We start from the raw sequence: 45939 nt of genomic DNA on the forward strand, positions 1-45939 counted from the left end.
AATCGATGACTTTTCCGAAGGTGTAGACGAACTCAAGGGGTAGGAGTCCGATGACCAAGGTGGAGACAGTCAAGAAGCAGCTTGCCCCGGAAACGGCGGCTTTCCGCAGGGTGCTGGGGCGATTCGCCAGCGGGGTTGCCCTTATCGATGCCTCATCCGGGATAGAGAGACATTCCATGCCAGTGACTTCCTTTGCACCTGTCTCCCTCGAGCCTCCGCTTGTCCTCTTCTCTGCGTGGACTACAAGCCAGTCATGGGCGGGCATCAAGGAGATCGGTGCCTTCAGCGCCTCTTTCCTCGCCACCTCCCAGATCGATCTCAGCAGCGGCTTCGCCCGGAAGTCACCCCACCGTTACGAGCTCACTGAATGGGAAGATCTGCCAAGTGGGCAGCGGCGGCCCAAGGACAGCGTTGGCTGGATGGACTGTGAAATCCAGCGGGTCGTCGAAGCTGGCGACCATGAAATCTGCATTGGCCGTGTGATCGATCATGGCCTCGGGGCGGAGGGGTTAAAACCCGTCATCTTTTACACGGGAAGCTACTGGACAGGGATGAATTTGGCCGAGCGGCCAAGGGAGGCTACTGATGCCTGAGGCCGTAGTGATTGGCGGATTGTCCGGGCAGCTGGGCGCACGCCTGTTGCCCCACCTGACTGTCGAGAATGGTTGGCACGTACTGGCCTGGGACGTCAGGACGCAACGCGGCAGGTGGCACTCTCCGGATGGCAGCCTCGACAGAGACGGTGTCTCCCACGAAGTAGCGCTCAAGACCGTGGAGGGCCTCACACTGAGAGGCGTGGTCGCCCTCAGCGGTCGGTATGAAAATACGCCTTTCCTCGGTCAAGCAGGAGAGCGGGAAAAGGATCTGTTCGCAGCGAACTACTTCGCGGTAACAGACCTACTGCGCTCTTGGTTGCCCACGCTGATTGACCGTAGAACTGGAACCTTCATTACGATCTCCACCCGGGGCGCCGTCGAGCCTTATCCGGGGGCGGCAACCTACCTGGCCGCAAAAGCGGCGACGCTGACGCTAACCGAGGCTCTCACCTTGGAATTGGGCGAGCAGGGCATCCGCGGGCACTGTTTGGTGTGCGGCCCCATGTGCGACGAGCCGGTACCGGAAGGAAGTGTGGCATACAGGCAGGTGGCAGAGAGGATTTGCCACCTGCTGGCCGAACCTGGACCCACGGTGGACTACTTGCCCGCACTCAACGCCTAACCCTGGCGGGCGTCATGAACGGCCGCCATTGCAAGGCGCACTAGCCCGTCGAGCTCGGTCCTACTGAACTCGCCAGCGCGCAGGAAGGACACCGAGCCCACAGACCCCTGTAGGTCAAAGGGGACCCCAATGCCTGAAACACCCGAACGGATCGTGCCACTAGTAACCGCGAATCCCTCCGCTCGGCAGCGAGCGACCAGGGGATCCTCCCCATCCTTAGCCGGCAGGCACGACAGTGCTGCCACCACCGGGGCCGATAGGACTTCCATGCCGTAGGAATAGCCAACGTCTGCAATGAGATGGAACCCGAAGCCTGGAGGTACCTCGATATGCCGAACGACCAGCCGTCCGGCGTCCATGACGTTCAGCATCCCCGTCACCGCTACCTCCCGGCACACTCGGCGCATCTGGGGTTCAAAGACCTCTTTCAAACGATCTGGCACCCTCTGCGCAAGTCGCTTGAGCCCGAAGCCAAGTTCATATCGACGATCGGAGGGGCGCCGGCTGATGTATCCGACGCCCTCCAAAGATCTCAGAATGCGATACAGCGGCGCCCGGTGGGTGCCGAGCATGTTGACGAGTTCGCCTAGGGCAAGCCCACCTGGCGCATCTGCGAGTGCCTCAAGTATCCGCATCGCCTTGTCGACAGTCGTTGATGTGTCTTTGACGGGAAAACCCTCCGTCTGCTCTTGTTCCACACACCTACTCTAGATACACTCTGGGCACACTATCAATACTGCACGGACAATATTTATACTCTAAGGGGCATTCATGAGCATTACCTCCGTGGCTGACGCCACAGCCAGCAGCCAGCGCCGTGAGACCGACCTCCTCGAACTCGTCAAGTCCATGGAGTCGGTCATCCGAGAGGCCGAGCCGAGGATTGAGACCGAAGGCCGGGTCCCGATCGAGATAATTCACCAGCTCTATGACGGCGGATTGTTTCGCTCCTTTCTCCCCCGTGAACTCAGCGGGCTGGAGGTGCACCCAGTTCAGTGGCTGGAAGCGATCACCGAACTGTCCCGCATCAATGGATCCGTGGGTTGGCTTGGGATGCTCCATGCAGGAGGCACGTGGTGCGAACCGGAGGTTATGGCACCCATCATCGAGAAGGACCGGTGGATCACGGCGGGCAACCTGGGACGTGCCGCAGGAAAGGCCTACCGCGTGGACGGCGGATACCGGATCAGCGGGAAGTGGCCATTCTGCAGCGGTTCGCCGGAGGCGACATATCTTTATGGCCGCGCGATGCTCTACGACGAGAATGATGAACTCGTTATCCACCCGGTAGATGGAAATCCCTGGTACATCACGGGGTACTTCCCCCGGCAAGATGTGATCATCCACGACGATTGGGACGCATTAGGCCTGCGCGGAACCGGCAGCGGGCACATCGAAGTCCAAGACGTTTTCGTCCCTACCGAAATGGTCAACGAACTGGGCGTTCACTACCGGGCCTATGACCGGCCTCTCTACCGGGCACCCTTTAACTTGCTGGCGCACTCTGCCCACGCAATCGGATTGCTTGAAGCCGCCCTCGACGAGTTCACCAAACAGGTCCACAAGGCAGCTGCCCACGGTTCCTTACGTCAGGCACGGCTTGGGAACGAGCAAATTCATCAGCACGCAGCCGGAAAGACCGATGCAGTCATCCGGTCGCTGAAGGCCTTCCTGATGGACGCGACCAACGCCGCCTACGAGAACGCACAGGATCACGGACCGGTGGAGTACGAACACCGAGTGCGGATTCATCAGACCAATGTCTTCTGTGTTCAGACCGCCAACGAGGCTATGCACTACATCTACCAGCAGACCGGATCACCCGGAATCTTCCGCGGCACCCGCATTGAGCGAATCTTCCGGGACATGACGGTGGCTGCCCAACACACAATTGTAGGCGACGCCTCCATGGACCGCGTTGGACAGTACCTGCTCACCAAGGACCTGCCCAGCGGACCTCAGATTGATGTATCCAGCACGGGATTCATCATGGGTCCTCACCCTCAGTTTGACACGAAGGCGTCCGATGCTGAGTAAGGCAACTCTGATCTAATCTGCTAGCGACGCTAGTTCGATAGGTAGACAAGCGACAGACAGGGCGAGGTCGAACTGCGTTTGGGCGAAGGCTTCTACAGAGAGGCCACCACGGTGGCGGAACTGCCCGTTTAACTCGGCCATTGGGTCAGCAGCTGCGCTTCGGGCAGTACCTGTGGACCATCTGGAGGAATCATCCGCGAGGCGGTGGCTCAAGCCACCGTCTCGCGTCCTTCTTAGACGACTCCCCGTAGCAAGAACCTCCCGAAGGTGCGGTTGATCTCTGCGGGGGTGTAGGCGAAGAAGTACTGTGAAGTCTCGGGACATCGTGCACAGGTGCACGATGTCCCGAGACATCACAATCAGACCACTACACCACTACACCACTACAAGGGACTTGACCGAAGGTGCTACGGAACACAACCATGATCCTATCGGCTTTGTCGAGGTGGCCCACCGGCCACTTCGCCGACTCGGAACCAAGCCCGTCTCACCGAGTGGTGGGAGCCGCTATCCGCAGGAGTACGGGAGCAAGTACCTCGAGTCGGTCGGCCGCCTGTCGACTCGACCTGGGTCGGCTACGCGGCCAAAATGTCGCCCAAGGTTTGCTCGGCTTGCCGTACTAGCGGAAACTGGCTGATCGCCTCCGGGGTCGGATTCTCTGGGGCCGGCCGTGAGAGGGCTAGGACCCGGTTTCTGCGTCCGCTTGATCAACTTCGGTGGCATCGACGGTGTCGGACTTGCCGGGTCCCAAGCCCTTGCGGCGGAAGCGGTCGCCTCCTTTGAACGGCAGGTTCGGACGCTTGAGGTTCCGCACCGACTCCAGTGACCGAGCTGCTGCTCCTCTGACGGTTTCCGTGGGCAGCTGGACGCCGCGCACGGCCCCAGCTGACTTCACTGCGGCGCCCTTGATGGCATCGCTGCCGGAGACGGCCAAGTCACGAAGCGATGCCGTCCACCCCTTGTTCTCCCAGGATTCCAACTGGTCCTCGAACCAATTGACCTGGGAGCCGAACTCTCGGATCTGAGTCTGGACTGTGGACGCAGCGTCGTGAAGCGTGGCAATTTGCATAGGGTGAGCCACACGGATCCGGTCGGGCACGTCGACGGCCGTTAAAATATGTGAGAGAACCTCTTCGAGGGCTTTCTGGAGTTCCTCCGACATCTGGTGGCTGCGTTCGACGACCAGCTGGCGGTGTTCTTCGGCCTGGTCTGGATCCACGCTCTCCACTCGGGCCTGTTCGAGTACGCGGAATCGAGACAGATTAACCATGCATTGGGCGAGGACTGGCAGCCAGAGAGGCATGAGCTCCTTGGCCATGCTCTGGACGATCTCGTCCCGGTCCGTGATTCTGGCCTCTGCCGCGCGACTTGCCTCTTGACGAATCCTGTCGATGCCATGGTGCCAAGTTGAGAGCACCTCCGGCTGAAGTGACTGGACCTTGTCCCACGATGAGGAGCCGATTTCCCCGACGCGTTGGTACAGCGTGAAGGATTCGAAAATGACTGAGGTGACTCCTCGGGTTGCCCCGACCATTTCGGAACGTCGGTCGGCTGCCAACGCATCGATCTTGTTCTCGATGCCCTGCAGGGTCTCCTTCATCTCTTCAGCAGCCGCTTGGGCAGCAAAGGACGCGGCGAGTGTGGCGACATTGGCGAGTACGAGTGGATTGGTCATCCGGCCCTTGGGCATGGAGAACTTGAGGTGCTTGTCGATGCGACCTTTCTCGCCTCGAATGACGCCGCTCATCAGCCCGTTTCTTGGCTGATTCGTGGCCTGCAATGCCTTGAGTCGTGCGGCGCTCTCCTCAGTCATCCGCACCCAGCGCCCGGACTGCTCCTGCACTTGGGCCGTCACGCCGCAGGCTTCGCTGACGCGACGAGCTGCATTAGCAGATAGGGCACCGCCCAGAATCTCGGTGGAACCAGCTACGTGGTCCACCACAGATTCGACGGCGGCCAGTTCGCCGCTGATCAGCCAGACGTCACCATGTTCGACAACGGCAAGTTCGTTCATGCTTTCCATGGGGTGCAACCTTACTTAGGTATCGACGTGGCAAGCAGGAATCACCACAGCGCTTCTGGCTAGTGTTGCGTGAAGTGCTATCTCGGATGACTCAATACTGGCTGAACTCGAACTCCACCGCCGTCCGGCTCAGCCTATCCGCGGCCGAATCCCGTTCCTGTCCCACCTCGCTCATGGTCGTAAGCTTCAGTCAGCGCCGCGAAGGAGCCCTCGGGATGCGCCGCGGCCGCGGCCTCCCACGTGCGTCGGACTCCCGGCATCAAGGCACTGGAGATTCCCGAGCCGTCCAGCGCCCCGTCCACCAGGTCCAGCACCTCGAGGAACTTCTCCAGGCCGGCCCCGTCCGGGGCGTTCTGCCCCCGCACCGCGTCAGTGAACTGCAGCTCCAGCCGGCGGGAAGCGGCCCAGCCACCCATCAGGGCATCCAGCGCAACGTCGGGATCGATCCCCAGAACCCGCACCAGGGCCGCCGCCTCGGCCGCGGCCACCGAGTGGGCGGCGACGAGCAGCTGGTTGACCAGCTTGACCGCGGTCCCGGCGCCCGGCCCGCCCACGGGCACGATCCGGCCGCAGGCGGCCTCCAGGATCGGCCGTGCCGCGGCGAGGGCCTCTTCGGTGCCGCCGCACATCGTCACCAGGGTGCCGTCCGCGGCCCCTGCCGGTCCGCCGGACACCGGCGCATCCACGTAGTGGATGCCGCGGGCGCTCAAGGCCGCGGCCACATCCCGGGACGTGGCGGGGTCCACCGTCGCGTGCTCGATCACCAGCTGCGCCTGCAGCGCCGAGGCCCCCGGGCCGTCGTCGAGAAAGACCTCCCGCACCGCCGCCGTGTCCCGCAGGCAACTGACCAGCACCGGCCGAGCGGCCACCTCCTGAAGCGTGCCGGTGGCCAGACCGGCTTCCTGCAATTGCCGGGCCCGTTCGGGCCGCCGCGTCCAGGCCAGGACGTCGTGCCCGGACTGCTGCAGGCGCAGTGCCATGGGCTCGCCCATGGCGCCGACGCCGATGAACCCCAACTCGGTCACGATTCCTCCCTCTCGGCCTGACCGGCCGTCTCGGCGACCAGGAAGTCCAGGTCGCACCCCTCGTGCGGCTGCAGCGCGTGCCGGGCCTGCAGCCGGGCAAAGCCCCGCGCCGGCGTGGGCGGGGGCGCCACCGGTTCTCGCGCCGCGAACTCCTCCTCAGGCACGCAGTGGTTGAGCTCGCCAGTACCGGCGTCGATCACCACCTCGTCCCCGGTGCGCAATCGTGCCAGCGGGCCGCCGGCAGCGGACTCTGGGCTGACGTGCAGCACCACGGATCCTGTGGAGGTCCCGCTCATCCGGGCGTCGGAGATCCGCACCATGTCCCGCACCCCCTGGTGGTGCAGCTTCGCGGGGATCGGCAGGTGCCCGACCTCCGGCATCCCCGGGGCCCCGACCATGCCGAGCCCGCGCAACACCAGGATGGTGGAAGCCTCCACCTCCAGCTCCGGGTCGTCGATCCGGGCGTGCAGGTCCTCCAGCCCGTCGAACACCACCACGCGGGCCCGGTGCCGGGGCGGGGCGTCCGCGGCGAGTTTCATCACGCAACCGTCCGGCGCGAGGGAGCCGCGCATCAACCGCAAGGCACCGCGCGGCGCCACCGGGTTCTGCACGGTGCGCAGCGCAGGATGGCCCTCCGCCGGGGGCGTGGCGTCCAGGACCTCGCCCCAGGTCCGACCGCCGGCCGCCGGAGCCTGTCCGTGGATCCGGTCCCCGAGACGCCGCAGCACCTCCGGCACGCCGCCGGCCTGGTCCAGGTGTTCCAGCAGGTAGCGGCCGCCGGGCCGGACATCGGCGAGCACCGGGGTGGTCCGGGACCACTCGTCCAGCCGCTCCAGCCCGATCCGCAGCCCGGCCCGCCCGGCGATCGCCTCCAGGTGGATGACGGCATTGGTGGAGCCGCCCATCGCCGTGATGGCCCGGAACGCGTTCTCCAGGGACTGCAGCGTCACCAGGTCGGTGGGCACCTGCCCACGCCCGACGGCGGCCACGATCGCCTCCCCGGTGGAGCGCGCCAGCGCGCGGCGAGACTCACTGGCCGCCGCCGGCAGCGTGGAGCCCGGCAGGGCGAAGCCCAGCACCTCGGCCACCGCCGCCATGGTGGTGGCCGTGCCCATCACGTTGCAGGTGCCGACCCCCACGTTGACGCTGCCCTCCAGCGCCGCCCAGGCACCGTCGTCGAGCTCTCCCACCCGCCGCTGTTCACACAGGGGCCACACGTCATCCACGGTGAACTCACGGTTTGCCCCGAAGCAGGACACGGGGCGCGGGCCGGCGGCCCCCACCATGGCGGGCACCCCGGCGCTGAGCGCCCCCATGATCTGGGCCGGGATGGTCTTGTCGCAGCCGCCCAGCAGCACCACGCCGTCGATGGGGGAGGCGCGGACCATCTCCTCCACATCCATGGACATCAGGTTGCGCAGGTACATGGACGAGGGCCGGGAGAAGGGCTCGGAGATCGAGATGGTGGGGAACTCCAGGGGAAGGCCCCCGGCGGCCCGGACCCCGGCCTTGACCTCCGCCGCGAGCTCGCCCAGCCCGGCGTTGCAGGGGTTGAGCTCGCTGGCGGTGTTGGCGATGCCGATCACCGGCGAGCGGCGGACGTCCTCGGCCGAGAATCCCGCACCGCGCAAGAACGCGCGATGCATCAACCCGTCCTGGTTGTCCCCGCGGAACAGGGCGCCGCCCTCGCGGCTGATTCCCTCTTGCGACATGAGTGCTCCTCGTTGAAAGGTGTTGAAGGGTGGAGTTGGGCAGGACGATACAGGGGGTCCTCACACCTCACACCTCACACCTCACCGCCGAGCAGCCGCTCCCGCTCCACCGCGATGACCTCCCGGGCCAGCTCCGCCTCGGAGACGTCCATGGCCTCCGGGGCGGCCTCGGCCACGTCACTCTCGCGGGCGAACTGCTCGAACAGCTCCACCTTGACCGCCAGCATCTCCGTCAGCCGCCGGTCCACGCCGTCCTCGGAGAGCAGCCGGTGCACCTGGACGGTCTCCAGCTGGCCCATCCGCCGGGCGCGGGCGATGGCCTGCCACTCGATGGCCGGGTTGAGCTGGGGTTCGCAGAGCACCACCACGGAGGCGGCCTGGATGTTCAGCCCGACCCCGCCGGCGGTCACCTGCGCCACCAGGGCCGCACCACCCGGGGCGGCGGAGAACTCGTCCACCATCACCTGCCGCCGGGCCGCCGGCACGGAGCCGGTCAGCGGCCCGAACACCGGCCCGGTCAGGGCCCCCGCCACGGCGTCCAGCACGTCCCGGAAGAAGGAGAACACGATGACCCGCCGCCCGTTCTCCTCCGCCTCCTGGACGATCTCCACCAGCCGCTGCAGCTTCTCCGAGGTGGCCCCGGCGGCAAAGGCCGCGGTGCGCATCGCCATGAAGTTCCCCTCCGCGACGGCCTCCCCGTACCAGCGCTCGTCCGCCGGTGACATCGGCAGCAGCTCCTCGACCTCCACGAGCTCGGGCAGCTCGGTGAGTACGTCCTCCTGGTTGCGCCGCAGGTACGCCGGGGCCATCTGCTGGCGGAACCGCGCGGGTGCCAGGGTGTGGGAGTCGACCACCAGGTCCGGCTGCAGATACCCGATCAACACCCGGAACTCCTCGAGCCGGTTCATCAGCGGGGTGCCCGTCAGCAGCACCGCCCGCTCCGTGCGCGCGATCACCTCCGCCACCGCCTGCGACCGCTGCGCCTCCGGGTTCTTGATGTACTGCGCCTCATCCACCACCACACACCCCAGTGGCATCCGGCCGTTGCCTCCGCCCTCACCCGCAGCACTGCGCAGGGTGGCGAAGGTGGTCACCGCGACCCCACCGGCCCGCCGCCAGGCCGCCGCGGCCGCCTCCCGCTCCGGGCCGTGCAACCGGTGCGCGGCCAGGGTGGTCTTGGCCTGGATCTCCCGGACCCAGTTCGCCACCACGGCCGCCGGGCACACCACCAGGAAGTGCTGGTTCCCGGCCCCGCTGGCCCCGCTGGCCCCGCTGGCCCCGCTGGCTCCGCTGGCCCCACCGGTCGCCGCCAGATGAGCCAGCACGGCCAGGGCCTCCACGGTCTTGCCCAGGCCCATCTCGTCCCCGATGAGCACCTTGCCCTGCACCAGCGCGAACTTCGCCCCGAAGCTCTGGTACCCACGCAGTGACGCCGTCAGCGCGGAGGTGTCCAGCCGGTACGCGCGCACCGCCTCCACGATCTCCGCCGGCAGATCGCCCTGCGTCTTCTCCGGATCCTCCGTGGTGAAGCCGAGCTCGGCGAACAGCGCGTAGTAATCGGCCGGCTGCGCGAGGAAGTCCGCCCAGACATCCGCCGCATCAACCTCGTCAGCCCCCTGGGCGGGAACCCTCCCGGCCAGCTGGGTGACGGCGTCCACCGCCTCCGTGAACTGCGCCGCGGTGGCCTCCCGCGGAGCCAGCAGGACGGGGTGGCCCGGGTGCATCGCCCGGGCCAGGGGAGCGAGGGCCCCAGCCCGGGCGAGGCCGACCGTCGCCCGTCGCAACGGCAACAGCCCGTCCCACGCGCGGGTCCGGCGCAGCAGCTCGGTGGCCTGCACCGTGCGGCCCGTGGTCTCGTCCGGGTCCAGGCGCACCGGGGTGCCGTCCACCGTCAGGTCCCACAGAGTGCGGGCGGCCCCGCGCAGGCGGGTGGCGGTGATCCTGCCGACCCCGGGCAGCGCCTCGAGCTCCGCCCCGCGGTCCCACACCTGCAGCACCGTGGTGATCCCGGCCTCCACCAGCGGGCCCGTGGCCAGCCGCTCGGCCGTGACGTCCTTCAGCCGCTCCACGTCCATGGTCTCCAGCAGGGCTCTGGCCTCGGTCTCCCGGATCACGACGCCGGCCCGGTGGGCCTGCGCTCGCAGCTCGCCTTCCCGGCGGAGCGCGTTCCCCAGGGTGGTCAGGGCCTGGGGGAGGGCGGCCGTGGCCGCGGCGGGGACCAGCTCCGGGGCACTGCCGAGCTCGGGGACGTGACGCAGCAACCGGATGGCCGGGTGGAGGGCATCCGCCGTGGGGATGGACTGCGCGATGGTGGGCAGGGCCTCGAGGCGGTCCAGGAGCTGGGGGAGTCCCTGCGTGTGGGCCCAAGCGCGGTAGCCGCTCAGGTGGGTGGCGGCCTGTTCGGCCTCATGGCGGGCGGCACCGAAAGTGATCAGGCGGCGCAGGCCGAGGAGCTTCCTGGCGTGGCCGATCGCCGCCTCGTGCCCGTGGGAGAGCGTGGTGAGGGCGTCCTCTTCATGCGGGGCGATGGCCGGCAGACTGTGCAGGCGAGCCAGGGCGGCGAGGTGAGCGCCGTCGTCGGGCCCCAGGGGTAGGGCCCGCCAGAGAATCCCGGACTGTTGCTCCTGCTGCTCTTGCTGCTCTTGCTGCTCTTGCTGCTCGTGATGCTCCCGAGCGCCGAGGTCGAGGACCGTGCTGCTGAGCCGGCGGGCGGCCTCCTGCGCGTCCAACAGGATCTGGGTGCGGTGGCCGAGCAGTGCCGCGGCGCGCTGCAACCAGGACTCGACCTCGTCACAGGTGGACTGAAGGGTGGCGCGGGGGATGCCGGTCACTGACGAAGCCTGTAGACGGTGTTCCTGTTTCCCTGGCCACCGTCACGAGTGATGAATCCGGCGTTCGTCAGTGGGTTCAAGGCGTAACGCACCTGCTGGAGGGTCAGCCCGGTCCGTCGGCTCAGAGCGGGCGCGCTGAGCTCGCCCCCTGCGAGGGCAGCCATGACGGCCGGCCCATGGCGTGTCACGGTGGATACGTCGGTGCCGTCGCTGGGGCTATGCGTGGGGTGAAGATCCTCTGCTGAGGTCGCATTCGGAGGATCTTCGACGTCGGCCACTGAATACTCGGAGTCGCTGAACAGATCTATCTGTGAGGGGCCCTTCAGAGCAGCGGACTCATGCGGTGAGATGCCGTAGTGGGTTCCACCTCGTTCACCGTGGGCCTCAGCCAACCCGAAACCCACCAATCCCTGCAAGGCGCTCCGCACCTGTGTTGAGTCCAGAGGGCCGAATTCCTGACGCACCTGCTGATTGGTCCATTGCTGCCCGTGGCGCATAGCTACGAGGAGCTGGCGCTGCAGATCGTCCAATCTCTCGTGGTGGGTCACGCCAGCGAGCCACTCGAGGTCATGCTCATCGAAAAGGGAATGGCGGGGGACCAGTGCCGTGAATCGCACGCCGTTGTCATAGAAGCGGGGTTCGGCCATGCCTGCGTGTCTCAGGGCCTTGCGGACCTCCTGCAGCCCACCCCCTTCTCCCTCGATCACCCGTACTCCTTGGGGAGTTCTGACGTGCTGAGCGATCTCGTACAGAAATTCATTGACGGCCGATTTCTCGTTGCCCTGCCCCAGTTGCCCGGCGGTCAATCCCCAGAGCCCGCCGGGGTTGGAGATGACGAGCCGGTCAGTGTCGAGGGTGAGTTGTACGTCTTTTCCGCTGGTGTGCAGGCTCAAGTCACGGTGCACGAGTGCGTTGCTCACCAGCTCCCGGACGGCTACAGCTGGAAGCTCGCTCACGTCTCGCCCGTGGCCATCTGGACCAAACCGGACGCTGGTCCGCACATTGCGAAGGACCCAGTCGACCGCATCCTCCAAAATGACAGGTAAGGGGCCATCGAAGGACCTGCGGTCGGCGTTGCGGATTCCAGCGGACTCGTCGCCTGGTTTAAGGACGGCAGTCAGAGAGAGACTCGGCAGGAATTGCTGTGGGTACCGACCCAAGGCGTACAGGCCGGCAACCGTCAATCGTGCTCCGTCTGGTTCGACGATTCTCTTGAATCGAAGGATGTCCTCGACCGAGGCATCAGCCAATCGTCGAGAAGAAGACCGGACGGCGTCGGTGAAACGGGCTTTAAGGTCTGGGTCCAGATCCCGCTCACTCGTCTCGTCCACCGGGTTCCCGTCGTGGCGAGGGCGCTCCCTGCGGGTCAGGATCTGTTGTATCTCGGCATCCGACAGCTGATAGTCGCCATCGGCGAATCGCAGATACGCACGACCAGTTGACCGAATGACACATGGACGTCGATGCGAGGGCAGAGGGTGCACGTTGGTGATGATGATGGTCTTGCCGTCGACGATGGCACGGCGAAACTCCACGCTCACTTCAGGCTGGACTGCTTGCCGCGCCTGAGAGGCAATCTTCTGCTGCAGTGTCGCCGGATCGCTCAGTCCTACTGCGGAGAAATTCGGTTCTTCCAGGCCGAAGAGAATGGTCCCTCCTTCTGGCATGTTGGCAAACGCACACAGCGTCTCTTTGACGTCAGGGACGCCTCCGGCCGCGCGCTTGACTTCGATATCCCACAGGTCCGATCCTTCCTGGCGCAGAAGAGTGAGTACCTCGGCCAGTTGGGACTCATCCTGAATCATGAGTCCAGTTTAGAAGTGAGGACGCAGACATTCAATGTCTGATAGTCAAGAGACATAGTGATGGCGCTGTGGGAGCGTGGGTGGACGTTCGAGAACGCTGCTTTCTCATAGTGAGGAAGGGTCATTCGTAGTGAAGGACTGCCTTGGTCCTGCAGCCTGGGCCCACTGGTCGGTCTCCGGGTAGCTGCGGCGGTCCGAAGACGTGACGGCCTGATGGGTGGTGCCCAGTGCGCGCAGGCCGGTCCTCATGAGCTTTGCCAGCCGCAGGTCACGGCGCCCAGGTCGGGGCGGCGAAGTTAGCTGGTTTGCAAGAGTTAGCTAACTTCTGCTAACTTAGTTAACGCAGGCATCGGAACCGCTGCCAGTGCAACCAACACGAGGAGTCACCATGGCTGCTGCAAACACCAACGCCAACAACGCCACCAAGACCGCTAACGAGCAGGCGAAGACCGCCGCTGATCAGGCCAAGGCCAACGCCGAGCAGGTCAAGTCCACTGCAGAGCGGGCCAAGGCCAACGTGGCTGCCGCCACCAAGGCTGCCGCCGATAAGACCAACGAGAACGCCAAGAAGTTCTCCCAGAACGCCGCCAAGGTCGCCGATCAGGCGACGGCCCAGATGAAGACCGCCTCGGAGAAGGCCCGCCAGGGCTCCACCGAGATGACGGACAAGGTCCTCAAGAACTTCGAGCAGGGCGGCAAGCAGTTCGAGCAGAACGCCGCACACATCCAGGAGTTCAACTCCGCCATCGTCGCATCCTCCAAGGCCGGATCCCGCGCCGTGGTGGACCAGTACGAGACCGCCGCCAAGGGTCTCTTCGACCTGCAGCGCAAGGTGGCCGGCGCCACCAAGGTCGAGTGGATGAAGGGCACCGCCACCGCTCAGATCCAGTTCGCCGAGGACGTCACCAAGGCCTGGGCCAAGGCTGCCCGCGCGCTGATCAAGTGATCTGATCTGTACCCCGTCCTGATGCCAGGACGCACAGGCGGCCCCACCGGATTCGGTGGGGCCTCCTGACGTTAAGGAGCAGGTGGCCAACTGTTAAAAAACGAGTGGCCCACAGCCCCTCGTGGAAACGGCGATCATCTCGTACATTGGAGGCTGAAGTCGTTGTTGTTGTATCAGTAAGTCCGTCCTCACTGCGGACCGGACGGCCCTCGGGCCGGCTGGGCGTTGCGAAGCGGTATGAACACACCGCTTCGCCACCGTCGGAAAACCGGCGGGTAGAACACCCAGAGAAAAGAGGCCACCATGGCCACCGGAACAGTCAAGTGGTTCAACGCTGAAAAGGGCTTTGGATTCATCGCCCCGGACGACAACTCCGCAGACATCTTCGTGCACTTCTCCGCCATTGAAGGCGGGGGCTTCAAGGAGCTCCAGGAAGACCAGAAGGTCGAGTTCGAGGCCACTCAGGGCCAGAAGGGCATGCAGGCCTCTTCGGTCCGCCCGCTCTGATCTGATCAGACTCCGCTGAGTCAGACGCCAGAACGGCCGCTCACCCGCGAAGGGTGAGCGGCCGTTCTGTGGTGTGGGCAGCTGTTTCACTGCGGGTCGGCTGGCCTACTGCGGGCAGCTGGTCCGCCGCTCAGGCGGCCAGCGCCTCCGGTGCGCCCGTGGATCCGCCGGCCTGTGCCCCCGGCGAGCCCGGCACGACCACCACGGACAGCCCGCCGCTGTCAGCGCTGACCCGAAGGGCGTCCCCTTCAGCCACGGCCTCGGTGACCAGCAGGTCCGCCACCCGGTCATCCAACTCGCGCTGGATCACCCGGCGTAGCGGGCGGGCACCGTAGGCCGGCTCATACCCGGCCTCGGCAATCCAGTCGCGGGCGGCGTCGTCCACCTCGAGGGTGATGCCCTGTGCGGCCAGCCGCTGCTCGGAGGCGTGCAGCTGCAGCCCGACGATCTCCCGCAGTTCCGCGGCGGCCAACGGTGAGAACAGCACGGTGTCATCGATCCGGTTCAGGAACTCCGGCCGCATGAACTCCTTCAGCCGACCCATCACCTTCTGCTTCACGTCCCGTTGGGCGGCCTCCGCATCCCCGGAGACGAAGCCCAGCGGCGTTCCGCCCGAGGAAAGGAACTCACTGCCCAGGTTGGAGGTCATGATCAACACCGTGTTGCGGAAGTCCACGGTGCGACCCTGGCCGTCGGTGAGCCGGCCGTCGTCCAGGACCTGCAGCAACAGGTTGAACACGTCCGGGTGCGCCTTCTCGATCTCATCCAGCAGCACCACCGAGTACGGGCGGCGGCGCACGCGCTCGGTCAGCTGACCCGCCTCGTCATAGCCCACGTACCCCGGAGGGGCACCGACCAGGCGGGAGACCGTGTGGCGCTCGCCGAACTCGGACATGTCGAACCGGACCATCGCGTTCTCGTCATCGAACAGGGCATGCGCCAGGGTCTTGGCCAGCTCGGTCTTGCCCACGCCGGTGGGACCCAGGAACAGGAAGCTGCCCACGGGCCGCGAGGGATCGGCCATCCCGGTGCGGGAGCGGCGGATGGACTTCGCGATCGCCGTGACCGCGTCATCCTGACCCACCACCCGGGCATGCAGTTCCTCTTCGAGACGGGACAGTCGCGACTTCTCAGCCTCCGTCATCCGGGCGGCCGGGATACCGGTGGCCCGGGAGACCATCTCCGCGATCGCCTCCTCGTCCACCACACGGTCGGCGTCGTCAGCGGCCGCCGGGCGGGCCAGTGCCTCGGCCAGCTGCTCGCCGAGCCGGTTCGCCTCGTCGCGCAGCTCGGTGGCCCGCTCATAGTCCTCCGCATTGGCCGCCGAGTTCTTCTCGGCCTCCACGTCCGCGAGCTGGGACCGCAGCCCGTCCACATCCGGCACCGGGCCGGCGTCGGGCACCGGGCCCCGCTTCAGGGACAGCCGGGCCCCGGCCTGGTCGATCAGGTCGATCGCCTTGTCCGGCAGGAACCGGTCCGTGATGTACCGGTGTGAGAGCACGACGGCGGCGCGCAGCGCCTCGTCCGTGTACCTCACCTGGTGATGGTCCGCGTAACGCCCGGCCAGCCCCTGCAGGATCTGCACGGCGTCCTCCACCGACGGTTCGCCGATGGTGACCGGCTGGAACCGGCGCTCCAGGGCGGCGTCCTTCTCCAGGGTGCGGTACTCCCTCAGGGTGGTGGCACCGACCAGGTGCAGGTCCCCGCGGGCCAGCCGCGGCTTGAGGATGTTGCCGGCGTCCATGCCGCCGGATTCACCGGAACCACCTGCGCCGACGACCGTGTGCAGCTCGTCGATGAACACGATGGTGTTGCGGTCCTCGGTGATCTCGTCCATCACCGTGGTCAGCCGCTCCTCGAAGTCACCGCGGTAACGGGTGCCGGCCACCATCCCCGGCAGGTCCAGGACGATCACGCGCCGGCCCTTCAACTGTGTGGGCACCTCGTCCGCGACGATGGCCTGCGCCAGGCCTTCCACGATCGCGGTCTTGCCCACGCCGGCCTCACCGATCAGCACCGGGTTGTTCTTGGTGCGGCGGGCCAGGATCTCTATGGTCTGCTCGATCTCCTCGGCGCGGCCGATCACCGGGTCCAGGCGGCCCTCGCGCGCCTCGGTGGTCAGGTCGAGGCCGAACTTCTCCAGCATGGAACCCTCCTGGTTGCCCTGACCGGGCTGTTGCGGCTGGCCCGGTTGTCCGGGCTGCTGAGGGTTGGTTCCTGGCTGACCCTGCTGGCCTTGCTGGCCCTGCTGTTGGGCGGCGGCCTGCAGTGACTGCGGCGTGATGCCGGCCTGGGCCAGCAGCTGGCCGGCGGGGGCATCATGGTTGAGCACGAGCGCGAAGAACACGTGCTCGGGGTCGATGTACGTGGAGCCGAACGCGCGGGCCACCTGGTAGCCGTCCAGCAGCACCTTCTGGGCGGAGGCGTTCAGGGACGCGGCGCCAGCGCCGGTCCCGCCGCCCTGCTGCTCGGCCGGGGCGGGCAGTCGGTCGTCGACGGCGGCGATCACCTGCTGCGGGTCGGCGCCGGTCTGGCGCAGCGCGGCAGCGGCGGGGTCCTGACCCAGCAGGGAGCGCAACAGGTGCAGCGCGTCCACGTCCTGCTGGCCCCGTTCCAGGGCGAACTGCGCGGCGGCGGTGACCACGTCATGGGTGCGCTTGCTCAGCAGGCGCGTGAGGTCCACGGGCCGGCCCTGCCGGCTGGACCGCTGACCCTGCAGGTAGCGGGTCAGGAATTCATCGAAGGAATCGCCGTTCGAGCCGGCGGGGCCGAAGAATGCGGGCATGAGGTCCTCCTGGAGGTGTCTTTCATCAGAGTTGAGTGTGTTCAACTCAAGTAACGACGATGGTCTCCGGATTGTTCCCGAGGTGTCAAAAACCTGCGTCTGGGTCACTCAAGTCTGGACGGGGAGGACTGCTGGAGGGGGTGTGGTTGAGCAGGCCGCTCCGATGCCGTACAGTAGTCACCAGAAGTAGTTGTAGTTGTTGCAGTAAGTCCGTCCTCACTACGGACCGGGCGGCCCTTGGGCCGGCTGGGGCGTTGGGTAGCGGTATGTACACACCGCTTCGCCCCCCGCTAGAACACTGGCGGGTTTACACCCCAGTAGAAAAGAGGCCACCATGGCCACCGGAACAGTCAAATGGTTCAACGCTGAAAAGGGCTTTGGATTCATCGCCCCGGACGACAACTCCGCAGACATCTTCGTGCACTTCTCCGCCATCGAAGGCGGGGGCTTCAAGGAGCTCCAGGAAGACCAGAAGGTCGAGTTCGAGGCCACTCAGGGCCAGAAGGGCATGCAGGCCTCTTCGGTCCGCCCGCTCTGATCTGAACAGATCGATCTGAAAAGATCCTAGAATAAACCGTTCTCCCCTCGGGGAGGGCGGTTTTTTCTTGTATCTGAAGCTGTGGGAGATGATGGGACCATGGCTGACCACGACTTCATCATCCCCGCTGACCTCGCCCGCGCCGCCCGAGCCCTGACCCAGGTGTCCTACACGCTGGTGGCCAAGGTGGCCGAGCTCCAACCCGAGCGCGTCCGCGCCTACGAGCACGGCCTCGGGACCCTGGACGCCGCCGAGAGCCAGCGCCTGCGCGAGGCACTGGAGCACTTCGGTGCCGTGTTCATCGCGGAGGACGAGGAATCCGGCTACGGCGTCCGCCAGAAGTACAACAGCGTGAAGACCCAGCGTCTGGAGACCTGGGAGGGCGAGGGCGGCCCGGCGTACGAGGACGACATCTAGGGGACCTCTCTTGAGGGTGAACACTCGTCGACTATTCGACGAACTGCCCTGAGTCTGCGCCATCGGCTCCACCGCCGCGGCCTACCTTGGACGCCGTGACTACTTCCACGCGCCGCACCGCCATCCGCACGCTGACCACTGCCGCACTCTCCTGCGCCCTGCTGACCTCTGGAGCCGTTTCCGGCTCCGTGGCTGCGACTCCCAGTCCGGCCGCCGAGCACGAACCGAGCGGCGCCGCCGGGACTCTGGGGTCCGCCGAGTCCGAACGGCAACTGGCCCGAGGGCTCACCCACGAGTCCATGATGCTGGGCGATGCTGAGGCCCGGTACCACTGGACCGTCCAGGTCACCCTGCCGTCCGGCGAGGAGGGGGTGCGGGATTCGCAGCTGGCCAGCCGCGCGACGGCGCAACGGCTGGCCGCCGAGCTGCGTGAGGTGGGTCAGGACGCTACGGCAGAGGCCGTCGTCGCCGACCGGCTGGCCGATGCGGGCGGCTACCTGGGCCACCGTGTCCGGGTGGGTTCCTTCGTCACCGAGGCTGAAGCCGCAGCGGCCAAAACCGAGCTGGGTGAGCTCGGTTATGCCGGTGGCACGTGGTACGAGGGCTGGGACGGGGGCCAGCCGGATGCCCTGGACGGCGGGGGACCCGTCGCCGTGGACGTCCTCACCCTCGACCCTCGGACGTTCAAGGGGACGGTGACCGGATCCTTCGGCACCGACCTGGAGAACACCGAGACCACCTCGGAGCTGGCCGAGGGGGCCCTGGCCGGCGTCAACGCCGGGTTCTTCGTCTACGATGCTGCGCACGGGGCGCCGGGCGATCCGGCCGGCGCGGCCGCCTACAACGGTGAGATCCTCAGCGAGACCGTGGGCGACCGCCCCAACCTGGTGATCGACCACCGTTCCGGACGCGCCTCCATCCAACGCCTGACGTGGGAAGGCAGCATCTCCGCCGGGAGGAGGGACCTCGCCCTGGACGGTATCAACCGCGTCCCCGGCACGATCCGCAACTGCGGCGGCACCGGCGACCTGCCCACCGATGCCCCGAAGCATGACGCCACCTGCACTGACGAGGACGAGCTGGTCGTGTTCACGGAGGAATACGGTGTCTCCACCCCCCAGGGCGAGGGGCTGGAAGTGGTCCTGGACCGCCGGGGGAAGGTCGTGGACGTGCACCGGCAGCGGGGCGTGGAACTGGGCGAGGGGCAGTACTCCGTGCAGGCGACCGGGGACGACGTGTCACGGCTGCGCGCCTTCGCCGGCGCCGCGAAGCGCGTCAAGCTCACGAACCAGTACCTGGACGAGCGCGGCAAGAAGCTCCGGATGACCCCGCACACCCAGGTGCTCAACGGCGGCCCGAACCTGCTCACGGACGGGGAGCGGGACATCACCGCCGCCCGGGACGGCATGGTCCACCAGGACAATCCTGGCCAGTTCTACGGCTGGACCCACCAGCGCAATCCCCGCACCATCGCCGGCATCGATGGCCGGGGCCGGTTGGTGCTCGTCACCGCAGATGGGCGGCAGACCGACTCCATCGGCCTGAGCGTCTCCGAGGCCGCCGACCTTGCTGAGCGGCTGGGGCTGGTGGACGCCATCAACCTGGACGGCGGCGGGTCCACCGCCATGGTGGTGGACGGTGAGCTGGCGAATTCGCCGTCCGGCGGCAGCGAGCGCGCCGTGGGGGATGCCCTGGTGATCCGGGGGCGCTGAGCCGGGTCAGGCCCAGAGCGCCGAGAGGGCATCGGCGGCAGCGTGGAGCTGCTCCGCAGGGGTGTCATCGTGGGTCTGGGTGGCCAGGGCGAGGATGAAGCCGTGGACCAGCCGGGCCAGCGATTCGCCCGTGACCTCCACGGTGCCTTCCGCCGCGGCCCCTACTTGCCCGGCCTCTTCCTCCCCGGCCTCTTCCACGGCGCGCCGGGCGAGTGACCCGATGGCCTGGTAGTCGCGTTCGCGCTGCGCCGCCACGGCCTGGCCGGCCCGGGATCCCCGGTCCTCGGGGCCGACGGTCGCGGCCAGGGCGACCAGGCATCCCCGGGGGTGCGAGGGGTCGAACTGCTCGTCGATCGAGCGGTGCAACAGCCGGGTGAGGGCCTCTCGGGCGGACAGGTCGTCACTGGCGGCGATGGTGCTGACCACGCTGCCCGGGAGGGAGACGTAGTACTCGATCACGCGCCCGAAGAGCCGTTCCTTGGACTCGAAGGCGTGGTAGAGGCTCGCGGAGGACAGGCCCATCGCGGCGCGCAGCTGGCTCATCGAGGTGCCCTCGTAGCCGTGCCGCCAGAAGAGCTGCATCGCCTCCTCCAGCGCCACCTGCTCATCGAACAGCCTCGGACGCCCCGCCATCCACACCATCTCCCTCTGCCTCACCCGTGCCTCAGCCGGTGAGGCCAGTTTGACACGGCAGCAACCTCCAACTCAAACTGGATCGAGTGATCCACTACTGACCTTCCGGTGGGTCGTCACGCTTCGAGAGGACATCCATGACCGAGATCCCGGCCAACGAATCCACGCTGCACGAGTCCTACCCGTTGGGTGGGCTCCACCTGAGGAACCGCACCGCGCTGGCCCCCATGACGCGCATCAGCGCCCATGACGACGGACGGGCGAGCGCTCGGATGCGGGACTACTACCGGTCCTTCGCGGAGGGCGGCTTCGGGTTGATCGTGACCGAGGGGATCTACCCGGACACCGCGCACAGTCAGGGCTACCTGGGCCAGCCCGGCCTGGCGACCGAGGAGCACGTGGCAGCATGGCGCTCCATCACGGACGCGGTCCACGAGCACGGTACGGCGATCATCGCCCAGCTGATGCACGCAGGCCCCCAGAGCCAGGGCAACGCCTACACCTCGGAGCTGCGTTCTGCCTCGGCGGTCCGGGCCCAGGGCGAGCAGGCCGGGATGTACGGGGGCAGCGGCCCCTACGCAGTCCCCGAGGCGCTGGACGCCGAGGGGATCGGTCAGGTCATCTCCGGGTTCGTAGCCGCCGCGCTGCGGGCCCGCGAGGCGGGGTTCGACGGTGTGGAGATCCATGGCGCCAACGGGTACCTCGTGGACGCCTTCCTGACGGACTACCTCAACGTCCGTACGGACGGCTACGGCGGTTCCGCGCTGAACCGGGCCCGGCTGGCACGGGAGATCGCGCAGGCCGTGCGCGCCGCCGTCGGGAAGGACTTCGTGGTGGGGATCCGCATCTCCCAGGGCAAGGTCAGTGACGCCACCCACCAGTGGGCCGGCGGCGTGGCGGACGCCGAGGCGATCTTCGGCTCCCTCGCGGAGGCTGGGGTGGACTACCTGCACACCACCGAGTGGAAGGCCAACGCTCCTGCGTTCCCCGGTCGGGACGAGCGCACGCTGGCCCAGCTGGCCCGCGCCTTCGCCCCCGGGGTGACGGTGATCGCCAACGGCCATCTGGACACCGGTGCGGACGCTGCGCGGGCCCTCGAGAACGGGGCTGATCTGGTGGCCATCGGCAAGGCGGCTCTGGCCCAGCACGACTGGCCGGCCCGGGTCCAGCGCGGACGCGAGCTGCTGGACCCCCTGGCTCCGAGCGTCTTCGGTGAGCTGGCCACCGTCCAGGATTGGGAGACCCTGCCGGCCGAGCACGCGGTGCTGACTCAGTAGGTCGGTGGGCCGAAAAGTCCACCGGGCCGGTTCAGCCGGCCGGGTGGTGCGGTGAAGCCAGGATCTGCGCGACGACGGCCCTCGGCTCCTCGGGGACCGTCCAGTCCGCGGCGGCGTGGGTCCGCAGCGCCGTCAGCAACGGCTCGATGTCCGCGAACACCTCTTGGCGGCCGGTCCGGCGCCGCAGGGTCCAGCCGTCGCCCACCAGGGTGAGCGTGCACCCGGGCGCCAGGCGGTGGCGGAGCTCCGCCAGGACCAGACGCTTGCGTCCGGTCCGGTTGAGCTCCGCCGTGGTGGGGGAGACCAGGGTCCCGCCGGGGCATGCTCCGCACACGGTCAGTGCCCCGCGCGGAGGGATCGATCCATGCCGGTCACGGCATCACGTCGCCGCTGTTCGGGCCCAGCGTCTGGCCCACGTAGATGTCCCCGCCGGGGGAGGACGCCAGCAGCAGGGCCGTGGGGGCGATCTCCTCGGCGGTCCCGAAGCGGCCCAGCGGCAGCTCGGCGCGCTTGGCGCTCTTCCACTCCTCGCTCACCCCGTTCAGCAGGGGGGTGTCGATCGGGCCCGGGGCGATCGCGTTGACCAGGATGCCCTCGGGTGCCAGCTCCAGGGCCATCGCCTTGGTCATGCCGATCACCCCGGCCTTGGCCGCCACGTAGTGCACCAGCCCGGTGCCGCCCTTGATGCCCAGCTGGGAGGCGATGTTGATGATCCGCCCGGCGCCGCGTGCCTTCAGGTGCGGCAGCGCCCAGCGGCCGGCGAGGAAGACGCCCTTGAGGTCGATGTCCACCGTCCGGTCGAAGTCCTCCTCACTCATCTCGATCATCGGCTTCTCGTCGAGGATGCCGGCGGCGGTGACCAGGACGTCGATCCCCTTGAGCTCCCGGGCCACCGAGTCGATCGCCGTCCTGACGGACTCCGAGGACGTGACGTCCACCTCCGCGAACAGGGCGGTGGCCCCGGAGGTACGCAGATTCCCGACGACGGCCGCGCCGGCCGCCGCGTCCCGGTCCAGGATGGCGATGGCCGCGCCATGCTCGGCGAAGAGCGCGGCGATGGCCGCCCCGATGCCGCTGGCGCCGCCGGTGATGACGGCGACCTTGTCCTGCAGTGCTGCTGGTGCTTCTCGCTTTTCCATGGAGTGCTCCTGATCTCGTGTGGGCTCGTGGGCGGGACCGGTCAGCTGGGCCAGCGGATGGTCAGCCCGCCGTCCACGATCAGCTCCTGGCCGGTGACGTAGGAGGAGTCGTCGCTGGTGAGGAACCGGATGGTGCGGGCTGTCTCGTCCACGGTGCCCACCCGGCCGGCGGGGATGATCTTCCCGGCGGCCTTGAGGCCCTCGTCTCCCAGGGAGTTCTTCGCATCCTCGGACTGCGGGCTGCGGATCAGCCCCGGGATCACCGCGTTCACGCGGATCCCACGCGGGGCCAGCTCCACGGCCAGGGAGCGGCACAGGCCCAGCACGCCGGACTTCGCCGCCGCATAGTGGGCGTGCTCCTCCCAGCCGTACACCCCGCCGGCGATCGATGACGTCGCCACCATCGCGCCGCCGTCGGTCATCTTCGCCGAAGCCGAGCGGAAGATGCGCATCACGCCGGTGAGGTCCACGTCCAGCATGTCCTCCCAGGCCTGGTCCGTCATCTCACCCAGCGGGTTGCGGCGCAGGATGCCCGCCGCGGCCACGGCGATGTCCAACCGGCCGAACTCGGCCACAGCGGCCTCGGCCAGCGCGTCACAGTCCTCGGTCTTCCGGACATCTGCGGCCACCGCCACGCACTTGCCGCCGGCGGCCTCCACGGCCCGCACCGTCTCCTGGGAGTCGTGCGGGTCACCGGGGAAGTAGTTGACCACGCTGTGCGCGCCGGCGCGGGCGTAGGCCACGGCCAGTGCCTGGCCGATTCCGCTGGCGCCGCCGGAGATCAGCGCGACCTTGCCGGCCAGTCCGTCATCGCGTTGTGCCGTCATCAGAGGGCCACCTCATCTTTCGTATCGGGGTTGCCGGGGACCAGCAGGTCCGCCGGGACGTCGGCGTTCTTGCCCTCGATCTTGCGGGTGCCGAGCATGCACAGGGCGGAGAGCAGCAGGCCGAGGGTGCCGGAGAAGATGGCGGCGGCGGTCATGGTGAATCCGGCGAAGAGGAAGATGCTCAGCAGCCCGGATCCGGCGATCGCGCCCACCGGCGCCATCACGTGCGCCACGTTGGTGCCGGTGCCACGGGCATGGGCGGGGAAGGACTCGCCCATGTAGTACAGCAGGGCGGCATACGGGCCGGTGAGGAAGAACAGCGTCAGGCCGTACATGGCGATGATGAACCAGGTGGAACCGGGGATCAACAGCATCCCCAGGCTGGCCGCCGCGCCGGCGAGCCAGCCGATGATCACGGTGCGCTGGCGGCCGATCCGGTCACCGAGCCAGCCGTGGAACAGGTAGCCCACGAAGCCGACGGCGTTCGCGCCCACGAGGATGACCAGGGCGTTCTCGAAGGAGACGTCCTTGGCCTCCACCAGCACGGTGGTGCCCAGCACGGAGAACACCTGGATGCCGACCCAGTTGAACAGCCAGGCCAGGGACAGCAGGATGGTGTGCCGCCGCAGGGCCGGGGAGAAGACCTCGCGGAAGCCGCCCTGGGTGTTCTCATCCATCTCGAGCTGGTGCTGGTCGATCAGCGTCTGGGCGCCCTCGGTGTCGCCGATGGCCCGGCGCCGCTTGGCCTCCTTGATGGCCTCGAACGTGGGGGACTCCGGCAGCCTCGTGGCCCACAGGGCAACGAGGATGGCGGCCACGCCGGCCACGACGAAGCTCCACCGCCAACCGATGACCGGCAGCAGCAGGGCGGACATGCCAGCAGCCAGCAGGGCACCGATCGGGTAACCGGCCTGGACCACCGAGTAGAAGAAGCCCTTGTTCTTGACGTCCTTATAGATCTCGGAGAGGTAGACCGCGTTGACGACCTCCTCGGAGAGGGACAGGCCGGTGATCGAGCGGACGATGATGATCGAGATCGCGCCCGCCGCCATGCCGGTCATGCCCGCGGCCAGACCGCCGCCGATCATCAGGATCACCAGCGCATTGCGCCGACCCAGCTTGTCGATGATGGGGCCGACGATCAGGGAGACGATGAAGACGCCGACCTGGGCGATGGTGTTGACGGTGGTGGACTCGGCGGTGGACCAGCCGAAGTCCTCCGCGATCACGGGCAGCAGGGTGCCGAACAGCGTGAAGTCATAGACGGAGATGATCCAGGCGACGAAGCAGACGGCCGAGACCTTGCGGATCATGCTCGGGGTGACGGGGACGTCCCACGGCGCGACGGGGCCGCTCGAGACAGGGCGGGATGAGGACATGGTGGACTTTCTGTAGGGGCGATCGCCCGGCGGGCGGTGCCTGTGGGCCGTGGGCTGGGGGCCGCACCGCCGGGCGATCAGGTGGGGTCAGGCCTGCGGGCGGGGGAAACGCTGGGCGAAGTCTCGGGCGACGTCCTCCATGAAGGCGAACTCGACGCCGTCGTGCCCTTGGATGTGGTCGAAGAGCCGCTCGAGCATGAGCAGGTTCTGCGGGCGCCCGGAGACATCCGGGTGGATGGTGATGGGGAAGACGGCGTAGTCCATCTCGCGGTAGACCCAGTCGAACTGGTCCTTCCACAGCTGCTCCACGTCCCGCGGGGAGACGAAGCCGTGGCTGTTCGGGCTGGACTTGATGAACATCATGGGCGGCAGGTCATCCAGGTACCAGGAGGCCGGGATCTCGATGAGGTCGGTCTCCTCGCCGCGGACCAGGGGCTTCATCCAGTCGTGGGCCGAGTTGGCGGAGTAGTCGATCTTGGTCCAGGTGTCACCCACGCGCACGTAGTACGGGGTGTGGTCGTCATGCATCAGCGAGTGGTCGTAGAGGAAGCCGCGTTCCAGCAGGATCTCGTTGGTGACCTTGGAGAACTCCCACCACGGGGCCACGTAGCCCACGGGCTTCTTGCCGGAACGCTTCTCGATCAGCTCGGTGCAGTAGTCCAGGATCTCGGTCTCCTGGGTGCGGGTCATCGCGATCGGGTTCTCGTGCGAGTAGCCGTGCACACCGATCTCATGGCCGGCGGCCACCACCTCGTCGAACTGCTGCGGGAAGGTCTCCACGGAGTGTCCGGGCCAGAACCAGGTCACGGGCATCTCGCGGCGCTGGGCCAGGTGCAACAGACGCGGCACGCCGACCTCGCCGGCGAACAGGCCGCGGGAGATGTCCCCGGGGGAGTCCTCGCCGCCGTACGAGCCGAGCCAACCGCCCACGGCGTCGACGTCGATTCCCACAGACACGTAGATCTTCTTGGCCATTCTCATTTCCTTTCGGTGGTCAGCGATGTTCGCTGAACAGGGTGGTGAATTCGGTCAGGGTCGGCCTTCCAGACGGGCCGGACAGCAGGGCCGCTGTCAGGATCCGCGCCTGGAAGGGGTTCAGGTGGCCGGCGCTGACGGCGCCGGCGGCGATCAGGTCCACCCCGCCGCCGTTGCCGTAGATGGGCACCATGGGCCCGGCCGGGACGCGGGTGCTCAGCACCACGGGGATCCCCGCGGCCACCAGTTCGGCCACGGCCTCGGCATAGCCAGAACCGGCATTGCCCACGCCGGTACCGGCCAGCACGATGGCGGCCGCGCCGGCCTGCGCTGCGTGCTGCAGGAGGGTGGGGTCGGACCCCGGGTAGGCCGTGATGACCTCCACGCGGGTGGTGCCGAAGGCCTCGCCGGGCAGGGGGAGTGCGCGCAGCCGGACGGGCCGGGCGACCAGGTCGATCTCTTCACCGCGGATCAGGCCCACGGTGGTGCCGCCGTCGAAGGGCTGGCTCGCGGTGGTGTGGGCCTTCCGGGCGCCGCGGGCGGTCTGGAGCCGGCCGTCGAAGGCGATGAGTGCCCCCATGCCGCGGAACCGCGGGTCCAAGGCCACCGTAGCGGCCTGGCGCAGGTTGCGGGGGCCATCCGAGTCCGGCTGGTCGGCGGCGAGCTGGGCGCCGGTGAAGACCACCGTGGTGCCGGTGCCGTTCACCAGGTCCACGAGGAAGGCGGTCTCCTCCAGGGTGTCGGTGCCGTGGGCCACGACCACCCCGTCCACCGCCTCCTCGCCGGCCCGGGCGAGTGCCGCTGCGGTGATGGTCAGGAGCTCCGGCAGCCCCAGGCGGTAGCTGCCCAGCGTCATGACGTCCTCGGTGGTCACCTCGGGTGCCTCCCGGGGTCCAGCGTCCGCGGCCGGGGGCAGTGCCCTGATCAGGTCTGCGACGGAGTCCGAGGCGACGGAGCCGCCGAGGGCGGAGCCACTCGTCACGGTACTTCCGGTGCTTCCGGAGTCTGCCGTGCCGCCAGTACCGCCGGTGTCTGCCGTGCCGCCAGTGCCGCCGATGTCTCCGGACGGGCCGGACCGGGACGCGATGGTCCCGCCGGTGCCGATGATGTGGACTCTGGCCACGCCGTGCCGCCTTCGGTGGGTTGTGAGGTCAATGAACGGGAACACTGTTCCCCAATCGATTGACCCAAACGATTGTGTAGGGTGATGGTCAGCACATTAGGGCAGGTTCGGGTGTGATGCAACACCCACTGACCCGCGTCTAAGCTGGAACCCCTGCGTCTCCCGGCGGAACGGGCAGGACTACCGAAGGCATCCGTGAGCAAGCGATCCACCGTCACCTTGAAGGGGCTGGCCCAGGAGCTGGGCCTCAGCCCCTCCACCGTCTCGCGCGTGCTGAACGACTCCGCCGGCGAGGAGTCACGGTGGGCCTCTCCGGAGACAAGTCGGCGGATCCTGACGCTGGCCAGCGAACGCGGCTACGCCAAGAACCCCTACGCGGCCTCCCTGCGGACGTCACGGTCCGGGCTGATCGGGGTGGTGGTGCCGCGACTGCAGGACTACGTTCTGGCCACCATCTACGAGGGTGTGGACGAGGCCGCCGCCGAGCACGGCTACGTGGCCGTGGTGGCGAACTCCCTGGACAACCCGGTCTCGCACGATGCGCGCGTGCGCAAGTTGATGGACCGCCGCATCGACGGGCTGATCCTGGGGGACACGCCCTTCGACGGGTCCACGTTGACGGCCATCGAGCGCGAGAACGTGCCCTTCATCCTGGTCAACCGCCGCTCACCGGGCCACCCCTCCGTCACGTGCAACGACTACCTCGGTGGGCGGTTGGCGGGGGATCACCTGGCCGAGCTGGGCCTGGAGAAGATCTTTCTGCTGGCCGGCAAGGACCGGATGTCCACCTCGATCGACCGCACGGCGGGCTTCACCGAGTCACTGGCCGGGCACGGCATCGCCCTTCCGACCACCCACATCGCCACCGGGGGATTCGACGCAGCCGGTGGTGAGGAGGCGATGCGGCACCTGTTGGAGACCGCCGGAGTGCCGGAGGCCATCTTCGCCGTCAACGACTTCGCGGCGATCGGCGCCCTGGGGGTGCTGGCCGAACGGAATCTGTCAGTGCCGGAGGACGTGAAGCTCATCGGCTACAACGACACCCCGCTGGCCGGCGGCGTGGGACTGACCACCGTCCGCTCGCCGATGCACCAGATCGGTCGGCAGGGGCTGGAACTCCTCCTGGAGATCATGGCCGGCCGGCCCGTGGAGAGCCGGCAGCTGGACCCGGAGCTGATTGTTCGGACCTCGGCATGACCCCCTCGTTTTGAGGGCGTTCCACAGCGGTGGCGCCCCGGGCCGAGGGTGGAGACGGCAGCTCAGTCCGGGTTCTCTCAGCCCTCCTCCGGGTCCTGGTCCTGGTCCTCGGTGCGTGTGGCTTGGCGGACGACCTCGCCGAGACGTTCCCAGGCCTCCTCGGACGGGTCCTGCAGGGCGTAGGACGTAGGCCAGAACCCGTCCGGGGTGTCCAGCGCGGCCAGCTTGCTGACACCGAACGTCGAGTAGCGTTCCTTGTCCATCTGGCCGCTGCGGAAGAAGCAGAGCACCTTGCCGCCGCGGGCGTAACCGGGCATGCCGTAGTACAGCTTGGGGGCCAAGTCCGGTGCCAGGGTCGTCACGATCACGTGGACGCGTTCGGCCATCTCCCGGTCCGCACCCGGCATCTTGGCGATCTTGGCCAGCACATCCGCCTCGTCTGCCGCGGCCTTGCCGGTCTTGCCGGTCTTGCCGGTCTCGCCGGCCGTGGCGGCGCGCGTGGACTCCGTGCGCAGCTCGGCGGCCCGCTCCTTCATGGCCGCGCGTTCCTCGGCGGTGAATCCGTCCCTGGTGGGTTTCTCGCTCATGGTCTGTTCCTCGTCTGGTGCCGCAGTGGTCCTCCTCAGGTCAGGTCAGCGCGGCGACCCGGCGCTGCTTCATTCCTGACCATCCTGTTCCCGGCATAGGGTCTTCCCATGCCCGAAGAACCCGAGGTCCTGATTCTTCCCGACGTGGCCGCCTGGCGCGCATGGCTGGACGAGCACGAGGACGACTCGGACGGGACCTGGCTGCTGCTGGCCAAGAAGAACACACTCACGCCCACCTCGTTGACCTATCAGCAGGCGCTGCTGGAGGCGCTGTGCAGTGGCTGGATCGACGGCCAGCGGGCCTCCGTGGACGGCGCCACCTTCCGGCAGCGCTACACGCCGCGACGCAAGGCCTCCCTGTGGTCCGAGCGCAACGTGAAGATCGTTGCCGGGCTCATCGCCGAGGGGCGCATGCGTTCCCGCGGCCAGGCCGAGATGGACCGGGCGAAGGCGGACGGGAGATGGGAGCGGGCCTATGCTGGGCCGGCATCGGCCACCGTCCCGGAGGACCTGGCCGCAGCGCTGGAGGCCGCCCCGGCGGCCGCCTCGACCTTCGCGGGCCTCACGGGCCAGAACCGCTACGCGGTGCTGCACCGGATCCATACGGCTCCGAGCCCGAGGAGCCGTGCCAGCCGGCTGGCCAAGCTCGTCGGGATGCTCGAGCGCGGTGAGACGCCGTACCCGCAGTAGCGGAGGCGGGGGACCGGCCGGGGGTCACCCGGTGCGATGCCGGGCACGCGGCAGCGGGCGGCTTCGCGCCGGCGGGAGGGGATGCGGGGCCCGGGACGGTCCCACGCTCCCGCTCAGCTCACCCAGGCCTTCCACGACCATGCGCACGGTGTCGCCCTCCTGCAGGGGTGGGGGCACCAGCTCGCCGCCGGCCTTGCCCCAGAGCTCGCCGAGGCAGCCGCCGTTGCCGACGGTCCCGGAGCCGAGGACATCGCCGGGGACCACGCGGGAGGCCCGGGAGGCGTAGACCAGCAGTTCGGGGAAGGTCCAGGCCATGTTGGAGACGAGGTCTTCCCCCACCAGTGCATCGTTGACGTAGACCTCCGCGCGCACCGCGAGGAATCCCTCGGCCGTGAGATACCCGGCCATCTCATCCGCGGTGACGATCCACGGCCCGAGCGAGGTGGCGAAGTCCTTGCCCTTCGCCGGGCCCAGGTGGCCGCGCATCTCGGCGGCCTGGATGTCCCGGGCGGACCAGTCGTTCATGATCGTGTAGCCGAAGATGTGCTCGGCGGCGGCGTGGGTGTCCAGATCCGTTCCGGGCCGGCCCGCCACGCCGCCGACCACCACGGCGACCTCCAGTTCGAAGTCGAGCCGTTCGGTGGCCGGCGGGGTGATCTGCTGGCCCGTGCCGAAGATCTGGTGCGGGTTGGTGAAGTAGAACGTGGGGGATTCGTACCACGCCTCGCCCACCCGGGGCTGGCCGTTCTCATCGGCGCTCATCCCCTCTACGTGCTCCTCGAACACGGCGAAGTCGCGGACCGCCGCCGGTACCAGCGGGGCCAGCAGGCTCACCTCGGACCGGGGGACGGCGCTGCGGGGATCGAGGCGGTCGAAGAGGTCGGTGGCGGCGGGCAGGCCCGCCGTGAGGACCTCGGCGACCGTGCCGCCGTCCGGGAACGGGGCGACGCCCCCGTCCACCACGAACCCCTCGCCGAGTCGGTCACCGTGCGTCCAGCGTGCGATCTTCATGGAACTCCTCCTGCTCAGGCTGTGCTGTTGTCTGCTGCTTCGACTGACCCCGCCGCTGTCCGTGCCGCTGTCCCTGAGGCTGTTCCCGGCCCCGACCTGGCGACTCGAGGGCGACGGCGTTCCGGCCGAGGATGTCCTTCTCGGTCTGCGCGTCCAGACCGGCTGAACGGATGAACCCGGCCGGGTCCTCGGAGCCCATGTCGAAGGGGTAGTCGCTGCCCATCACCACCTGGGAGGCCCCGGCCACCTCGATGAGCTGGCGCAGGGCGCGTGGACCATGGACCACGGTGTCGAACCAGATCCTGCGCAGGTAGTGGGACGGCGGGTGCGCGCAGCCCTGTGCATCCGGCCGGACGGCCCACGCATGGTCAGAGCGTCCGATCGCGGTCGGGAGGTAGCCGCCGCCATGCGCGGCCACCAGCCGCAGGTCCGGATGGCGGTCCAGCACCCCGGCGAAGATCAGGTGCGAGAGCGCCACTGCGTTCTCGACCGGCTGCCCCACGGTGTTCGCCAGGTAGAACCGGTCCAGCCGCTCGTCGAGCGTGCACCCGAAGGGATGGACGAACACGGGCGCGCCCAGTTCGGCGGCGCGCGCCCAGAACGGCTCCAGGCGGGGATCGGAGAGTTCGACGTCCCCGGCGGCGGAGGAGATCTCCACCCCGAGCAGTCCCCGGCCCAGCACGGCGTCCTCGAGGAGTTCCACCGTCCGCTCCGGCCACTGCAACGGCACCAGGCCGAGCCCGGAGAGCCGGTCCGGGGCCACGGAGACGTGCTCGGCGATCAGCCGGTTCGCCTCCGTGCAAGCCCACACGGACAGCTCCTCCGGCGCCCACGGATAGTAGTGGTTGGGGGAGGCGCTCACCCATTGGCGGTCCACCCCCTGCTCGTCCATGACGCGCAGGCGTTCGGTGACCTCGATCAGCCGGGGGATCCGGGCGGCCACCATGGGGCCGGACACCTGCTGGCTGGCCGCACCGTTGCGCCGGTCGTCGAGCGCAGCCGCAGCGGCCACCTCGTCCGGCGCCCGCCGCACGACCTCGGCGTGCAGGGAGGGCAGCAGCACGTGGGCGTGCACATCGATGATCATGCCCGCACCGCCACTCGCTGCCCCACGTCCGCCAACAGCCGCGGGACATCAGCGGAGTGGTCCTGCCCGTCCCGCTGCCACTCGGCCAGCTGCATCGAGGCCTCCACAATGGCAGCGGCCCGCGGGAGACGACGCTCGTGGAACGCCTCCCACAGGGACGCGTCCACGGCATCCCGGTCCACCAGCAGCTCGGTGAGCACCAGGGCGTCCTCCAGGCCTTGCGCCGCCCCCTGGGCGATGGTGGGAGGGCACGAATGCGCGGCGTCGCCGATGATCACCGTCCGGCCACGGTTCCACGGGCCCGGGACCAGGTGGTGGGTGAACCAGGTGTAGTTCACCTGGGCCGTCCCGGCGGCCAGATCGGCGCGCACCTGTTCCCACGGCCCGCCGTAGGCCGTGCTCTGCTCGATCATCAGCGCCGCCCCGTCCTCGGCCGACATCGTGAAATGATCCTGCGCGTCCGAGACGAGGAAGGCATACATCGAGTCCGCACCGGTGGGGGTGTACCCGGCGATGTAACAGGGTCCGCCGTAGTACAGCTCCGTGAACTCCACCTGTGCGGGCCGCGGCACGAAGGCCCGCCAGATCCCCATGCCGGTGTGCTCGGGCGTCTCGGTGATGCCCAGGGAGGAGCGCACGGCCGAGTGCAGGCCGTCGGCGCCGATCACCAGGTCATAGCGCCCGGCCGACCCGGACTCCAGGAGGGGCTCGGCATACTCCTCCGTGGACACCACCTCCGTCACCCGCTGCCCGAACCCCACCCGTGCCCCGGTCCGGACGGCGTTCTCATACAGGATCCGGGTGAGATCCGCCCGTGGCATGCCCATCGCGGAGGGAAGCCGGACACCGGAGACGACTTCGCCGCCGTCGCCGCCCTCGTCCCGCGCGATCACCGGAGCCTCCGGCCCCGGGGCACGCAGGCCCATCCCGTCAAAGGGGAAGCCGGCGTCCCGGGCCTCCTCCCACACCCCCAGTTCGGCGAAGGCTCGCAGGGCGTTGCCCTGCAGTGAGATCCCCGAACCGAGCGCATTCAGCTCGGGGTTCGCCTCGAAGACGTCCACCACGACGCCGGCCCGGGCCAGTTGGATGGCGGCGGCCAGTCCGCTGATACCGGTGCCGACAACGGCCACCTTGTCCACTGCGGTCATGATCAGTACCTTTTCTGTGTCGTCTCTGCGGTCTGTACGGTCTGTACGGCCTGTACTGCCTGTGCGGTCTGTACTGCTTGCTTCAAGGAATGATGCTCAGAGCACGGCGATGGGGTTGAGCGGTGATCCGACCGCTCCGGTGACGGGCAGGGGCTGGGCGCAGAGCAGGAACTCGAAACGTCCCCGTTCGGCGCAGGCGTGCCCGATCCCCTCCAGGTCCCACATCTCGCCCACCGTCAGGCCCATGTTGGGGATGACGATCTGGTGCAGGGGCTGGAAGGACTCGTGGAACTCGTTCGGACGCACCTCGAAGCCCCAGGTGTCCGTGGCGATCGCGGCGATCTCACTGCGGTGCAGCCACCCCGCCGTCGTGAGGGACAGGCCCGGTGCCGGCCCACCGGCGTAGTCGCCCCACCCGTCCCGGCGCACGCGGGCGAGCTGCCCGGTGCGGACCAGCAGGATGTCCCCGCGGCCGACGGCGGACGAGGCACCCTGGGCGGCGATGCAGGCCTCCAGGTCCTCCACCGTGATCGCGTAACCGTCCTCCAGCTCACCGGTGTCCGGGCGCAGATGGCGGCCGAGGTCCAGCAGCACCCCGCGGGAGACGATCGTGGAGGCGGCGTGTTCGATGCCGGTGACCAGGTCACCCTGTGAGGTGACCACGTCCCCGGCACGCCGGCCGTTCCAGGCGTAGCCGTGATCGAAGATGTGGCCGAGCCCGTCCCATTGGGTGGAGCACTGCAGCGGCATGACGATCACGTCATCGGCCCCGCCGATCCCGTGGATGGAGGTGTCCACGTTCCGCTCGGCGTCAGTCCCGGTCCCGGTCATGGTGTGGACCGGGTTGTTGCGCTTCTTCCACCCCTTCTGCGGGCCGTCCTCGTTGAACTCCTGCCCGAGGGAGACGGTGTGCCCCTCGGTCACGAGCCGGGCGGCCTCCACGCGCTTGGCGGGGTCGATGAAGTTCAGCGTGCCCAGGACATCGTCCTCGCCCCAGCGTCCCCAATTGCGGTACGCCGTGGCGCGCTCGGTGACCTCCCCCCTCGGGTCGGTCGGATCCAGGTCTGCCGGGTTCTCTGACAAGGAGCTCAACTGTCGCCTCCCTGAGTGTTCGGACGGTTCTCGGCAACGCACCGGACGACCTGGGTGCCCAGGCCTTGGACGGACCCCTGCATCACGTCGCCGTCACGCAGCAGCCGGCCCCAGTGCGCACCGTTGCCCGCGGGACTGCCCGTCAGCAGCAGGTCACCGGGAAGCAGCGGCATGTTCAGTGAGGCCGCCGAGATCAGGGCCGGCACATCGAACAGCAGGTCCGAGGTGACGGCGTCCTGCATGCGCTCGCCGTTCAGGTCCAGGGTGATCGTGAGCCCGTGCGGCTCCACGAAGCCGGCCGGCACCAGGAATGGGCCGGTGGGCAGGAACCCGGGGGCGTTCTTGGAGCGGTACCAGTCCGCGCCGATGCCTTTCGAGTCCGCGCGGAATACCCGGTCACGCGTGGTGATGTCATTGCAGATCGTGTAGCCGGCCACATGGTCCATCGCCTCATCGCGGGTGATCCTGAACCCCTCCTTGCCGATCACCACCGCCAACTCGAGTTCCCAGTCGTGCTGCTCGCTGTAGGACGGCAGTACCAGGGGGACATCGTCGCCGGCGATGGCGCCGGGTAGCCCGATGAAGAAGTACGGCTCACCGGTGGCGGCGCGCTCGTCCATCATCCGGCCCGCGTCCTCGCGGATCTCTGCCTCGGGACGGGTGTCCTCCACCGGCCGATGGGCGACCACGAGGTCGATGACGTGGGTGCGGTAGTTCGCCCCGGCCTGGACGATCTGGCGCGGCTGGACCGGCGCGGTCAGCGTCACCTCTGACAGAGGCCTCCAGGGGCTCTCCGTGCCCGTGGCTGCGTCCGCCCCTGTGCCCGTGCCCGTGGCCGCAAGCCGGCCGAGCCGGTCCCAGTCGGGGTCGGCCAGGAAGGCGTTGAGGTCCGGTGCGCCGAGATCGGCCCCGTCGAGGGGACGGATACGCCCTCCCGCGACCAGGCCGAGGCGCACGGCGGCGCCGTCGCGGAAGCGGGCCAGCGCGAAGGGGGCGTCCAACCCGGTCTCCGGGCTCGGTGCGGTGGTGGTCACTCTGCTGCCCCGACCGTTCCGGCCACCTTGGAGACCAGCTGGTCGCGGACCTCTTCGGTGATGCCCTCCTCGGAGGCGCTGGGTCCGTTCGCCGGCGGGAACGACTCGCTCAGGGACGCGTGCATGGGGCTGTTCTGGTAGATGTCATAGGAGCCCTGGGAGGTCTTCCACGTGTTCGCCTCCCAGTCCGGGACGTAGTTGCGGTAGCCGCCGGTGTTGAGCTCGATCCGCATGGAGGACGGCTCGCGGTAGTACAGGAACGACTGCTCGCCGATGCCATGGATGGTGGGGCCGTATTCGATCTGTACCCCGTCCTCGAGCAGCGAGTCCGCCGCGATCAGCATCTCCTCGCGGGTATCCACCCAGAAGGCGAAGTGGTTGATGCGGCCGGCGCGGTCCGAGCCGTCCAGCACGATGCCCAGGTCGTGGGACTTCTCGTTGGTGGTGATCACCGAGAACACCGAGAGGGGGACGTCCTCCAGGAGGGTGCGGGCCATGATCCGGTATCCCAGCACATCGCTGTACCACGCGGCGAAGGCATCCACATCGCTGGCGCAGATGGTGACGTGATCGAGGTGACGCGGGGCGCCGGCCACCCGGCTGCGCCGCTGCGGGCGGTCCGGGAAGACCGAGGCGAGTTCGCCGGACTCGTAGCGGAAATGCCGGGCGTCCCAATGCAGGGTCATGGAGTGCCCCCAGGGGCCCACGAAGCGGTAAGCACGGCCGATGTCCAGGCCGTCGAACCATTCGCCGGTGACGCCGGTGGCCTCGATGCGCTGGACGGCCTCGTCGAGGGCCTCGCGGCTGGTGGTGCGCCAGGCCATGGTGGCCAGGGAGGCCTCGTCCCCGTGCTGGATCACCAGGCTGTACGTGTAGTAGTCGCCCCAGCAGCGCAGGTAGACCTTGCCGTCCTCGCGGGCGACCTCGGTGAGGCCGACCTTGTTGACGTAGAAATCAACCGATGCCTCGACATCGGGGGTCGTCAGTGCGACGTACGACAGATGGGAGAGAAGCGTGGTCATTCTCGGTCCTTTCAGTGCCCCGAGGGGCGACGGCCCCGGATGGGCCTGTTCACTCCATAGTGGTCGACATCACATCATCAGCAAAGACCAGAATGCATATCTCCGATATAGGCATTGCTGATAGCGTGGGGTCATCAACTGAACGGAGTGGACATGTTCGACGAGCGACTGCTCTCCCGTCTGGACCTGAATCTCCTCGTGGCACTGGATGCCCTGCTCACCGAGAAGAACGTCACCCGCGCTGCGGCCCGGTTGCAGCTGAGCCAGCCCTCGCTGAGTGCCTCCCTGGGAAAGCTCCGCCGGCACTTCAACGACCAGCTCCTGGCCCGCCGGGGCAACGCGTATGAGCTGACCCCGCTGGCGGTCCGGCTGGTGGAGCACACGACCGTGGCGTTGGACGCCGCGCGACGGGTGTTCGAGAGTCAGTCCCGATGGGACCCCTCGGAGTCCGAGCGGGAGTTCATCATCCACTGCTCGGACTATTCGCTGGCCACGATCGCCCCCCGCGTGATGCGGATCGCCCACCGGCAGGCCCCCCACGTGCGGCTGCACTTCGTCCCCTCCACCCCGGAGACCATGGACGAGGTGGTGCTGCGCCTGCCCTCGATCGATGGACTGTTGCTGCCCCACGGGGTGATCTCCCAGATGCCCCACCTCGATGTGATGCGGGACGACTGGGTGGCCATCGCCGCCGCGGGCAATGAGCGCGTGACCGGGGGGCTCACGATGGATGTGATGTCCGCGTCCCCTTGGGTCTTCACCTATCGCACCCGCTCCGCGTTCACCTCCGTGGGACGGCAGGTGGAGATGCTGGGGGTGAACCCCTGGGTCGAGGCGGTGGTGGAGAGCTTCGTGCTGCTTCCGCTGTTCGTGGAGCACAGCGACAGTCTGGCGATCATCCAGCGTCACCTGGCCCCGATCGCCCAACGGATGGGTGAGGTGCAGGTGTTGGAGCTGCCGTTCGAGGCCGTGCCGGTGCTGAACGCGCTGTGGTGGCATCCGGTGCACGAGACCGATCCGGAGCACCGGTGGCTCCGGCAGGTGTTCGCCGCCGCCAGGATCGGCTTCGGCGATGAGGAGGACGGAGCCGATGCCGCGCTGCGCGGTGGATGAGGCCTGCCCCGCCGCGCAGGACGCCTACGGGGTGGGACAGGCCTGCGGGACGGGCGCCCTACGGCGTGGGCTTGAGGACGCGGCGCTGGATCTCGTCCAGTATGCGGGTGCGTAGCTCGATGAAGGTGGGCTCGGCCCGGGTGGTGAGCTGGTTGCGCTCCCGCCCCAACGGCACGGTGATGTCGTCGACGATCTGCGATGGGCGACCGCCGAACACGACCACCCGGTCACCCAGGTACACGGCCTCATCGATGTCATGGGTGACCAGCAGGATGGTGATGCCCATATCCCGCCGCAACCGCAGGACGAGGTCCTCCAGCTCGAACCGGGTCTGGGCGTCCAGGGAGCCGAAGGGCTCGTCCATCAGCATGATGGGCGACTCGTAGGCGAGGGCCCGGGCGATCGCGACGCGCTGCTGCATGCCTCCGGAGAGCTGCCAGGGGTAGCGGTTCGCACTGTCTGCCAGTCCGACGACGTCCAGGGCCCGGGCCGCCCGCTCCAGACGTTCGGCCTTGGCGATGCCCCGACCCTCCAGCGGGAAGGCGACGTTCTGCAAAACCCGCATCCAGGGCATCAGTGAGCCCCGGTAGTCCTGGAACACCACGGCGATCTCCTCGACGGCCCCCGTGATGGGGGTCTCGCCCAAGGACACCTGCCCGGAGGTCGGGGCGGCGAGCCCGGACAGCAGCCGCAGCAGGGTCGTCTTGCCCACCCCGGAGGGGCCGACCAGGCAGGTCACGTCTCCGGCCCGGACGTCGAGGTTGAGGTCCTCGATGATCACCACCTTCTCGGCCCCGGTTCCAAAGGCCTTGCTGACGTGGCTCGCGGACAGTGCGATGGGGGCGGTGATGGTCTCGGGGGTCATGCTCGGGCTCCTGCTCGGGTACGGGTGGTGGTTCCGGTGTCCTGCTGGTGGTGCCACCGCAGCAGGCGGTGTTCGGCGAAGGCGTACAGCGCGGTGAACACCCAGCCGATGACACCGATCGTCAGGGTGCCGGCCCAGGCCGAGGCGAGCTGGAACCGCTGCCCGCCCTGCAGGATGAAGTAGCCGACCCCTTCCGTGGCACCGAACATCTCACTGACCACGAGCATGACGATCCCGATCGTGATCGCCAGCCGGACGCCCACGGCGATCTGGGGCAGCGCCCCGACGAGCACGACCTTCGTGATCTGCAGACGTAACGGGATGCGATACGCGTTCGAGGCCTCGAAGATGCTGGACTGGATCGAACGGACCCCCACGATGGTGTTGAGCAGGATCGGCCAGATGCACGCGATGACGATGAGGAACACCTTCGGCTCGCGGCCGATCCCGAGGGCCAGGATGATGATCGGCACGAACACCACGGTGGGCAGTGAGCGGAAGAAGTCCAGATAGGGGTCCAGCACCTGGCCGACGCGTGGCATCAGTCCGATCGTGAGCCCGATCGCAACTCCTCCGACCAAGGACAGGAGCAGGGCGAGGAAGTAGTTGCCGAAGCTGAACAGCGCGTCGCTCCACAGGGCCCCGCTCGCCGCCCAGTCGCCCAGGCTGCCCAGGATCTCCGTCAAGGGCGGCCAGAACACCGAGGTGGAGGAGGCGGAGGCCACGAACCACAGGACGATCAGCGAGACCGGTAGCCAGGCCTGCAGCAGTACTGAGGCCAGAGGGCTGTATCTCTTGGTCTCCATCTCAGTTCTCCCCTTCGCTCGGCTGCCAGCGCAGCAGCCGTGACTGCGCCCGTCCGAATCCCTCGTTGACGCCGTAGCCGAGAAGGCCCGCGGTGATGATGTAGGCATAGGCCAGGGGCGAGTTGCCGCCGACCTGGGCGTCGGCGATGCTCGCACCGAGCCCCGGGGAGCCCGTGAGGACTTCGGTGGAGATCGCCACGAGTATCGCCACGGAGGCGGCCAGACGCAGTCCGGTCATGATGGAGGGGGCGGCGCTGGGCAGCAGCACCTTGCGGACGAAGAGCCCGCCGCGGATCCGGAACGCATGGGCCGTGTCCTTGATCGAGGCACTCACGCTGCGCACCCCGTGGTGGGTCTGCAGGATGACGATGAACACCACGGCGATGAAGACGAGGACCGCCTTCATCTCGAGGCCGCGGCCCAGCATGAGCACCAATACCGCGATGAGCGCCACGGCCGGGAAGGCCCGGCCGAAGTCCACGATGAACTGCAGGGACAACTCGGCGGCCACGAACCGGCCGGTCAGGATCCCCAGGGGGATCCCCACCAGGATGCCGAAGGCCAGGCCGAGAAGTGCGCCGGCGAGGGAGTCTCCCAGTGCCGTCCAGTACGCACCTGTGGTCAGGGCCTCGGCCCAGGCGGTCGCCACGTCGACCGGGCTGGGGAGCAGGGAATCGGGGAAGATCCCCAGGAGATGGATCAGGTACCAGAGGCCGATTCCCGCGACGAAGACCAGCACCCTCCAGGTACGGATCCCGATCCCGCCCGTGCGCGGTTCACGGGGCGCACGGGCGGGGGCTGAAGCAGGAGCGGGGGCATGCGTGGTGTCAATCAAGGTCATCACCAGGGCCTCTCATTCTGGGTGCGGAGCAGCCGGGCGGTCGGTGGCGCTCAGCGGGCTCCCTCCCAGACGATCTCCTCGTAGGAAAGGTCCTCGCGGAGGTCGCCCTCCTCCTTCATGACGTCCAGCAGGGTGGTCCAGCCGTTCTCGTCGAACTCGACGTTGAGGGGCTCGAGGACCATCCGCTCGTCGATGAACGGGGCCGGCAACTCGGTGTGATCGTGGTAGGCCTGCCGTACGGCGTCGGTGTTCTCATTGCCGTATTCGGTGCCCTGCTCGATCGCGGCGTGGAAGCGTTTCAGCGCCTCCGGGTTCTCCTCGGCGAACTCCTTGCTGGAGATCCACAGCACCTGGGGTGCGTTGGGCAGGTACTCGCGCACGCCGGTACCCACTCGGGTGAAGCCGCTGTCCACGGCAGAGAGCAGGAAGATGCTGAACGTGAAGACCGCATCCACCTGGCCCTTGGCGGCCGCCTCGACCAGCGCGTCCGTGGGCAGGGGGACGAACTCCACGGACTCGAGGTCCACGCCGTTCTCCAGCAGGCCCGTCACGGTCGCCATGTGCGGAAGTCCGCCCAGCTCGGGGACGCCGATCTTCTTGCCCGCGAGATCAGTCCACTCCTTGATGTCACTGCCCGGCGGGACGACGATGCCGTCGGAGACCTCGCCGTCATATTCGGGGTCGGCCGACTTGGTCCCGGCCACCACCTGGATCGGCATGCCCTCGGCCACGGCTCGGATGGCGGTGACTGCGTCCGTGGCGGCCACATCGAACTCACCGGAGATGACGGCCGAGTTGGCGGCGGCGCCGCCCATGCCGGTCATCTGCATCTCGCCGATGTCGAGACCTTCATCCTCGAAGAAGCCCTGCTCGTCGGCCAGGACGGCGTTCTCGAGGTTCACGCCGCCGCGGGCGACGGTCATCTCGATGATCTCCTCGGCACTGGGGCTGGCGCTGCCGGCCGCAGGTGCTGCGTCCTCTGCGGTGGTTCCGCTGCAGGCGGTCAGGCTGAGGAAGAGTGCGCCGACGGTGAGGAAGGCGGCCGGGCGGAGGGTGCGTCGAAATTCCATGTCATCTCCTGTGATGAGGATGGCCAGGACGGCCGGTAGGCGGGGGTGCCCGGGGCTGGATCCTGATCCATGGTGCGAATGAGATCCACGTCACACCAGCATCTCCGCTTCTAGGCAATAGGGGAACGCGCTATTACCTATCCGCACTATCGGTCCCACCTATAGTCGCGGTCCCTGCCGTCCTGGGGTTGCCGGCCCGCGTCCCCCGGTGCCGGAGGGCGCCCAGCCGGCGGCAGCGCCGGCGTCGTGCCCCGGCCCTTGAACAGCCCTTAAACAGCTGTGCGGGCAATCCCCACCAGTGGGGATTGCCCGCACAGCGGGAGGGGGGCGGAGATCAGGCGTCGACGACGACCGTGGTGATCAGCGGGGAGCGGCGGTAGGCGCGCTCCATGTGGCGGCCCACGGTGTCCGTGATGATCTTCTCCAGCTCCTCGAGGTCATCGATGTCCTGGCCGGCGACCTTGCCCAGGGCGGTCTTGACCTTCTCCGCGGCGGCGTTGAAGACCTGCTTGTCCTGGATGAAGCCCTTGGTGACGAATTCCAGGGGTTCGGCCAGCTGGTTGGAATCGGGGTCCACGAGGGCCACGATGGTGATGGCGCCGCCCTCCTGGAGCATCGTGCGCTCCTTCAGGGTCTCCTCGGTGACCTTGCCGACGGTGTTCCCGTCCACGTAGACGAGCCCGGCCTCCACCTGGCCGGAGACCTTGGCCTCGCCGTTGACCAGGTCCACCGTGGTGCCGTCCTTGACCACCAGCACGCGCTTCGGATCGATCCCGGTCTTCACGGCCAGCTCGGCGTTGGCGTGCAGGTGCTTCGACTCGCCGTGCACGGGCATGACGTGGGTGGGCTTGACGATGTTGTAGCAGTAGACCAGTTCCCCGGCGGAGGCGTGGCCGGAGACGTGCACCTTGGCGTTGCCCTTGTGCACCACCTTCACGCCGAGGTCGGTGAACTTGTTGATGATCCCGTAGATGGCGTTCTCGTTGCCGGGGATCAGCGAGCTGGCCATCAGCACGGTGTCATCCTTGCCGAGCTTGATCTGGTGGGTCTCGCTGGCCATCCGGGACAGTGCGGCCATCGGCTCGCCCTGGGAACCGGTGCAGATCAGGGTGATCTTGTTGTCCGGCATGGACTGCAGCTTCTTGAAGTCCACCACCAGCCCACGCGGGATCTTCAGGTACTCGAGCTCCTGGGCGATCCCCATGTTCTTGACCATGGAGCGGCCCACGAAGGCGACCTTGCGGCCGGCGGCGTGGGCGGAATCGATCACCTGCTGGATCCGGTGCACGTGGCTGGCGAAGGAGGAGACGATGATCCGCTTCGGGGCGGTCGCGAACACCTGGTCGATCGCCGGGGTCAGATCCCGCTCGGAGATCGTGAAGCCGGGGACCTCGGCGTTGGTGGAGTCGGTGAGGAACATGTCCACGCCCTCCTCGCCGAGCCGGGCGAAGTGCCGCAGGTCGGTGATGCGGCCGTCCAGCGGGAACTGGTCCATCTTGAAGTCACCGGTGTGCAGGATCAACCCGGCGGGGGTGCGGATGGCCACGGCGAGCGCGTCCGGGATGGAGTGGTTGACGGCCACGAACTCGAGCTCGAACGGCCCGGACTGGTGCAGGTCTTCGGCCTCCACGTGCACGGTGACCGGGGTGATCTTGTGCTCGGTGAGCTTGGAGGTGATGAACGCCAGGGTCAGCTGCGAGCCGATCAGGGGGATGTCCGGGCGTTCCTTGAGCAGGTAGGGCACGCCGCCGATGTGGTCCTCGTGGCCGTGGGTCAGCACGATGCCGACGATGTCATCCCAGCGGCCCTGCAGGGAGGTGAAGTCCGGCAGGATCACGTCGATGCCGGGCTGGTGCTCCTCCGGGAACAGCACGCCGCAGTCAACGATGAGCAGCTTGCCCTCGTACTCGAAGACGGTCATGTTGCGCCCGACCTCGCCGAGGCCGCCCAGCGGGGTGATGCGCATTCCGCCCTGGGGGACGGTGGACGGGGCCTTGCTCTTGCGCGCAGGTCGGTTGGACGAGCGGTTGGACGAGCGGCTGGTGGACCGCGAGTTGTTGTTGGAGCGGTTGGAGGTGTTACGGGGCGAAGAGGACAAAAGGTCACGCTTTCAATCAGGGATGGAGCTGGCGTTGCGAACGGCTCTCGTCGAGTTGTGGCTCGTGTCGATGCGGAGCGGCACCGGAAGTCTGTCCCTGATTTTACCTCTCTGCGGCCCAGTGGGAAATCACCCCGGAATCTCCCCGGTGGACGCGGTGTCCGGCCGGCCCCTCGGGAGCCGGGCGGCACCGAAGGATGCCACCATGGTGGAGGCGATGGCACTGTCCGCACACGGGGTGCCACCTGGACCGATGGGGAGTACAGCATGAGGATCGCAATCGTCGGCGCAGGCGCCATGGGGCAGCTCTTCGGGGCACGACTGACGCTGGCCGGCCAGGACGTGGTCCTGGTGGATGCCCAGCAGTCCGTGATCGACACCCTCAACTCCGCCGGCATCTGGCTGGAGACCGAGAAGGGCACCGAGCACACGGCGGTGGTGGCCTGCCGGGCCGAGGAGGAGACGGAACCCTTCGACCTGTTCGTGATCTTCACCAAGTCCTTCCACACCGCGGCGGCGGTGGCCTCGGTGCGTCATCTGATCGGTCCGCAGAGTGTGGGGCTCACGGTCCAGAACGGGCTGGGCCACGCGGAGGTCCTGGCGGAGGCCTTCGGTCCGGACGGGACCGTTGCCGGGGTCACCGACTTTCCCGCGGACCTCCTGGAGGTCGGCCGCGTCCATTCCACGGTGCACGGTTCCGTCAGGATCGGGGACCTGGGAGAGGGCGGCCGCGCGGAATCGGTGGCCCGCGTCTTCAGCGACGCCGGCCTGAACGCCAGCGTGGACGGGGACGTCCGTGTGCCGATCTGGGAGAAGGTCGCCTTCAACGCGGCCCTGAACACCCTCTCGGCGGTGACGGGGGCGACCGTCGGTGAGATGGGCGCGTCCGCTGAGGCCCGGGCCATGGCCTCAGCCGTGGTCCTGGAGGTGGGCCGAGTGGCGGCCGCCCGCGGCATCGGGATGTCCGTGGACCGGGTGACGGCCACCCTGGCCAACGCCTTCGAGCACCACGGCAGCCACAAGAGCTCCATGCTGGTCGACCGGGAGGCCGGGCGCCGCACGGAGGTGGACTACATCGGCGGCGCCGTCGTCGACTCGGGACGGTCCGCCGGGGTCCCGACCCCCGTCCTGGAGACCTTGTGCAGTCTGGTGCGGATGTTGACGGAAGAGCCCCTGCCGCGGTAGGCGGCAGGGGCTCCGACCCCACGCTGGTCCGGGATCCGGTCTGGACGGACTCAGTCTGAACGGACCAGGTTCGGGCCCTCACATCATTCGACGGCGAGGGACGGCAGCCACAGGACGATGTCCGGGACCGCGAACAGCACGACGATCATCACGATCTCGATGAGGACGAACGGCCAGACGCCGCGGAACACGTCGCTGGAGCGCAGCCCGGAGGTCCCGGCCACCACGAACACGTTGATGCCCACGGGCGGGGTCACCATCCCGATCTCGATCAGTTTGACGATCAGGATGCCCAACCAGACCCCGTCGAAGCCGAAGTCCATGGCGATCGGGTAGATCAACGGCACCGTGATCACCATGATCGAGATGGACTCCAGGGCCATGCCCATCGGGATCAACAGGGCCAGCAGGCCGGCCAGGATGACCCATCCCGGCAGGTCCGTCTCGGTCAGCGTCGAGGCCAAGGTCTGGGGGACCCGGGCCACGATGAAGAACAGCGAGAGCACCGCGGAGCCCACGATGATCGCGAACACCATGGAGGTGGTCTGGGCCGTCTCCTTGAGCGCCTCGATGAACTGGCGTGTCATCGTCCGGATCCCGTCCTTGCGGAACTCGAAGATGAGCATGAACGCGGCGAAGAGTGCCCCGATCGCCGCTGATTCCGTGGGGGTGAACAGGCCGGAGTAGATGCCACCCATGATGATGATGAACAGGATGACCAGCCGGACCAGGCCGCGGTAGGGCAGGTCACGCCAGGCGGCGGGCTGGGCCACCGCCTCGAGCTCGGCGGCCAGGCCACCGGCACCGGCCGGCGTCATGGTCATCTTCCGGGTCCGGATCAGGATGTAGACCATGTAGGCGATGGCCGAGAGGATGCCCGGGACGATGCCGGCGGCCAGCATCTGGGCGATCGACTCCCCGGAGAGGATCGCGTAGAGGACCAGGAACACGCTCGGGGGGATCATGGCCCCCAGGGTGCCGGCCATGGCGACCAGCGCCCCGGCCAGGCTCGGCGGGTAGCCGGCCTTCCGCATCTCCCCGATCGACAGCCGGGACATGGTGGCGGCCGTGCCGATGCTGGAGCCCGAGACGGCGGCGAAGCCGGCACAGGCCGCCACGGTGGAGATTCCGAGCCCACCGGGTAGCCGCAGGAAGACCCTGCGGGCGATCTCGAAGACCTGTCCGGCGATCCGCGCCTTCACCGCGAAGATCCCCATCAGGATGAACATCGGGATGATGGTCAGCGTGAAGGTGGAGGTCTGTTCGAAAGGAGCGGAGGCCAGGGTGCTGGTGACGAATTTGGGGTCCCGCAGCAGCAGGATCCCCACCAGGCCGGAGCTGGCCAGGGCGATCCAGACCGGCATCTTGAAGGCCAGCTGGACGATCAGCAGGACAATGACGAGTGCGACGATGAAACCGGTGTCCATCAGTGCCTGCCTTCCTCGGGTCGGTGATGGGTGGAGGGGGGATCTCCGGAACCCGCTGAGGTATCCGCGGGGGTATCCGCCGGAGCGGGCGCTGCGGCGTCCGCCGTCGGGCTCGCGATGCGGGCCTCTCGGGCCGCGGCCAGGTCCGGGTCGAGCCGGTCCTCGCCGAGCAGGGGCTGTCCGCGGAGGATGAGCACGACGTTGATGACGGCCACCAGCAGGAAGGCGGCGAAGCCGATGACGATCAGCCAGCGTGCCGGCCAGACCGGCCAGTCGACCAGGCCCTGACGCAGTTCGTTGGAGGCGGTGCTCTGCGCCGCCCGCTGGAAGGTGGCGATCAGGAACCAGGTGGAGACGGCGACACCGATCACCCACGAGATGCCGATCAGGATGCGGGCGATCGCCGGACGGATGGCTGCGGTCAGGAGGTCCACGGCCACGTGGGCGTTGGTCGCCCCGGCATAGGCCAGGCCGAGGAAGACGGTGGCGACGAGGGCGCTCTCACTCATCTCCAGCAGGCCGGGGACCGAGCGGCCACCGAGGTTGCGGACCACGACGTCCACGGTGATCGCGATCATGATCGCGATGGTGGACAGGGAGGCCAGCGCCCCGAGCGGGACGGTGATCACTGAGGCGATCCGACGCAGGACGTCGACGCGTTCAGCGGGAGGTGTGCTGTTCATGACGGGTTTCCTTCCACACATGGGCGTGGGGGGGGGGGGGGGGGGGGGGAAGAAAGAGGGGGGGGGGGGGGGGG

41 protein-coding genes are annotated in these 45939 nt (G+C 67.9%); 13 read left to right on the forward strand and 28 right to left on the reverse strand.

The window, feature by feature from the left end; genetic code table 11:
* The first annotated feature begins 50 nt into the window (after positions 1-50).
* Both ACSU1G_RS22465 and ACSU1G_RS22470 read left to right on the forward strand, forming a co-directional pair.
* Positions 51-593 carry a flavin reductase family protein gene (locus tag ACSU1G_RS22465; RefSeq protein ID WP_439282247.1) on the forward strand — a complete coding sequence of 181 codons (543 nt, stop codon included), beginning with the start codon at positions 51-53 and terminating at the stop codon, positions 591-593.
* Positions 586-1218 (forward strand): SDR family NAD(P)-dependent oxidoreductase, encoded by a 633-nt coding sequence (locus ACSU1G_RS22470; protein WP_439282248.1) that lies wholly within the window; start codon positions 586-588, stop codon positions 1216-1218. The genes ACSU1G_RS22465 and ACSU1G_RS22470 overlap by 8 nt, the downstream gene beginning before the upstream one ends.
* Here the strand turns inward: ACSU1G_RS22470 and ACSU1G_RS22475 are convergent.
* On the reverse strand, positions 1215-1916 hold the full coding sequence (locus ACSU1G_RS22475) for an IclR family transcriptional regulator (RefSeq protein ID WP_439282249.1): 702 nt from the start codon (positions 1914-1916) through the stop codon (positions 1215-1217). The genes ACSU1G_RS22470 and ACSU1G_RS22475 overlap by 4 nt on opposite strands.
* 73 nt (positions 1917-1989) lie before the next feature.
* Between ACSU1G_RS22475 and ACSU1G_RS22480 the strand changes: the two genes are divergently transcribed.
* Positions 1990-3255: an acyl-CoA dehydrogenase family protein gene (locus tag ACSU1G_RS22480; protein ID WP_439282250.1), complete on the forward strand. Its 1266-nt coding sequence runs from the start codon at positions 1990-1992 to the stop codon at positions 3253-3255.
* A gap of 679 nt (positions 3256-3934) precedes the next feature.
* On the opposite strand, the gene ACSU1G_RS22485 is transcribed toward ACSU1G_RS22480, so the two are convergent.
* The 5 genes from ACSU1G_RS22485 to ACSU1G_RS22505 all read right to left on the reverse strand — a co-directional run bounded on the left by ACSU1G_RS22485 (position 3935) and on the right by ACSU1G_RS22505 (position 12651).
* Positions 3935-5278: a hypothetical protein gene (locus ACSU1G_RS22485; protein ID WP_439282251.1), complete on the reverse strand. Its 1344-nt coding sequence runs from the start codon at positions 5276-5278 to the stop codon at positions 3935-3937.
* 134 nt (positions 5279-5412) lie between these two features.
* Positions 5413-6303, reverse strand: coding sequence for an NAD(P)-dependent oxidoreductase (locus ACSU1G_RS22490; protein WP_439282252.1), 891 nt, complete (start codon positions 6301-6303; stop codon positions 5413-5415).
* Positions 6300-8015, reverse strand: coding sequence for a dihydroxy-acid dehydratase (locus ACSU1G_RS22495; protein ID WP_439282253.1), 1716 nt, complete (start codon positions 8013-8015; stop codon positions 6300-6302). Before ACSU1G_RS22495 ends, ACSU1G_RS22490 begins: the two co-directional genes overlap by 4 nt.
* A 74-nt stretch (positions 8016-8089) precedes the next feature.
* Positions 8090-10846 (reverse strand): DEAD/DEAH box helicase, encoded by a 2757-nt coding sequence (locus ACSU1G_RS22500; RefSeq protein ID WP_439282254.1) that lies wholly within the window; start codon positions 10844-10846, stop codon positions 8090-8092.
* Positions 10843-12651, reverse strand: coding sequence for an ATP-binding protein (locus ACSU1G_RS22505; protein WP_439282255.1), 1809 nt, complete (start codon positions 12649-12651; stop codon positions 10843-10845). Before ACSU1G_RS22505 ends, ACSU1G_RS22500 begins: the two co-directional genes overlap by 4 nt.
* 388 nt (positions 12652-13039) lie before the next feature.
* Here ACSU1G_RS22505 and ACSU1G_RS22510 point away from each other — a divergent pair, with 388 nt between their 5' ends.
* Both ACSU1G_RS22510 and ACSU1G_RS22515 read left to right on the forward strand, forming a co-directional pair.
* Positions 13040-13597: a hypothetical protein gene (locus ACSU1G_RS22510; RefSeq protein WP_439282256.1), complete on the forward strand. Its 558-nt coding sequence runs from the start codon at positions 13040-13042 to the stop codon at positions 13595-13597.
* A gap of 303 nt (positions 13598-13900) precedes the next feature.
* A complete protein-coding gene (locus tag ACSU1G_RS22515) occupies positions 13901-14104 on the forward strand; it encodes a cold-shock protein (protein ID WP_439282257.1) in 204 nt (67 codons plus the stop codon).
* Between the two features lie 130 nt (positions 14105-14234).
* Here the strand turns inward: ACSU1G_RS22515 and ACSU1G_RS22520 are convergent, their stop codons facing one another.
* A complete protein-coding gene (locus ACSU1G_RS22520) occupies positions 14235-16889 on the reverse strand; it encodes an ATP-dependent Clp protease ATP-binding subunit (RefSeq protein WP_439282258.1) in 2655 nt (884 codons plus the stop codon).
* Positions 16890-17223: 334 nt separating this feature from the next.
* Here ACSU1G_RS22520 and ACSU1G_RS22525 point away from each other — a divergent pair, with 334 nt between their 5' ends.
* From ACSU1G_RS22525 to ACSU1G_RS22535, 3 genes are all read left to right on the forward strand, one after another.
* Positions 17224-17427: a cold-shock protein gene (locus tag ACSU1G_RS22525; protein WP_439282257.1), complete on the forward strand. Its 204-nt coding sequence runs from the start codon at positions 17224-17226 to the stop codon at positions 17425-17427.
* A gap of 99 nt (positions 17428-17526) precedes the next feature.
* On the forward strand, positions 17527-17844 hold the full coding sequence (locus tag ACSU1G_RS22530) for an XRE family transcriptional regulator (protein WP_439282259.1): 318 nt from the start codon (positions 17527-17529) through the stop codon (positions 17842-17844).
* Between the two features lie 95 nt (positions 17845-17939).
* Positions 17940-19556, forward strand: a complete 1617-nt coding sequence (locus ACSU1G_RS22535; RefSeq protein WP_439282260.1) for a phosphodiester glycosidase family protein — start codon at positions 17940-17942, stop codon at positions 19554-19556.
* A 6-nt stretch (positions 19557-19562) separates the two neighbouring features.
* On the opposite strand, the gene ACSU1G_RS22540 is transcribed toward ACSU1G_RS22535, so the two are convergent.
* The gene (locus ACSU1G_RS22540; protein WP_439282261.1) at positions 19563-20189 is read right to left on the reverse strand and encodes a TetR/AcrR family transcriptional regulator; all 627 of its coding nucleotides are present in this window, start codon (positions 20187-20189) and stop codon (positions 19563-19565) included.
* A gap of 137 nt (positions 20190-20326) precedes the next feature.
* Between ACSU1G_RS22540 and ACSU1G_RS22545 the strand changes: the two genes are divergently transcribed.
* Positions 20327-21466, forward strand: coding sequence for an NADH:flavin oxidoreductase (locus ACSU1G_RS22545; RefSeq protein WP_439282262.1), 1140 nt, complete (start codon positions 20327-20329; stop codon positions 21464-21466).
* Positions 21467-21497: 31 nt separating this feature from the next.
* Here ACSU1G_RS22545 and ACSU1G_RS22550 read toward each other — a convergent pair whose 3' ends face one another.
* The 6 genes from ACSU1G_RS22550 to ACSU1G_RS22575 form a co-directional block, all read right to left on the reverse strand.
* Complete coding sequence (locus ACSU1G_RS22550) at positions 21498-21800, reverse strand: hypothetical protein (RefSeq protein WP_439282263.1); 303 nt, start codon at positions 21798-21800, stop codon at positions 21498-21500.
* 37 nt (positions 21801-21837) lie between these two features.
* The gene (locus ACSU1G_RS22555) at positions 21838-22605 is read right to left on the reverse strand and encodes an SDR family NAD(P)-dependent oxidoreductase (RefSeq protein ID WP_439282264.1); all 768 of its coding nucleotides are present in this window, start codon (positions 22603-22605) and stop codon (positions 21838-21840) included.
* A 41-nt stretch (positions 22606-22646) separates the two neighbouring features.
* Positions 22647-23432: an SDR family NAD(P)-dependent oxidoreductase gene (locus ACSU1G_RS22560; protein ID WP_439282265.1), complete on the reverse strand. Its 786-nt coding sequence runs from the start codon at positions 23430-23432 to the stop codon at positions 22647-22649.
* On the reverse strand, positions 23432-24811 hold the full coding sequence (locus ACSU1G_RS22565) for an MFS transporter (RefSeq protein WP_439282266.1): 1380 nt from the start codon (positions 24809-24811) through the stop codon (positions 23432-23434). Before ACSU1G_RS22565 ends, ACSU1G_RS22560 begins: the two co-directional genes overlap by 1 nt.
* 87 nt (positions 24812-24898) lie before the next feature.
* A complete protein-coding gene (locus tag ACSU1G_RS22570) occupies positions 24899-25786 on the reverse strand; it encodes a polysaccharide deacetylase family protein (protein ID WP_439282267.1) in 888 nt (295 codons plus the stop codon).
* 19 nt (positions 25787-25805) lie between these two features.
* Positions 25806-26909: an asparaginase gene (locus ACSU1G_RS22575; RefSeq protein WP_439282268.1), complete on the reverse strand. Its 1104-nt coding sequence runs from the start codon at positions 26907-26909 to the stop codon at positions 25806-25808.
* 195 nt (positions 26910-27104) lie between these two features.
* On the opposite strand from ACSU1G_RS22575, the gene ACSU1G_RS22580 reads away from it, so the two are divergent.
* Positions 27105-28106, forward strand: coding sequence for a LacI family DNA-binding transcriptional regulator (locus tag ACSU1G_RS22580; protein WP_439282269.1), 1002 nt, complete (start codon positions 27105-27107; stop codon positions 28104-28106).
* A gap of 77 nt (positions 28107-28183) precedes the next feature.
* Here the strand turns inward: ACSU1G_RS22580 and ACSU1G_RS22585 are convergent, their stop codons facing one another.
* Complete coding sequence (locus tag ACSU1G_RS22585; protein ID WP_439282270.1) at positions 28184-28693, reverse strand: DUF1801 domain-containing protein; 510 nt, start codon at positions 28691-28693, stop codon at positions 28184-28186.
* Positions 28694-28801: 108 nt separating this feature from the next.
* Between ACSU1G_RS22585 and ACSU1G_RS22590 the strand changes: the two genes are divergently transcribed.
* Positions 28802-29383, forward strand: a complete 582-nt coding sequence (locus ACSU1G_RS22590; protein WP_439282271.1) for a YdeI/OmpD-associated family protein — start codon at positions 28802-28804, stop codon at positions 29381-29383.
* Between the two features lie 24 nt (positions 29384-29407).
* Here ACSU1G_RS22590 and ACSU1G_RS22595 read toward each other — a convergent pair whose 3' ends face one another.
* The 6 genes from ACSU1G_RS22595 to ACSU1G_RS22620 all read right to left on the reverse strand — a co-directional run bounded on the left by ACSU1G_RS22595 (position 29408) and on the right by ACSU1G_RS22620 (position 35777).
* On the reverse strand, positions 29408-30394 hold the full coding sequence (locus tag ACSU1G_RS22595) for a fumarylacetoacetate hydrolase family protein (RefSeq protein WP_439282272.1): 987 nt from the start codon (positions 30392-30394) through the stop codon (positions 29408-29410).
* Positions 30366-31481 (reverse strand): amidohydrolase family protein, encoded by a 1116-nt coding sequence (locus ACSU1G_RS22600; RefSeq protein WP_439282273.1) that lies wholly within the window; start codon positions 31479-31481, stop codon positions 30366-30368. Before ACSU1G_RS22600 ends, ACSU1G_RS22595 begins: the two co-directional genes overlap by 29 nt.
* The gene (locus ACSU1G_RS22605; protein WP_439282274.1) at positions 31478-32629 is read right to left on the reverse strand and encodes an FAD-dependent monooxygenase; all 1152 of its coding nucleotides are present in this window, start codon (positions 32627-32629) and stop codon (positions 31478-31480) included. Before ACSU1G_RS22605 ends, ACSU1G_RS22600 begins: the two co-directional genes overlap by 4 nt.
* Positions 32630-32725: 96 nt before the next feature.
* The gene (locus ACSU1G_RS22610; RefSeq protein ID WP_439282275.1) at positions 32726-33721 is read right to left on the reverse strand and encodes a cyclase family protein; all 996 of its coding nucleotides are present in this window, start codon (positions 33719-33721) and stop codon (positions 32726-32728) included.
* Positions 33718-34755 (reverse strand): fumarylacetoacetate hydrolase family protein, encoded by a 1038-nt coding sequence (locus ACSU1G_RS22615; protein ID WP_439282276.1) that lies wholly within the window; start codon positions 34753-34755, stop codon positions 33718-33720. The genes ACSU1G_RS22610 and ACSU1G_RS22615 overlap by 4 nt, the downstream gene beginning before the upstream one ends.
* On the reverse strand, positions 34752-35777 hold the full coding sequence (locus ACSU1G_RS22620) for a VOC family protein (RefSeq protein ID WP_439282277.1): 1026 nt from the start codon (positions 35775-35777) through the stop codon (positions 34752-34754). The genes ACSU1G_RS22615 and ACSU1G_RS22620 overlap by 4 nt, the downstream gene beginning before the upstream one ends.
* A 153-nt stretch (positions 35778-35930) precedes the next feature.
* On the opposite strand from ACSU1G_RS22620, the gene ACSU1G_RS22625 reads away from it, so the two are divergent.
* Positions 35931-36890 carry a LysR family transcriptional regulator gene (locus ACSU1G_RS22625; RefSeq protein ID WP_439282278.1) on the forward strand — a complete coding sequence of 320 codons (960 nt, stop codon included), beginning with the start codon at positions 35931-35933 and terminating at the stop codon, positions 36888-36890.
* A 58-nt stretch (positions 36891-36948) separates the two neighbouring features.
* Here the strand turns inward: ACSU1G_RS22625 and ACSU1G_RS22630 are convergent, their stop codons facing one another.
* From ACSU1G_RS22630 to ACSU1G_RS22650, 5 genes are all read right to left on the reverse strand, one after another.
* Positions 36949-37755 (reverse strand): ABC transporter ATP-binding protein, encoded by an 807-nt coding sequence (locus tag ACSU1G_RS22630; RefSeq protein ID WP_439282279.1) that lies wholly within the window; start codon positions 37753-37755, stop codon positions 36949-36951.
* Complete coding sequence (locus tag ACSU1G_RS22635) at positions 37752-38561, reverse strand: ABC transporter permease (RefSeq protein ID WP_439282280.1); 810 nt, start codon at positions 38559-38561, stop codon at positions 37752-37754. Before ACSU1G_RS22635 ends, ACSU1G_RS22630 begins: the two co-directional genes overlap by 4 nt.
* A gap of 1 nt (position 38562) precedes the next feature.
* Complete coding sequence (locus ACSU1G_RS22640) at positions 38563-39402, reverse strand: ABC transporter permease (RefSeq protein WP_439282281.1); 840 nt, start codon at positions 39400-39402, stop codon at positions 38563-38565.
* A gap of 50 nt (positions 39403-39452) precedes the next feature.
* On the reverse strand, positions 39453-40472 hold the full coding sequence (locus ACSU1G_RS22645; RefSeq protein ID WP_439282282.1) for an ABC transporter substrate-binding protein: 1020 nt from the start codon (positions 40470-40472) through the stop codon (positions 39453-39455).
* A gap of 334 nt (positions 40473-40806) precedes the next feature.
* Complete coding sequence (locus tag ACSU1G_RS22650; RefSeq protein ID WP_439282343.1) at positions 40807-42438, reverse strand: ribonuclease J; 1632 nt, start codon at positions 42436-42438, stop codon at positions 40807-40809.
* A gap of 399 nt (positions 42439-42837) precedes the next feature.
* On the opposite strand from ACSU1G_RS22650, the gene ACSU1G_RS22655 reads away from it, so the two are divergent.
* Entirely contained in the window at positions 42838-43755 is a 918-nt protein-coding gene (locus ACSU1G_RS22655; RefSeq protein WP_439282283.1) for a ketopantoate reductase family protein, read from the forward strand.
* Between the two features lie 83 nt (positions 43756-43838).
* Here the strand turns inward: ACSU1G_RS22655 and ACSU1G_RS22660 are convergent, their stop codons facing one another.
* Together ACSU1G_RS22660 and ACSU1G_RS22665 are read right to left on the reverse strand one after the other, a co-directional pair.
* Entirely contained in the window at positions 43839-45182 is a 1344-nt protein-coding gene (locus ACSU1G_RS22660; RefSeq protein ID WP_439282284.1) for a TRAP transporter large permease, read from the reverse strand.
* Positions 45182-45865 (reverse strand): TRAP transporter small permease, encoded by a 684-nt coding sequence (locus tag ACSU1G_RS22665; protein WP_439282285.1) that lies wholly within the window; start codon positions 45863-45865, stop codon positions 45182-45184. The genes ACSU1G_RS22660 and ACSU1G_RS22665 overlap by 1 nt, the downstream gene beginning before the upstream one ends.
* Between the last annotated feature and the right edge of the window lie 74 nt (positions 45866-45939).

The sequence above is a fragment of the Microbacterium sp. A93 genome (genome assembly GCF_051842835.1).

Excerpts from the sequence above, each read along its gene's own strand:
- ACSU1G_RS22465 (WP_439282247.1), top strand. The coding sequence starts at position 51 with ATGACCAAGGTGGAGACAGTCAAGAAGCAGCTTGCCCCGGAAACGGCG.
- ACSU1G_RS22470 (WP_439282248.1), top strand. The coding sequence starts at position 586 with ATGCCTGAGGCCGTAGTGATTGGCGGATTGTCCGGGCAGCTGGGCGCA.
- ACSU1G_RS22480 (WP_439282250.1), top strand. The coding sequence starts at position 1,990 with ATGAGCATTACCTCCGTGGCTGACGCCACAGCCAGCAGCCAGCGCCGT.
- ACSU1G_RS22485 (WP_439282251.1), bottom strand. The coding sequence starts at position 5,278 with ATGGAAAGCATGAACGAACTTGCCGTTGTCGAACATGGTGACGTCTGG.
- ACSU1G_RS22495 (WP_439282253.1), bottom strand. The coding sequence starts at position 8,015 with ATGTCGCAAGAGGGAATCAGCCGCGAGGGCGGCGCCCTGTTCCGCGGG.
- ACSU1G_RS22505 (WP_439282255.1), bottom strand. The coding sequence starts at position 12,651 with ATGATTCAGGATGAGTCCCAACTGGCCGAGGTACTCACTCTTCTGCGC.
- ACSU1G_RS22510 (WP_439282256.1), top strand. The coding sequence starts at position 13,040 with ATGGCTGCTGCAAACACCAACGCCAACAACGCCACCAAGACCGCTAAC.
- ACSU1G_RS22515 (WP_439282257.1), top strand. The coding sequence starts at position 13,901 with ATGGCCACCGGAACAGTCAAGTGGTTCAACGCTGAAAAGGGCTTTGGA.
- ACSU1G_RS22520 (WP_439282258.1), bottom strand. The coding sequence starts at position 16,889 with ATGCCCGCATTCTTCGGCCCCGCCGGCTCGAACGGCGATTCCTTCGAT.
- ACSU1G_RS22525 (WP_439282257.1), top strand. The coding sequence starts at position 17,224 with ATGGCCACCGGAACAGTCAAATGGTTCAACGCTGAAAAGGGCTTTGGA.
- ACSU1G_RS22530 (WP_439282259.1), top strand. The coding sequence starts at position 17,527 with ATGGCTGACCACGACTTCATCATCCCCGCTGACCTCGCCCGCGCCGCC.
- ACSU1G_RS22540 (WP_439282261.1), bottom strand. The coding sequence starts at position 20,189 with ATGGCGGGGCGTCCGAGGCTGTTCGATGAGCAGGTGGCGCTGGAGGAG.
- ACSU1G_RS22545 (WP_439282262.1), top strand. The coding sequence starts at position 20,327 with ATGACCGAGATCCCGGCCAACGAATCCACGCTGCACGAGTCCTACCCG.
- ACSU1G_RS22555 (WP_439282264.1), bottom strand. The coding sequence starts at position 22,605 with ATGGAAAAGCGAGAAGCACCAGCAGCACTGCAGGACAAGGTCGCCGTC.
- ACSU1G_RS22560 (WP_439282265.1), bottom strand. The coding sequence starts at position 23,432 with ATGACGGCACAACGCGATGACGGACTGGCCGGCAAGGTCGCGCTGATC.
- ACSU1G_RS22565 (WP_439282266.1), bottom strand. The coding sequence starts at position 24,811 with ATGTCCTCATCCCGCCCTGTCTCGAGCGGCCCCGTCGCGCCGTGGGAC.
- ACSU1G_RS22570 (WP_439282267.1), bottom strand. The coding sequence starts at position 25,786 with ATGGCCAAGAAGATCTACGTGTCTGTGGGAATCGACGTCGACGCCGTG.
- ACSU1G_RS22585 (WP_439282270.1), bottom strand. The coding sequence starts at position 28,693 with ATGAGCGAGAAACCCACCAGGGACGGATTCACCGCCGAGGAACGCGCG.
- ACSU1G_RS22590 (WP_439282271.1), top strand. The coding sequence starts at position 28,802 with ATGCCCGAAGAACCCGAGGTCCTGATTCTTCCCGACGTGGCCGCCTGG.
- ACSU1G_RS22595 (WP_439282272.1), bottom strand. The coding sequence starts at position 30,394 with ATGAAGATCGCACGCTGGACGCACGGTGACCGACTCGGCGAGGGGTTC.
- ACSU1G_RS22600 (WP_439282273.1), bottom strand. The coding sequence starts at position 31,481 with ATGATCATCGATGTGCACGCCCACGTGCTGCTGCCCTCCCTGCACGCC.
- ACSU1G_RS22605 (WP_439282274.1), bottom strand. The coding sequence starts at position 32,629 with ATGACCGCAGTGGACAAGGTGGCCGTTGTCGGCACCGGTATCAGCGGA.
- ACSU1G_RS22620 (WP_439282277.1), bottom strand. The coding sequence starts at position 35,777 with ATGACCACGCTTCTCTCCCATCTGTCGTACGTCGCACTGACGACCCCC.
- ACSU1G_RS22625 (WP_439282278.1), top strand. The coding sequence starts at position 35,931 with ATGTTCGACGAGCGACTGCTCTCCCGTCTGGACCTGAATCTCCTCGTG.
- ACSU1G_RS22630 (WP_439282279.1), bottom strand. The coding sequence starts at position 37,755 with ATGACCCCCGAGACCATCACCGCCCCCATCGCACTGTCCGCGAGCCAC.
- ACSU1G_RS22635 (WP_439282280.1), bottom strand. The coding sequence starts at position 38,561 with ATGGAGACCAAGAGATACAGCCCTCTGGCCTCAGTACTGCTGCAGGCC.
- ACSU1G_RS22640 (WP_439282281.1), bottom strand. The coding sequence starts at position 39,402 with ATGACCTTGATTGACACCACGCATGCCCCCGCTCCTGCTTCAGCCCCC.
- ACSU1G_RS22645 (WP_439282282.1), bottom strand. The coding sequence starts at position 40,472 with ATGGAATTTCGACGCACCCTCCGCCCGGCCGCCTTCCTCACCGTCGGC.
- ACSU1G_RS22650 (WP_439282343.1), bottom strand. The coding sequence starts at position 42,438 with ATGCGCATCACCCCGCTGGGCGGCCTCGGCGAGGTCGGGCGCAACATG.
- ACSU1G_RS22655 (WP_439282283.1), top strand. The coding sequence starts at position 42,838 with ATGAGGATCGCAATCGTCGGCGCAGGCGCCATGGGGCAGCTCTTCGGG.
- ACSU1G_RS22660 (WP_439282284.1), bottom strand. The coding sequence starts at position 45,182 with ATGGACACCGGTTTCATCGTCGCACTCGTCATTGTCCTGCTGATCGTC.
- ACSU1G_RS22665 (WP_439282285.1), bottom strand. The coding sequence starts at position 45,865 with ATGAACAGCACACCTCCCGCTGAACGCGTCGACGTCCTGCGTCGGATC.